Here is a 52,540-nt window from a genome sequence, read left to right as displayed (position 1 = left end):
GCCGCCGCCGAGGCTGCTGGTCGGATCCATGATCCCGAGACGTTGCAGGCACGCCTGGGCCGGGTCGCCCATGTGCGCGGCGCCGAGATCAAGGGCGGCCGCCTGGGAGCCAAGGCTGCCGCTGACGCCCGCTGGGCCAAGGTGGCCCGATGAGCCTCCTGCAGGTCCCTCAGGCCGGAAAGTACGCCGTGATCTACGCCGATCCCGCCTGGCACCATGCCTCGCGCTCGGCCAAGGGGCAGACGTCTCGCTCGCCTTCGGCGAAGTATGCCACGATGCCGCTTGCGGACATCTGCGCCTTGCCGGTCGCCCAGGTGGCGGCGCGGGACGCGCACCTGTTTCTCTGGACGACCGGGCCGCACCTTCAGCAGGCCTTCGCGGTCATGTCCGCCTGGGGGTTCAAGTACTCCAGCATCGGCTTCCTCTGGGCGAAGCTGAACCCTGGCGCAGCCTCGTCCATGTTCGTGACCGATGCCGATTGGCACGTCGGCATGGGCTACACGACCCGCAAGAACACCGAGATCTGCCTCCTGGGCCGCCGTGGTAAGCCGGTGCGCAAGTCCAAGGCGGTTCGCGAACTGATCGTGGCCGCCCGCCGGCAGCACAGCCGAAAGCCTGACCAGGCTCGCGAGCGGATCGAAGCCTATGCGGACGGCCCATACCTCGAGATGTTCAGCCGCGAGAGCGCTCCTGGCTGGGACGCCTGGGGCCTTGAGGTCGGCAAGTTCGATGAGGTGGCGGCATGAACACGGCCACCGCCCGCAAACCGGACCTGCCAGTGAACCACGACGCCGAGCAGGCCTTGCTTGGCGCGATCCTCTACGACAATGCCGCCCACGGACTCCTGGGCGGCATGCTCAAACCCGAGCACTTCGCCGAGCCGTTCCATCAGCGCTTGTTCGCGGCGATCGAGGTGGAGATCGTCAAAGGCCACCGCGCCGAGCCGATCCTGCTGGCCGACCGCTTCAAGGGCGACGGCGACTTCGAGCAGTTGGGCGGCACGGGCTACCTCGCCGATCTGGTCGATCAGGCCCCGCCGTCATCCATGGCGCCAGAGTACGCTCGCAGCGTCTTCGACAATGCCTTGAGGCGCGAACTCATCCACGTCTGCGAGGACGGCCTGAAGCGGGCCCGCGAGGACCACGACGTCGCGGCCTTCGAGGTTGCCGTCGGGCTTCGCTCGGAGATCGAACAGGTCGAGCGCTCGGCGGCTCCTGGCGATGCGTCCATGATCGACGCGCCTCAGGCGGCGGAAAACGCGATTGCCAAGATGCGCGAGGCTGCGGCCCATGGCCGGCCCCGTGGCCTGATGACCGGCCTGCGGTGCATCGACCGCCGCTGCAACGGCCTGAAGCCTGAGGCCCTGATCGTCATCGGCGGCCGGCCGGGCATGTCCAAGACCGGCCTGGCCCGGGCGATCGTGCACGGCGCCGCGGTCCGCAACCCTGAGCACCGCTTCCTCTTCCTCGGGATCGAGATGGGCCCCGAGGAGATGATGCAGCGGGAGCTTTCGGCCCTGACCTATGAGGCCGGCAACGGGGAGGGCGTGGAGTACCGCGCCATGGCTTCCGGTTCGCTCACGCCCATGGACTTCATGAACATCGACGATGCCTTCCGGCGCGTCCCGGCCAACCTAACCCTGGACGACTGTGCGGCGCTCTCGATCGAGGACGTCGAGCGCAAGGTCTGGGCCCTCAGCCGGCGCGGGAAGATCGGCGCCATCGTCATCGACTACCTGCAGCTCATGCGCCGGCCCAAGGCCAACGGACGGAATGAGGCCAGCGTCCTGGGCGAGATCACCATGCGCCTCAAGCAGCTCGCCCGCCGCTTCAAGATCACGATCATCCTGCTCTCGCAGCTGTCCCGCCAGGTTGAGACCCGCGACGACAAACGGCCGACCCTGGCCGACCTGAGAGAGTCCGGCAGTATCGAGCAGGACGCCGACGTCGTGCTCTTCCCCTTCCGCGAGTTCTACTACCTCCAGAAGGCCGAGCCGCCGGCCACGCAGCGCGAGAAGCACCTCGATTGGGAAATGCGCTGCAGCGACACCCGCCGGCGCCTGGACGTGATCTGCGGCAAGCAGCGGGCCGGCCCCGAGGGCACCGACCGCCAGAGCTACCACGCCGAGTTCGACTTCATCACAGACGGGGAGGACGACCGTTGAGCACCCACCCCTACATCCCCCTTTACGTCGACGACTACGACGCCGCCACGGCCCACCTGAGTGTGGAGGAGGACGGCGCCTATGGCCGCCTCATGCGCCTCTGCTGGCGCACGCCCGGGTGCTCGCTGCCGAACGATCCGGCCTGGATCGCCCGCAAGATCCGGCTGTCGTCTGAGGACTTCGCGAGGGTCGCCCAGCCGGTCCTCGACGAGTTCTTCAAGCTGTCGCGGGGGCGCCTCGTGCAGAAGCGACTTCGCGAGGAATACGATGACATCTCGCGGAAGAAATCGGCGCGCAAACAAGCCGGGAAAAAGGGCGGCGAGGCCAAGGCGCTGAAAACAAAGGAAAACGATCCTAGCAATGCTAGCGATTTGCCAGCAGACACGCGCGCGTTTCCAAACCCAGAACCAGAACCAGTAAGAGAAGAACCCCCTAAGCCCCCCACGGGGGGCAGCGAAGGGTTGTTCGGTGACGAGCCGGAGCCAGCCAAACGAGCCCGCCGCAAAGCTGCGACACCGATCCCGGCCGACTTCCCCACGGCCTCAGCCATCGTCGATGAGCAGCAGAAAGCCCGACTTGCCGGCGCCAACGTCGATGCCGCCTACCAGGCCGAGCGTTTCCGCAACTGGGCGCTGGGCAAGGACGCCCGCTATGCCGACTGGCCGGCGACGTGGCGCAACTGGATGGCCCGGGCGGTCAACGATGCGCCCAAATCCCTTAGCACTGCGCCGGCCCCCGCCGCCGCTGTCGACCCCCGAACCGTCTGGAAGCGCCGGATCGAGGAGTACCGCAAGAACGCCTACTGGAACCGCCTCGAGTGGGGCCCGGCGCCCGGAAAGCCCGGCTGCACGCTGCCCGCCGAGATCCTGATGGCAAACGGCTACATGCCGGCTCCGGCTGAAGGGAGGGCGGCGTGACCAAGCCCACCCCGCAACAGGTGATTCAGTCCGGCCTGAATCGCACCGCGACCGGCAAGGAACTGGAGGCGGCTCAACTGGTGTTCGAGGCGGAGGTCTACCGGGGCGACCCGGCGCGCCTGGCCCGCGCCACAGAGGCCGCTCACGCCGCGCTGCAGAACCACCTCGATGCCATCGCGTCGAACCTCGCCGTTGCCCGCCGTTCATTGGGGATCTGACCTTGAGCACCGTCACCAAGACCGAAACCCCCGAAGAGACCCGCCGCCGGATCAGCGAGGAGAAGCGCCGGCGCCTGCTGGACGCGAACCGTAGGGCGGCCGCGCTCGACGAGCCGATGCGCGATCCCGAGTACGTCCTGAAGATCGCCAAGGCCGAGACGCGCCTCCATGACGCTCAGGTCGAGCTCGATGATCTGCGGGCCGGCGACCCCAAGAAGAACCGCAAGGCCATCAAGCGGGCGGAGAACAAGCTCCGCGGCCTGGCCGACGATCTGGCCAACATCCAGTCGGTGGAACTCGCCGCCTATGCGCTGATGGGGGAAGCCCGTGAGCCGATCCTGAGGGCCATGCAGCGGGGCGAGACGATCCAGGCCAAGGTGGCCGAGACCGCGGAAATCGCCCGGGACGAGCACGGCGCCCGGATCATCAATCGCGGCGGCCCGGAGCGCGGTCTGCCGGCGCTGGTCTACAGCCGGGGGCTACGCGCCAGGAACCTCACCGGCCTCGAGCATGCCCTCTGGTCCGGCTACCTGGGCGACGGCCCTGACGCCGAGCGCCGCGCTGCCACTGGCCGGCACTACGGCGAGTGCTTCGAGATCGTCATGGGAATGACCTCCAGCCGCGGGGAGGGGGGCGGCGGATTCGGGCCGAAGGGGCCCCAGCCCCGTATCATCGAAGCCGGCCAGGACTACGCCGACTTCTGCAAGGGCCTCTCCGAGCGCCAGAAAGCCGCCCTCGACCACGTATGCGGAAAGAGCATGCGGGTCAGCCAGGCAGCGGCCGCGATGCGCTCTGACGCCCGGACGGTTAGACGCCTGCTGGTGTCAGGGCTGGATGATGCTGGGCGGTCGCTTGTGGCGGAGCGCGCGAGGCGGGCCGAGAGATTGGACGTTGCGGCCTAGTGCACGATGGTTGTGGTGCCGTCCAAGCTGACTACCGATCTGGCCAACGAAGGCCGAGGTCAGGCGGTTGAACGCCAGAGCTGTAGAGGACCGCCCATCCGTGATCGTGGATCCCTTCGGCTTCAACCCAAGTTCCAGGGAGCGCATGAGCGTGTTCCCCGGCCTCTGGCGACAGCAAAAGGATCGTGCGCTCAAAGTTCTCGTCGCGCGTGAAGAGCGCGAGGTTTGGGGAGACCTTTCCCTCAAGCCGCGCACGGGCAAGCGAGATTGAAAACAGCGCCTCCTGTAGCGGGTGGACATCTGAGGCGAAGGGGACTGTGCATTGCATCCAGGTCATGCCGGAAGATCAGCACCAACGGCGGAGCTTGGCAATCACTCCATCGGCGGCAGCCCATATGCCAAGGCCGCGCACGCCAGCTGAATGTACCGCGGAACCCGCGTCCGCCGCTCTAACCGTCCATAGGTATCGATCGACACGCCCAGGCGCTCAGCAGCGTCGCGGACCTTGAGCCGCATACGCAACCGCCATGCCCTGAGAGCCGAACCAGTCATGGTGTGAGAGTACGTTATTTTGCGGTCAAAAGACGGGAAAACACCGCATATTGCGGTTTTCGCGAAAAACTGGCTCACAATCGAGTTGCGAGCCGACCAATTTTCGCAATCCTAAAGCGCAGATTGATTTGGTGCGCCTGAGGGGCGGCCAGAGCATCCGACCACCCCAAGCTTGCGGGTCCACCCGCCACTCAGATCGGCCTCGCCGATCTCTCCGGACTTGCCCGGAGAGCCCTATGAGCAGGGGCTCATCATGAAGCTCAGTCGCTACTTCTTCGTCAGCCTCTTCACCATCGTGGCCAGTGCGGTCTCGTTCGTCTTCAACGCCGCGGCGGCTGTCATCAGCCGAGCGATGGAGATCGCGTTCCCGACTCCGGAGGCCGAGGTTCGGCGCCAACTCGATGTCCACGACGTCGAGCGCGTGACCTACAGCGATGGCAAGGCTAGGCGGGCCTCGTTCGTCGCCCGCTTGATCGCCCGCACGACCGACCACACCCAAGCCGGTGCTGTCGGGCTGTGTCCGGCGGCCTGACCAGGATCGAAGAGCACCCATCACGCCCCGGGCTTCGGCTCGGGGCGTTCCGTTTCCAGCCGCACCCCACCAGGGCGCCTTGACCGGCCGCGGCGACCAATCGCGCCCAGAGCAGACCATCACCCGCAGAAAGGCAGTCTCCGCCCCCGTCATAGGGAGGGCTCGGCTAGCCCTCACCCTGAGGCCTGGCTCTGAGGCGCGAGACCGAACCCACTCTCGTCCCGTGACTAGGGAGGGACGAGCGGCAAGCGGACGTGGCGCACCGTGCAGTCGATATTGAAGCTCGCCACGGCGTCGCGGCGGGGAATGGGCGCGTCCCGCCCGCCGCTCGCCGGCCCCGAACATCTGAGGAACCTATGAGCGAGACGACCGCGCCAGCGGGTAAGCGCCGGCCCAAGGACGACGACCTCGAACAGGTCCTCTACTCGATCGCATCCGGCGCATCGCTTAAGGCGACCTGTGAAGAGATGGGGCTCGATACCCCGTCGACGCACCGCTGGCTCGAAACCGACGACGATCGCCGCCAAAGCTACGCGCGTGCGCGCGAGATGCGTGCCGAGGTGTTCCAGGAGCAGGCCCTTGAGGTCGGCCTGGCCGCGGCGACCGGCGGTGAGATCCAAGTGGGCAGCGAGAAGCGCAAGGTGGATGCGAGCGGCGCGCGTGTGCTGCTGGACGCCATCAAGTGGGCTGCTGCCCGTATGGCGCCGAAAACGGCGCCCGTGACCCGCCTGGACGTGACCAGCAGGGCGCGTCAGATGACCGACGAAGAGATCGCCGCCGAGCTCGCGATGTACGAAGCCCGGGGCCAAGACCAAGACGACGCCTAAGCCGTGACTGCGCTGTTCCGGATCAAGAACGGGACGGCGCTCACCCGGCCTGAGGCTGAGGCCTACCTCGACCTTCTCCGAGAACAGCACCGGCGCCGGGAAGCCCGACGAGTTGAGACCGAGCGCGAGGCGATCCTAGCCAAGTGCGAGACCCTCCACGGGTTCATCGAAGAGTTCTGGTACATCCTGGAGCCGGCGCGGAAGTTCGCCAGCGGGTGGGCCATCCGAGCCATGTGCGACCACCTGGAGGCGGTCACCTACGGCTGGATACTGCGGCTGCTGATCACCGTCCCGCCTGGGATGATGAAGTCGCTCCTGCTGGTGTTCTGGTCGGCCTGGGAGTGGGGGCCGAAGGGCATGCCCCACATCCAGAACCTGGCCACGTCCTTCAGCCAGCCGAACGTGCTGCGGGACAACGCCAAGCTCCGCCGGCTGATCGAGAGCGAGAAGTTTCAGGCGCTTTGGGGCGAGAAGACCCAGCTGCGCCACGACCAGAACGCCAAGGGGAAGTTCGAGAACGTCTCGAACGGCTTCAGTGAGGCCAGGCCCTTTAGCGCCATGACAGGGGGCCGCGGCGACCGCGTGAAGGTCGACGACCCTCACAGCGTGGATAGCGCGGAATCGGACGCCGAGCGCGAGAGCGCGGTGACCACCTTCCGCGAGGGCATCACCGACCGCCTGAACGACGTGCAGACGTCGGCCATCGTCATCATCATGCAGCGCCTTCACTCGAAGGACGTCGCGGGTACGGTCCTCGACCTCGATCTTGGCTTCGTTCACCTGAACCTGCCGATGGAGTTCGAACCCGACCGGCGCTGTACCACGGTGCTCCGGCCGGCCAACGACGGCAATCCGGCCATCATCTTCACCGACCCTCGGACCGAAGACGGTGAACTGCTCTTCCCCGAGCGCTTCCCGGCCGCCGAGATCGCCAAGCTCAAGAAGGCCAAAGGCGCTTACGCCTGGGCCGGCCAGTACCAGCAGCGCCCGGCGCCGCGCGAGGGCGGCATCTTCCAACGGGATTGGTTCAAGCCAATCTCGGCGATGCCGGCCGGACGGAAGCGGCACGTACGGGCCTGGGACATTGGCGCAACCGAGGGCGGGGGCGACCCCAGCGCTGGCGTCCGCTGCACCAGCATCGGGACCGGCGACGACGCGATCTACGTCTTCACCGACTCCCGCACGGGCCAGTGGAGCCCGGGCAAGTTCGAGGCGGAGATGAAGCTCACCGCCGCCCAGGACACCCAGGAGGTCACGATCCGGCTTCCACAGGACCCGGGCGCGGCCGGCAAGGGCTATGTACTCACCCTGGTCAACAAGCTGCATGGCTATGCCGTGAAGCACGAGCGGCCGACCGGCTCCAAGGTCACCCGGGCAACGGCGCTGGCGACCCAGGCCGAGGCCGGCAACGTCTACATCCTGACCACGGGCGACCCAGTGCGCGACGCCTGGATCGAGGGCTTTCTCGATGAGGTCGAAGTGTTCCCCGCCGGCGCCCATGACGACCAGGTCGACGCCGCGGCCGACGCCTTCAACGAACTCGCTCTAGCGGTGGACGACAGCTTGAACCTGAACAACCTGTGAGGCGCAGATGGGCGTAGTGACATTCGTCCGTGACGGCCTCGCGAGCCTGGTCTCGGGTCTCGGGACTGAGCGGGACAAGGCGGCCACCACCTACTACGCCGAGCCCACCATCTCCGAAAAGCAGTTGGTCAACGCCTACCGTGGCTCCTGGATGGCGCGGAAGATCGTCGACATCCCGGCACTGGACAGCTGCCGCGCATGGCGCGCCTGGCAGGCGAAAGGCCCGCAGATCGAAGCCATCGAGGCCGAAGAGAAGCGCCTCAACGTCAAGGGCAAGGTGCTCGACGCCCGCCGCAAGGCACGCCTGTTCGGCGGCGCCGCCGTCTACATGGACTTCGGTGATGATGCGTCGAAGCCCCTCGATATCGAGAAGGTCAAGAAGGGCGGCATTCGCTTCCTGACCGTGCTCACCCGCCGCCAGCTGGTGGCTGGTGACATCGACACCGACCCGCTCTCGGAGTTCTACAACCGGCCGAAGGAATACAGCCTTGCCTCGGGATCGACCGGACAGGTGCGGATCCACCCCAGCAGGCTGACGATCTTCTACGGCGCCGAGCTGCCCGACCGCGATTACGCCACCGGCTCGGTTTTCGCCTGGGCGGACAGCGTCCTAGTCCCGGTCATGGACGCCGTGAAGCAGGCCGAGTCCGCCGCGGCGAACATCGCCAGCCTGATCTTCGAGGCCAACGTCGACGTCATCGCCATGAACGGGCTGATGGAGAAGGTCGGCAATCCTGCAGAAGAGGAGAAGATCCTCCGCCGCTACGGCCTGGCCGCCCAGGCCAAGGGCGTCAACAAGATGCTGCTGATCGACGGCAACGAGAAGTACGAGCGCAAGACCGTCTCCTTCGCGACCTTGCCGGACCTGTTGGATCGCTACGGCCAGAACGCCGCGGGCGCCGCTGACATTCCGATGACGCGCTTCATGAGCCAGGCGCCGGCCGGCATGAATGCGACGGGGGAGTCCGATCTCCGCAACTACTACGACCGCATCTCGGCAGGGCAGCAGCTTGAGATGGAGCCGGCGATGTCCGGTCTCGACGAGTGTCTGATCCGCTCGGCCACGGGCGCCCGAGACCCGGCGATCCACTACGACTGGAATCCGCTTTGGCAGCTCGGCGAAAAGGAAAAGGCCGACATCTTCAAGACCAAGGCCGACGCCGCCCGCACGATCGCGGGCAAGGGCGGCATGGAGCCGGCGCTGATGCCGATCGAGGCGCTGTCCGACGCCCTGGTCAACGAACTGGTCGAGGACGGCGCGCTGGCTGGCCTGGAGGCTGCCGTCGAGGAGTACGGCAGGCTCTCGGAGCAGGAAGAGGATGAGGCCGATCTGGTGGCCGCCACAGGTGGCGCCGGTGAGGTGGAAAAGGTGCAGGCGAACGACGCCGCGCCGCGCACCCTCTACGTCAGCCGCAAGCTGGTGAACGCCGACGAGTTCATCGCCTGGGCCAAGAGCCAGGGTTTCGCCACCACGACTCCCGCCGACGAACTGCATGTCACGGTCACCTACAGCCGAACGCCCGTCGACTGGATGAAGATGGGCGAGAACTGGTCGAGCGATCAGAACGGCAACCTGACGATCGAGCCGGGCGGTGCGCGTCTGGTCGAACCGCTGGGAGACAAGGGCGCGGTCGTCCTGCTGTTCACGTCATCCGCACTTTCGTGGCGCAACCATTCGATGCGTGAGGCGGGGGCCTCCTGGGACTACCCGGAGTACCAGCCTCACGTCACCATCACCTACGCCGGGTCCGACGTGGACCTGACCAAGGTGGAACCGTATCGCGGCCGGCTCGTGTTTGGGCCGGAAGTCTTTGCTGAGATTGACGAGGATTGGGCCTCGAGGATCACCGAAGACGGAGGTGGGCGAGCTGCCGTCCGCCCTTTTGACGCTCGCAGGCGCAAGCACGGCGGGCACCTGGGGCCTCGAAAGGGCTTCGACCCGAACCAACCTCGCGGAGGAAATGGTCGGTGGATACCGACCGGCCGCCGGATCGAAAACGCGTTGGGGAAGGCCGGCTCGAATGACATCGAGCACGTGATGCTGGGGGCCGTGCGCCGTCCGGCTGCCGCTTCGGCGGTGTTGGGCGTCGACGTCCGGGGCTACAAGCACGCCGCCAGCAATCAGGCGATGCGCCATGCGCTCAAGCAGCACGGCGATGCCAAGGCCGAAACTGCGCGGGGTCAGAAGGGGCTCACCGAAGACGATTTCGGCAGGCTGCCGCAAATTGTCCGGTCAGGCGCCTATCACCCGGCTGAACAGCGCAAATTTGGACCGCGACGGGTGGAGATCCACGCGACCGTTGGCCCAGACAAGTACGTCTACGTCGCCGAAGCCCGGCCGAAGCAACGCCGGCTCGACATGGTGACTATGTGGAAGCGATGATGGGAAGGGCGCCGCCCTGCTCTGATGCCCTGCCGAAGCAGTCCCCGAGCTAACGTCCGAAACAACGGGCGGCTGTCGAAAACATAAGCCCGAAGGCGCTCAAATGCAATTCACCGACGCAGTCGCGGTCGCGGGAACGCGGCGGCGCGATGACGGCTACCTGGTCGCGGACGCACGGATCGCCCGCACTGGTGTTCAAACCTACCTGGGGCGCGAAGTCGGCAAGCCCGATCGTGCTTTGGTTCGGGTCTATCGGCCCGGGTCGGAGGTCTTCTCCGCGGATACGCTGGCGAGCGCTGCGCATCGCCCGGTGACCAACGACCACCCGGCCGAAATGGTCACATCGGCTAACTGGAAGCAGCACGCCGTCGGGCAGACCAGCGATGAAGTGGCCGGCGAGGGCATCTTCATCCGCGTCCCGCTCATGGTCAGCGACGAGGCGGCGATCAAGGACATCGAGGCAGGCAAGCGCGAGCTGTCGGCCGGCTACACATGCGATCTGGACTTCACCGCGGGGACGACCCCGAGCGGCGAGGCCTACGACGCCGTCCAGAAGAACATCCGCCTCAACCACGTCGCGATCGTCGCGCGGGGCCGGGCGGGTCACGAGGTCCGCATCGGCGACGGTGCGGCGCATTGGGGCGCCAGCCCCGTCCCCACAGCAGACAGGAAGGACCCGGACATGCCGGACACTCTGCGCAACGTGGTGGTCGACGGCCTTTCTGTCTCCACGACGGATCAGGGCGCCGCCGCCATCGAGAAACTGACCAAGGACCGTGACGAGGCCCGCCGGGCCAAGTCCGACGCCGACACCGCCCATAACGCGGCCCTCGCGTCCAAGGATGAGGAGATCGGCAAGCTGAAGGCCGACCTCAAGACCGCCCAGGACGCCGCCAACATCGACGTTTCCAAGCTGGTCGCTGACCGTGTGGCGCTCGAAGGCCAGGTGAAAGCCATCGACAGCGCCATCGACCCCAAGGGCAAGACCGACGCCGATCTGCGCAAAGCCGCCGTCGCCTCCAAGCTCGGCGACGAGATGGTGGCCGACGCCTCTGAGGCCGAAGTCATCGGCATGTTCAAGGCCCTCTCGAAGGACACCAAGAACGACAGCGTCCGCGACGCCCTGCGTAGCCAGGACCACGCCAACGTTAACGATGCCTGGGGCGACGGCGTCTTCGCCGCTGCCGGCGTCTCGAAGAAGGGGGCCTAAGCGATGGCTCAGCTCAACGAAACCCGCGGGACCGCCAACTTCCTGGTTTCCGAGGCGAACGGCATGTACCGCAGCCGCGACGTCGGCACCGTCGTGGGCGGTTCGGCTCCTGGCCTGCTGCCGGGCACCATCCTCGGCAAGCTCGACTCCGGCGGCAACTACGTCCGCTACGACCCGTCGCTGTCGACCGGCGCCGAGGACGTCTCGGGCATCCTGTTCGAAGTCGCCGTCGGCACGGTCAAGAAGACCATCGTCGTCCGCGACTGCGAGGTGAACGGCGCGCACCTGATCTACAGCGCCGGCGCCAATGACGCCGCCAAAGCCACCGCCAATGCCGCCCTCAAGGCGCTTGGCATCATCGTTCGATAAGGAGGGCTGACCCATGGCTTCCATGGACATCTTCAACTCGTCGGCCTTCTCGATGACGTCCCTGACGGGCGCGGTCGATAAGGTCGGCTACAAGCCCCAGCTGCTGGGCTCGCTGGGCATCTTCGAGCCCATGCCCGTCCGCACCCGCACGGTGTTCGTCGACCGTCGGGAAAACAAGCTGGTCCTGATCCCGTCCAGCCCGGTCGGCGCTCCGCCGAAGGAGTTGGTGGTGGACCCGCGCAACGCGGTGCCGCTCAAGACCACGCGCCTGGCGGAAGGCTTCACCATGTACGCCGAGGAGATTCAGGGCATTCGCGCCTTTGGCTCCGAAAGCGAGTTCGCCCAAGTCCAGGCCGAGTACCTGCGACGCATGGCGAAGGTCCGCGACGATATGGACCTGACCCACGAGTACCATCGCCTTGGCGCCCTGCAGGGCCTCCTGCTCGACGCCGACGGCTCCACGGTGCTGTACAACTACTTCACCGAGTTCGGCGTCACCGAGCCCTCGGCGATCGACTTCGACCTCGACAATGCCAGCCCCGCCAAGGGCGCCCTGCGCAAGAAGTGCGCCGAGGTGATCCGCGGTATGCAGCGTTCGGCCGGCGGGGCGTTCACGCCCGGTACGACCATCCACGCGCTGGCCGGCGACGCCTTCTACGACGACCTGATCAGCCACGCGGAGGTCGAGAAGACCTACCTCAACTGGCAGGCCGCCGCGGACCTGCGCACCGACCGTTCGTTCGAGGCTTTCACCTTCGGCGGGATCACCTGGCACAACTATCGGGGCACCGACGACAACTCGACCGTCGCCATCCCGACCGACCAGGCCAAGTTCTTCCCGGTCGGCGCCCGCGATGTGTTCAAGAAGGCCATGGCTCCGGCGGAGTTCGGCCCCTACGTGAACACGCTGGGCCAGGACACCTACGCGATGAACATCGTGGACCGTGACCGCCAAGCCTGGACCCGCGGCGAGCTCTACAGCTACCCGCTGTACTTCTGCCAGCGTCCGGACGTGCTCCGCAAAGCCACGAGGACCTGATCATGACGACCTACAGCGTCAAGAACGAAGGCCACCTCGATAAGGCGTTCCGCGCTCCCGACGGCTTCAAGGTCGTCGTGGCCGGCGTCTCGGAAGAGGTCACCACGACCGAGCCCCTGACCGACGAGCAAATCGCCGCTCTCGCCCAGGACGGCGTGAAGGTGACTGAGAAGAAGGCCGCCAAGGGCGAGCCGACCGCCGACGACAAGAAGGCCTAGGCAGGGAAGGGGGCGCGGCGTCGGTTGCGCCCCCACTCCGCAGGAGCATGAATTTGACCATCAACTCTGCAACCGACTTCGGCATCCTCGGGGTCGGGGTCGATCTCGTGCCGATCGTGCCGGATGACGACAACGATCTCCCGACCACAGCGCGAGCGATCCGCTGCCGGCCGGACGGGGTGAGCGGCGCTCTGAAGTTCATCAGCCATCTCGGCCACGAGCGGACGACCCATATCGAGGCCGGCGAAGTGCTCTACGTCGCCGCCGTCCGCGTGCTCGAGACCGGGACCGCTGCGGAAGGCCTCGAGGCGATCCTCTGATGGCCGGCTACGGGACGGACGACGGCTTCAACACCTGGATGGCCGCCAACGGCTACGTGCTGCCCGTGGGCGCACCTACGGTGGCGATCCTGCGCCAACGGGGAAGCGCCTACATCGACGGAACGTACGGGCCGCGTTTTTCGGGGGCTCCGGTTGATCCGCTGACCCAGGAACGGGCCTGGCCGCGCACCGGCGCGACGCTCGCTCGCTATGGCACGCCGATCCCGGACAACCTCATCCCCACGGCTGTCGTCGAGGCCAGCTACTTCGCCAGCCTTCAGGAAGCCAACGCGCCAGGCAGCCTGAACCCGGCAGCCACGGGCGCCGGCCAGGTGAAGCGCGAGAAGGTCGACGTCATCGAAGTCGAGTATTTCGGGGGCTCGGGCGACGCGCTGGCCGACGCCACGACCACCATCGCCGCGGTTGAGGGTCTGCTGGCCCCGTTCTTCGCGACCCCTTCGCCCGCGATCTTCGCGGTTTGACCACCTGCCTCATCCTCGGTGGCGCGGATAGCGTCTGGTCCGACACTGAAGCCGCACTGAACCTCGGCGAGTTCGACGGGGTCGTCGGCGCCAACCTGATCGGGATCTACTGGCCGGGCAGCTTCGATGCGTTCGTCTCGCTGCACCCGGACAAGTTCAAGGTCTGGGCCGAGCGTCGGCGCCGGCGCGGACTTCCCGCCCACAAGGCGCTGATCGGCAACACCGACACCGATCCGCGGTTTCCGGGCCAGGAAGGGCCGGGATCGTCTGGCCTCTTCGCCCTGAAGGTCGCGCTGGTCGACATGGGTTTCGACCGGGCTGTCCTCTGCGGCGTCCCGCTAACCTCGTCGCCCCACTTCAACGACACGGCCAACTGGCGCCACGCCACCTACTATCACGCGGCTTTCCACTCGATCCTGCCGCAGATCGCAGACCGTGCGCGGTCCATGAGCGGGCTCACCCGGGACATCCTGGGAGCGCCTACGCCTGAATGGATCAGCGGACAGGAGGATTAGATGGAAGTCGTTTACGCCCGCGAGAGGCACCCGCTGGCCGCCGGCCGCAAGTTCCAGAACGCTCGCCTGTTCACCGGTCCGCTGGCCGGCGCGAGCAAGGTGTTCCTGACCGAAGACTTCCCGGCGATCTCGGCCGTGTACAAGGCCGTGGGCGTCGAGGTGGTCGAGGCCAACCCGGAGAAGCCGGACGTCTACGTGCCGCCCGTGGAGGCCCCTCTGTCGGCCGACGAGCGCGCCAAGGTCTACATTCCCGAGGACTGGCGCGATCTGCCCTGGTCGCGGCCGCTCGACGCCGGCCTGACCCTGCGCGGCCTGGCAGCGATCTTCTCGGACGAGCCGGTCATCAACAAGGCCCAGGCCATCGCTGCTATCGAGGCTGAGTTGGAGCGCCGCGGCTAATGGGCGAAGCGATCATGTACGCCAAGGTCGACGGACCGCCGGACGATTGGGCGTCGCTCCAGATTGTCGATCTCGACAGCGGCGAAGAGGTCCATAGGGTGCTGGAGGTGAATGCTGGTGAAGGCTGGCTTGTCCGCGCCTGCCGCGACGAAGCGGGCATGATCTACACCAATCCCGAAAAGCCCGATGAGATCGCCACAGAGCGGATCACGGGTCGCTTTGAGATCCGACGCTCGCAATGACCGCCTTCGACTACGCCAAGACCGCTCAGACCGCGCTGCGGCTGATCGAGCGGCTCGGGCAGACGGGCGCCGTGCGTGTGAAGGGCTCGACCGGGCCCGCGCACAATCCGACGCCGACGCCGCCGACCGACCACCCGGCGAAGTTCGTCGTCACCAATTTCGAGGCCGCGGACATCGACGGAACGCGCGTGCTCGCTACCGACAAGAAGGCGCTCGTGGCTGCAGCCGGACTGGCCGTCGAGCCCACCCCGGCGCACCTCCTCTTGGAGGAAGGTGGCAAGACCTTTACTATCGTGGCCGTGGAAACGCTGAAGCCAGCGACGACGCCGGTCGTCTACACCTGCCAGGTGCGCCGTTGAGCGCGCACAAGGAGGCCTCGCAGCTTGCCATGGCGTCCATGATGGACGTGATCTCCCGTGGCCAAGCGATCCAGGCCGCGGTGATCCGCAAGGCGCCCGCCACCGAGATCGACGGGATGCGGTCTGAAGCCCATGCCGTGCTCGACGCCTACCTCGACCACATGACGGCCGCCGCGGTCCATGTTCGGCAGATCGTCGAACCCTAACCACCCATGGCCCGCCGCCCGACGCAACAACAGCTCTTCGCCGAGCTGGAGCAACGCTATGGGACAGAGATCGCCACGGCGTTTCTGGTTGCGATCGACGACTTGCGGACCAATGCCGACCTACAACGGGTCGTCGCGGCCATCCAGGCCGGGAACATCGAGGCTGCAATCGAGGCGCTGAACCTCGACGCCGCGGCCTTCGACCGGCTGCTCGACAGCTTCCAGGCGGCCTATGTGGCTGCGGGCGAGGCGGCCGTGACGACCATGCCGACGATCCGCGATGTCGCCGGCGCCCGGGTGATCATCCGGTTCGGCTCGCGTAACCCTCGGGCTGAAGGCTGGCTCCGTCAGGAGTCCTTGACCCTGGTGACCCGTATCCTTCAGGAGCAGCGCGTCGCCGCCCGCCAGGCACTCGTCGCCGGGATGGAGAAGGGCACGGCGCCGCGCTCGATCGGCCTCGACATCGTTGGCCGGATCGACAAGTCCACCGGGAAGCGGGCAGGGGGCGTGCTGGGGCTGTCTGGTCCGCAAGAGGAGTACGTCCGCACCGCGCGGGCGGAACTGGCCTCCAGCGACCCCGCTGAGCTCGGCCACTACCTGACCCGGGCGCGACGCGATAAGCGCTTCGACCGGTCCGTCACGAAGGCTATTCGCGAGGGCGCGACGGTGCCGGCTGAGATCCAGCGCAAAGCCGCTCTGGCCTACAGCAACCGACTACTGGATCTCCGCGGCCAGATCATCGGGCGCAAGGAGGCGATGACCGCGCTTCAGGCTGGCAAGCACGAGGCCTACCTGCAGGCGGTCGACAGTGGTTCGGTCGCCGAGAGCGCAGTCCGGCGCACCTGGCGTTCGGCGGGCGATCTTCGTGTCCGCCACACCCACATGGGCCTGAACGGCGACACGGTCGGTCTGCGCCAGCCGTTCGTCAGCCCTAGCGGCGCGCGCCTGATGTACCCGGGCGACCCTACTGCGCCGGCCTCCGAGACCATCGGCTGCCGGTGCGACGTCTCCTATCGCATCGACTTCCTGTCGAACCTGGAGTGACCGCGTGGCCTCAGGTTTCGCCGCCAGTGTGAGCGGCTGGGCCGCCGCCACCAAGGACCGGATCAGAGCGGTGCGCAATGAGAGCGCCCAGCGGGTCGTGGAGATCATGCAGACCCCGGTTGGCGCCGGAGGCAACATGCCGGTGCGAGACGGCTTCCTGCGGGCTTCCCTGGTCGCCACGACGGGCCCGGCGCCAACGCCGAGCTTGCCGAAGCCGGAGGAGGGGCGGCCCTACACCTACGACGCCGGAGACGTGGCCCTGGTCATCGCCTCGGCGGGCATGAGCGACGCGATAATCTTCGCCTACACAGCCAACTACGCCCGGCCGCAGAACTACGGGAGCCGCGGCCGGCCTGGCCGTCTGTTCGTCGACCTCGCCGCCCAGCAGTGGAACCGCGTCGTCGGAGAAGTCGTCCAGGAAGTGAACTCGAGGGCCCGATGAACGACAAGCCCGCGCAGATCGCCAAGGCCCTGCTGGACCACGTCGCGACGCTGGAAGTCGGCGATCCGCCGCTCCCGATCGCGATGCCCGAGCACGCTGACGGCTTCGACCCTCCGGCTGACGGCAAGTACCTCGAGGTCCGCTACTTCCCCAACGTCGCGGCCTGGGAAGGGTTGGCGACAGGTGTGCTCGACCAGGGCCTCCTGCAGATCACCGTTGTCTGGCCCAAGAACGAGGGCGTGATCGCCCCCAACCAGATCGCCGGCCAGATCATGGCCCACATGCCCAAGAACCGCGTGCTCTTCGAGGGTGCGACCAAGGTCAAGATCAACCGCGAGCCCCGAGCGGCCGCGCCGATCTCTGACGACGCCGAGGTCCGCATCCCTGTCATCTTCGCCTGGGTCGCCTAAGGCCCAGGTCCAGCCCTGATGCCGAGTTGGGCGCCGGCTTTTTTCTGACAACCGAAAGGAGCCATCCCCATGGCTGATATCGCCTCTACCACGGGCGTGAAGATCTACCTTGGCCCCGTCAACTCGGCGGCCAATGACGAGACCGCCTACAGCGCACTGACCTATACCGAGATCCAGCCCGTCGAGAGCATCGGCGAGTTCGGCGACAGCGCCGCCATGGTCAACTTCACCGCCCTGAGCGACGGCCGCGTCCGCAAGCTGAAGGGCGTGAACGACGCCGGTGATCTGTCGGTCGTGGTGGGCGACAGCCCGCGCGACCCGGGTCAGCTGGCCGCCAACGCCGCGGCCAAGACCGCGTTCTCCTACGCCCTGAAGATCGTTCTCGCCGACGCCCCGGACACGAATGACACCGACAGCACCTTCTTCATGCGGGTCAAGGTGATGAGCTCGCGTCTTAACGTCGGCGCGGCCAACGCCGTGGTCACCCGCACCTACCAGCTGGCGATCGACAGCGAGATCATCGAAGTCCCGAGCGAAGCGGTCTCCTAAGAGCCGCGCCGGCCAGAACAACCACCCCAAAAACTCCACGCCCAGGTCGCGCCTGGGTGCTTTTTCAGAAAGCAGAACCATGAACCTCTCGCAGGCCCTCGACACCACGACCGTCGCCAACGCCGGCGCCGTGATGGAAGTGCGCGACGCCAACGGCGCTCCGCTGATCCAGGAAGATGGACGGCCGGTCACGATCACCTTGCTCGGCAAGGACAGTGACGTCTTCGTGAAGCACGAGGCCGCGGCGACTAACCGCCGGCTTGCTCAGGGCACCCGCGTGAAGCTGACCGCCGAGGCGCTCAAGGCCGACACGATCGGCGGCCTGGCCAAGTGCACCGTCGCCTGGGACGGAATCGGCATCGACGAAGACGCCACCGAGTGCACCTACGAGAACGCCCTGCGCCTCTACAACACCTTCCCCGACATCCGCGACCAGGTCAGCGCCTTCGTTGACGACCGCGCCAATTTCTCGAAGGCCTCGCTGAAGCGCTGATCGCCTTCGTCGAGGCCGCAACCCGGAAGGGGGCGAAGCCAGAGACCCTTCCGGACCTCCCTGTCGAGGTCGCACACCTCTGGAACATCTACCGCCGCCTCAATGCCCGTCGGCAATCAGGCATGGCGGCAAATCCGTTGAGTTTCACAGACATCGGGTGGTTCGTTCACCTAACCGGCCGGCCGCTTTCTCCTTGGGAAGTGGAGATGATCGAGCGAATGGACGATGCGGCGTTGGGGGCCACCAGTCAGAGCACACCGCCGGCTTCGCGTGGCGCGTCCGAGCCGATCCCTGCATCCAATGTCGTCGGCATCCGGGCGCTTCTGCGCAGCAAGGCGGCCGAGCGCAGCGCAGGTGCCTAGCACTCGTCCACGTAGAGCGGCTATCGTGCCTGCTCGCTTGGGAGGGCGAGAGTATGAGGTTGCTACTGATCACCGGGCTCTGTGTGGCCCTTGCTGGCTGCGCCACTGCGGCGGCGCCCGGCGCGTCCGCCGTAAAAGTCACATCGTCCCAGTCGGCGGCCCAAGGCTGTAAAGCTCTTGGGCAGGCCAGCGTGACGGCTCACTCGATGCCGGTGAACATCACCCGCGAAAACGCCATCACTCAGATGCGCAACAAGGTCGTCGAGATGGGCGGCAACCTAGTTGTGTCGTCCGGTCCGCAGGTCGCAATGCCTGGGCCTGTCGCGACGATGAATGGCGACGTCTACGCCTGCTGATCGGACCTACCGCGGCATCACCTTCGACCTTGCGTGGGAGCAGTGCCCGGCTTGACGCGATGGGCTGGCGAGGCGCGATTCTGATCTCGTCGAGGAAGTGTTCGTCGATGGTAGCGCGGCGCGCTAGGTCGGTTTTACGAGTCCGTCAAGAAGGTTCTTCACCTTTCGTTCCGGAATCACTATCTATTCCGGACCCGAAAGGAGGCGCCAATGCACGATAGCCGTATTATCGCTAACCGCTTCCTCGAGCTCGCGGAGAGGAACGGCGACACTCTGACGCCGATGCAGGTCCTTAAGCTCGTCTACATCGCACACGGTTGGATGCTGGGATTGCACGGCCGCGCTCTGATCAGAGACAGGGTTGAGGCTTGGCAATATGGACCCGTGATTCCGGTGCTCTACAACGCCATGCGCCGCTTTGGCGGATCGGCGGTGGCAGGTCGACTCGCCGCTTCGCCGGAAACGCTAACGGCGGAAGAGGAAGATATTGTTGAGCAAGTCTATGCCGAGTATGGCCGCTTCACCGGACCGCAGCTCTCTCGACTGACGCACGCCATAGATACGCCGTGGGATTTGACCTACCGGCCAGGCGAGTTCGGGGTGCAAATCTCGGATGACCTGGTGGAGGATCATTATAGGCAGCTAGCGCAGGCCTAGATGACTTCCGGGGGGGAACAACAAAGTCAGGCGCCGAAACGTAGAGTTCGAGCGTCGACCAAAGAGCGGAAAATCCTTGAGGGCGGCAACGGCAAGGGAGATGATCCCGCGGCAGCCGAGGCAGTCCAGCTCGGCAGCAAAAAGACTCGCGAAGACCTGAAACGCGAAGCGGAAGAGGCTGATCACAAGCGCAATCAGGCGTTCCGGAATCACTTCGAGGTGGTCGCGGTTGTAACTCTGTGGATTTTGTTCGCTGGTCTAGTGCTCCTAGCCGTGACCTGGCTTATCCACGTGCTGGCTCCGACAGGGACTAAGCTCGACGTTGGATGCTTCTCGTTGGGCGGCTGGCTCAAGCCGAGCGATTTCGAGCGGGTGCAGGGCATCCTAACCGGTGGCGTTATCGCTGGCCTCGTCGCAGATCACTTCAAGCGTCGGATAGGCTGAAAGAGAACGAGTCCGTCCGTCGCAAAAGATAACCATCTCAGCAAGGCTCGCTTCGGCGGGCCTTTTTCTTTGGAGGCCGCGATGGATCTCACGCCGCTCGGCCTCCGCGTGGAGAGCCAGGAGGTCGATACCGCTGAGAAGCGGCTCGATGGCCTGGCCGAGTCCGCCAAAGGCGCAGAACGTGCGGCAGATGGCCTTGCCGGCGGCTCCAAGCGCGCGGGCGGCGCCATCGCCTCGATGCTGGCGAACATCGAGAAGGCCGTCCGTGAGCAGAACCTGCTGCTTAAGGCGCAGAACGACGCGGCGTTTGCGATGTCTCGACAAGCCGCAGAAGCCGAGAAGGCGGCTGCGAAGCTGGCGAAGGTCGGCGCTCAGGCGAAGGTGACGGCTACCCACTTCGACACACTCTATGACGCCGCCAGCCGGGACTTTGCGCAGCAGTACACGGCCGGCATGTCGAAGATCGTCGATACTCAAGGGAAGGCCGCGGGATCGTCCAAGGCCCTCACTCAGGCGACCCTGAACCTCTCGCGCCAGTTCGCCGACATCGGCGTGACGGCGGCGATGGGCATGAACCCCATAATGATCCTGATCCAACAGGGGCCGCAGATCGCCGACGCCCTTGCGATGGCCAAAACGCAGGGGGTTGGGTTGACGGACGTGCTGAAAGGCATGACGGCCGCCGCCGCGCCCTTCCTTGCGGTGATTGTGCCCATCGGCATCGCGGTCGGCGCCGCCTTTGGCGGTGCGGCGCTTGCTGCGCGCGCCCTTAACCAGGACAACGCCGATCTCGTCGATAGCCTCGGCCTGACCGAGAAGCAGTTGAAGCGGCTGAAGGACCAAGGCGTCGACACCGGCGTGACCATGGGCGACGTCTTCAAGGGGACGTTCAACTACATCCGGGAGGCGGTCGGACCCGCGCTGGCGCCGATCGGCAAGTGGTTCTCGGATCTGTTCGACGAGATCACCGCTAAGGCGATCTGGGCGGTGAAGACGATTGGCGGGGCCTTCGTCGGCGCCTATGCCGCCATCAAAGCCACATGGAGCGGCCTGCCGGCAGCGCTGGGCGACATCGCGGTGCAGGCTGGCAATGCCGTGGTTCGTGCGATCGAATCCGCCATCAACAAAGCGCTCACCGCCTACAACAAGGCGCTGCCGCTCATCCGTGCGCTCATGACCGCAACGGGCAACGGCGCCGGCGCTATGGGTCTGCGCGATGCGGGCCCTGTCTCCCTCGGCCAAATGGAAAACCCGTGGAGCGGTGCCGCGGCCAAAACGATGGAAGACGGCGCGGTCGCCTTCAAGAAGGCGAACGAAGGTTGGGCGGACACGGTCGACAGCGTCGGGCAGGGACTGCGCAAGTCCATTCTCGACGCAGCCCGCGACCGGATCAAAGGCGCTGCGGGAGATGCCGAGAAGGCCAAGAAGGACCAGGCTGCAGCCCAGCCGGCGCGCGATACGACCGATGAGCGCGCCGCACAGCTGGCCCAGCTGTTGGCCCAGGCCCAGGCGGATGAACTGCGCGCCCAGCTGGACCTGACCGAGGATGTTCGCGCCCGCGCCGACATTGAGAAGGCGATGGTCGATGCGCAGCTCGCAGCGCAACGCGCCCAACTGGACCGCCAGGCCGCCGCGATCGCCGACGACAAGGGCTTGAGCGAGGCCAACAAGGCGCTGCTGCTGATGCAGCTGGAGGCGGTGAAGGTCGCGCAGGATCGCGCTGCCGGCCTGAAGCAAGAGAAGATCGAGCGCGACGCCACACGGAAGATCACGCAGGACTCGAACGCTGTCCGCACCGCTGGCATTCAGAACGAGATCGACATCCTGGTCAGCCAGCGCGAAGTCGCTCAGTTCGGATTCGAGCGTCGGGAGATTGACCGCGAGATCCTTGCCGCTCAGCAGCAGATCGAGCGTCTGAAGCTGGAAGAGATCGTCGCGACGACCGCGTCGACGTCTGCCGAGCACCAGATCGCCAAGGCGCGCTTGAAGGTTCTCGACATCATCCACGCCAATCAGCGCAAGAGCGCGATGGGCACGGCCGAGGACGCCTTCAACGACGTCGCTCGCGCCCTGGAGGATGTCGTCCGTGCTTTCGAGGAGCAGGACTGGCAGAAGCTCGTCAAGTCGCTCGTCGAGGCGTTTGGCACCCTCGTCAGCATCTTCAAAAAGTCCGGCGCATCGCTGGATAGCAAGATCGGAGCGCTGGCCGGCGTCGGCTCCGTGATCGGGCAGGCCGTTGGCGGGAAAGGTGGCTCTGCAATCAGCGGAGCAGCATCCGGCGCTATGGCGGGGATGACGATCGGTTCGATGATCCCTGGCATCGGTACAGCGATTGGCGCAGCCGTGGGGGCCGTTGTCGGTGGCGTCGGGGGCTGGCTCTCGGGCGGCAAGGAAGAGAAGCGCGCAAAACAAGAGCGCGAGGCCGCTGACATCGCGAACGCCCGTGCCATCGCTCAACACCGTGCGAACCAACAGGCCGAACTCGAACTCCGCATCCTGGAGCTGTCCGGCGATGAGGTCGGGGCCTTGGCGAAGCGCCGGGAGGCCGAACTAGCGGCCCTCGACGGCGCCAATCGAGCTCTCGCAGAGCACGTCCACGCACTGGAGGATTGGGCGACCGCTGTCGGCAAGGCCAAGGACGCGGTGGCCAAGGCCGAGGACGACCTGCGCGAGGCCTACGAGGCCGAGAAGAAGCGCCTGGAGGGCGTCATCGGCAGCGTGCAGGGCGCGCGCGAACGTCTGAGCCAGGCCTATCAGCGCGAGCGCGGCGAGATCGAGAACACGATCTCCAGCCTGACCTCCGCCGTGAAGAGCTTCGCCGACTTCCGGAACGAGATCGACATGCTGTCGGCGGCGAACGACCCCTCTGCCGGGTACGCCTTTGCCAGAAGCCGTTTCGACACCGCGACGAACGACAACCTGATCGAGCGGGGCCGCGCGTTTGCTGATGCGTCCATGTCGTCGAGCGCGACCGAGCTCGACTATCAGCGCGATCTGGCCGCTGTCCGCCGCCGGACCGACGAGGCCGCCAAGACGGCGCAGAACCAGCTGACCACGGCCGAGCGTCAACTCGCGGCCCTGGACGCCCTGGTCGAGCCGCTGATCGGCGCCAACGACAACCTGATGAGCGTAGACGAGGCGATCCGCGCGCTCTCCACCGCCGAGCAGGACGCCGCGGTGGCGACCGCCGAACTCGCACGCCTGGATGCTCAGGTTGGCGCGCTGATCAACATCAACACGTCAGTGCTCACCGTCGCCCAGGCGATCACGAACCTGCAGACGGCGATTGCCGCGCTGGCCGCGGCCGAGGCGGCCAAGCCCGTTCAGAACGGGCCGGCCGCAGGCTATGAAGCCGTCGGGTACGCGGGATACGTCGACAAGAACCCTGACCTCGCGGCGCTCTACACCTCCGGCAGCGGCATGGCGAAGGGCCGCTCCAAGGAGGAGTTCGGCGCCTACCACTGGGAGCGCTACGGCCAGGCCGAGAGCCGCGCCTATCGCCCGTTCGCCCGCGGCGGCGTCTTCACCAACGGCATCGTCAGCGAGCCCACGACCTTCGACATGGGTCTGATGGGGGAGGCGGGGTCCGAGGCGATCATGCCGCTGACCATGGGCCCGAACGGACTCGGCGTTCGCGCCAGCGGCGGAGACACCTCGCGTCTTGAGGCGCTGGTCTCGGAGCTGAAGGCCGAAGTCGCTGCGCTGCGGGTCACCGCCGGCCGGACCGCGGCCAGCACGAAGAACATGGACGAGCGGGGCAAGCGCCAAGAGTTCAATGGCGTCTACGTCCGCGGGCAGTCTCCCGAAGAGCCGATCGAGATCACCGGAACAGTCGAGGTGGCGGCGTAATGTACGTGATCCAGCCCCTCGGCCAGAGCCGCACGACGGTGTCGGCGGCGATGCTGACCGCCAGCAGTGTCCCGGAGGTTGCGCCGGCCGCCTACAATGCCGGCACGACCTATGCGCTCGACGCCGACGTTAGCATCTCCGGGGCTCACAACAGCTTTGAGGTCTACCGGTCGCTCGCGCCGGGAAACACGGGCCACACGCCAAGTTCCTCGCCGACCTGGTGGCGTCATCTCGGCACGACCTACGGATCGTTCGCCGCCGGTAGCTATGGGCTGGGTGATCACGTGATCGACCCGGTTGCGCACCTCGAGTACGAAAGCCTAGTGGCCGCGAACACGGCTCCGCTCACCGACGCCACGAAGTGGCTCTCGCTCGGGCCGACGAACCGCTGGCGGGCGCTGGACCTGAACAGCAGCACGGGCACGACCGCCCCGTCGCCGCTCTCCTACACGATCACGCCGGGCCGCCGCGTCGATGCTGTGGGGTTGGCTGCCGTGATGGCGGACAGCTTCACGATCTCGGTCAAGCAGGACGGCGAAGAGGTGTGGAGCTACTCGGAGAGCATGAGCACGCGGGTTGTCCGCTCCTGGCGCGATTGGCTGACGAAGGGCTTCACTTTCCGGGACACCTCCATGGTGCTCGAAATGCCCCTGGTGAGCAGCGCCGAGGTGACGATCACCTTCTATCGAGCCGGCGGGGACGTGACGGTCGGTGCGCTGTTCATCAATCGCTCTGTGTTCCTGGGCGATGTGGAGACCGAGCCGACAGACGGCGCGGACAACTACTCCAGGTTCGCTCGGAACATCGAAGGCTCCGCGACCTCGTTCATCCCCGGTCGGGTCATCCCGATCCTGAGCGCGACTTGCTCAGCTCCGGCCGAGCGGACGCCAGAGATCCGCGCGCTCCGGGAGGCGACCAAGGCGACGCCCGCCTTCTGGGCCGGACTGAGTGACGCCAGGAACCCCTATTTCGGCAGCGTTCAACGGGTCGGGGTCTGGCGCCGATTCGACATCACGCCGGCCAATCCGAACGTGCTCACCAATCTAGACGTTGAGGAGGCCTGACCGTGCCCACGGCGCCGTTGCCCATCCCGAACATCACGACGCCGGTCCCGCTCTCGACCGACCCGGACAACTTCGACGCTCGGGCCGACCTTGCTTGGCAGGAGCTTCCTGAGGCCATCGACGCCCAGAACGTCGAGAACGCCAAGTCCTACGCGAACGCCCTGGAGGTCTTCGAGAAAGCCGCCGAGATCAGCGCCGCCGCCGCGGTCGCCATCGACGGGGCGGGCGCCGTCGGTCGGAGCAACTCATCGCTGGTGGTCGGGGCTGGGACAAAGCCCGTCACCCTCCAGTCGGCCAAGCCCAACCTCGTCGTGCTGAACAAGCGCGTCGTGCTGGTTCAGATCTCCGACCCGTCGATCCGGATGTTTGGCACCATCAGCGCCGTGACCAGCACGACCGTCTTCGCGGTGACTGTGGTGTCGAGCGGGGCCTATGGCTCTGGAACCTATTCGGCGTGGATGGTCATCGACGCGGCGTTCTATGCTGCGGCTGCTACGCCGGCTGACATTCTGGCCGCGACATCTGACTCGGTCTCCGTTTCTCCGAAGGGCCTGAAGGGGGCGCTTGCTCCCTTCGCGCTGACCGACGGCGCGACCGTCACGCCGGACGGCCTGAACGGCCTCGACTTCACCTGGACGATCGGTGGAAACCGGCTGCTGGGCGCTATCGTCAACACCTATCCGGGTGCGCGCGGCCGCATCACCATTACGCAGGACGGGACCGGAAGCCGCGTCCTCGCCGTGGCGTCGGCCTACAAGCGCGAGGGCGGCCTGGCCGTGCTCACCACGGCGGCGGGTGCGAAGGACTACCTGCTCTATGACGTCGTGAGCGTCGACGGCGGCGGGACGGCGACCGAGATCATCTACGACCTGATCCGGTCGCCGACGACCTGATGCTTCGTCCTTCTCTTCTGATCCATCCGCGTCTGCAGATCGACTACCTCCTCGTTGGGGGCGGGGGAGGTGGCGGTCGCGAGTTCAACGGCGGCGGCGGGGGCGGGGGCGGCGGCGGTGTGCTGCAGGGCAGCTACAGCCTCCCCCCGAAGTCCTATGCCATCACCGTGGGTGCGGGTGGAGCGACCGGCGTCATCGGTGGCGACACATCGATCGCAGCCCTCATCATCGCCAAGGGCGGCGGTCGGGGCGGCAACCCAACCAGTGGCGGCCCGGGCGGCGCGGGTGGCTCAGGAGGGGGCGCAGGCGGCTCTGGCGGCGCGGGTGGCGCAGGAACCGCGGGGCAGGGGAACGCCGGGGGCAGTTCGCCGGGCGCAGGCGGCGGCGCTGGCGGTGGCGGCGCATCAGCCGTTGGCGGAAACGCGACAAGTTCCACAGCGGGCGCTGGGGGCGCCGGCGTGTCGTCATCCATTGCTGGAACGTCGGTCATCTATGGGTCCGGCGGCGGCGGTGGCGGCCGTTCGGGCTTCTCGGGCGCCAACTCGGGAGGTAGCGGAGCGGGCAACGGCTCGACCAGCACCGGTGGAAACGGGACGGCCAATCGCGGCGGCGGCGGCGGCGGCGGCGGGTTTGACGGCACGAACACTTACGACGGCGGCGTCGGCGGCAGCGGCCTTGTGGTCATTCGATACCTCGGCCCGCAGCGCGCGACCGGAGGAACGGTCAGCTCAGCCACGATCGGCGGCCGCGCCTACACGCTCCATACCTTCACCAGCAGCGGCACCTTCGCCTTTAACTAGAGGAGGCCCTATGGCCGACGCCATCAGATCGACCGCTGGACCTGGCGGAGCGTGGATCGAAGTCACCCCGTTCGGAGACCTGACCGTCTCGGGCATGAGCCTGAACGCCAGTTGGCTTGCGGGTCTCTCGGATGAGCAACTCGCGCCGTTCGGCCTGGAACGTGCTGAGATCGCTGAGACTGAGATGCCTACGTCCTGGGCCGTCCAGGTGACGGGCTCAGCCGTCAACGACAACGCGGGCGTGCCGACCCGTGTTTGGCTGACCGAGGCCCTGGACATCGAGACTGTCCGCAATCGCCTGCTGGCCGCTGCTGCGATCGAATACGCCGCGCATCGGCAACGCCCCGTGGCCTGGGACTTCGGCGCGGTTGAAGCGTTGGACGACAATGACGTCTCCATCGGCGAGGCTGGCCAGCAGACGCTCCAGATGCGCGACGACGCCGTTCAAAACGACCTGCAGAACTGGCTTGCGGCCAACGCCGCCGCCATGGCCGCAGTCGCCGCCGGCATGCCCGATCTGATCCAGCCCCTGAAGACCACGGCGAATGTTTGGGTTCAGACCACAGCAGCCCAGGTCGTCCAGGTCCTGGTGACCGGAGACGGCGTCCAGGTGTCGGCCTTCCAGATGGGGGCGGCCCATCTGAAAGCGTTCGGCGCGCTGAAGAAGGCCATCAACACCGCGGTCGATATCGAAACTCTCGTGAGCATCGATCCGACTGCCGGCTGGCCGGCCTAAACACCTCATCTCTGGAGACCATGCGATGAAGAACACGCTTCTGCGTGCGGGGGCGCACGCCTGATGTCTGGGCTATCTCTCGGCATGGGTCTTGGGATGATCCCGACAGCCGCCCGTCCTGGCGCGACCACGGCCCCAGTGAACCAGGTCAAGCCGTCCTTCGACGGCGTCCTGACCCAAGGCCAGGCGGCTGAGCCGAACCCCGGCGCATGGACTGGACTACCGAGCCCGAACTTCACCTACGCAATCAAGCGCGGGGCCACGACCGTATCTACCAATCCGGCCTACGTCTGGACCTCAGCCGACGTCGCGGCCGGCGCCGACGCCATGACGGTCGAGGTGACGGCAACAAACGACGCAGGTCTGACCACGGCGATCAGTGATCCGGTGACGATCGCCGCGCCGCTGGCGATCTCGGGTTCCCCGCCGGCCGGTCTCGTCGGCACCCCCTACACTTTCACGCCGAACCGCACCGGCGGGCATGCGCCCTATGCTTTTGCGCTCACCGGCACGCTGCCGGGCGGCCTGTCATTCAGCACCTCCACCGGCGCGATCACTGGGACACCGACTTCGTCGGGCACCGCCTCGCTGAGCATCAAGGTCACTGACGGCGATGGCTTGGAGGCGCCCCTCGGTCCGTTCGACCTCGTGGTCTCGGTCGAAGACCCAGGCGGTCCCGTATCGCCGATCCGCTACAACTTCTCGTTCCGCCAGACGGCGGCGGGGAGCAACACCTGGGACGGCGGCGGTATCAATCTAGGGACCGACGTCGATCCGAACGACGCCGAGACCGTCACGACGGTCCTTGTCGTCGGCAACGACGCCTATCCGCAAGATACCGCGGATTTCGAACTGGTGTGCGGTCGCGTCAGTGGAGCCGGCCCCACCGGGTCGAACGCCTCGAAGACCCAGGCAAGCGGCGAGGTGCTGCTGGCCGGCAACTTCAACCTGACATCCAAGCAGGGGTACACCTTCGAAACCCCAGGGCCGGGCGACTACGACGTTTGGTTCGCCTCTGGGTCCATCACTTCGGCGACCTCCGAGGAAGTCACACTGTTTGGTGGGCTTTATTCGTCGCTTACGAGCGTCCTGACAGCCGTTCCGAAGGTGTGGAAGGCCGCTACCGCCTACTCCACGAACAACATCGTGGTGTCGCTGACCGACCTGTCGGTGTGGAAGGCTGCGTGGGCCGGTACGTCGGGGGCGACGGCTCCCTCGGGGGCTGGTCCGACCTTCAGCGACAACGGCATCACCTGGAATCGCCTCGCTATCGACGCGCTGGAAGTCTTCCACGGGACCAATTCCGCCGCCGGGTGGGTGCTCGATCAGAATAACACCTCGGTTGCGCCGGGCTCCTGGGCGTCCAGCGCGCCGCGCTCGTTCAACGTCTCGGGCGACTACGGCGCGGGTTTCACCTTCTACGCCGACGTGACATCTCGCCCGAGGCAGTTCGGCTTCCGCAAGCAGGCCGGCGCGCTGCAGGATATGACGCTGCGGGACATTTGGCTGGACGACCCGGGCCCGAGCCCTGAGATCTACGCCAACCAGCCGGATGGCGCGCTGGCGCTGCGGCTCACCCCGCTCTCGGGCGGGAACGCGCTGTCGAACTATAGCCTCACCGGGTCGTTGGCCGGCTACCTCAAGCTTGAGGTCTTCGACGGCTTCGTGTGGCTGGTGCACAACGGCAACCGCCTACCGGACAGCCTAGCCGGCCCGCAAACCCTGGGCGTAGTGCAGACGGACCCGGCCAGTAGCCCGGACCCGCACACGACCTGGTTCACGCCCACAGTGATCAGCTCGGCGGCGCGGCCGACCAGCGCCGACTACCTGGGCCGGATCAGGACGGAAACCTACCTCAAGCGGAAGGTCGTCACTGACCCGCTCGCGGGCATCTGGAAGGGCTACGTCAGCGGCAGTTTCACGACCGACGTCTCGGTGAGCAGCGCATCCGCGCTGGATGCGGCGCTGGACGCCCTTACGCCGACCGGCAGTTCGTGGCATCGCATCCGGCTGGCCAACGGCACCTATGAGGGCCAACGCGCTAGCGCGTTCGTCAAGGACTTCGGCACGGGCGGCCTGCTGATCGAGCCCGACAGCGGGGCATCGCCGATCATCAATCGGTCGTTCGCCAGCCTGATGGTGCACGGCATCCACTTCCGGGGGGTGAACTTCGGCACGGACAAGTCGAAGAACGGCGGCAATTTTTACGTGTTGAGGTTTAACGACCCCGGATCGAGCGGTATCGGCGGCGGCGGCAAGTTCAACCGGGTGGCCATCACGGGCTGCAAGGTCGGCATTGACCTGAACGGCGGCAACACCGCCACCGATCTCGCGAACCACATGAGCTTCGTCTACATGCTGCATGGCGAGAGCATCTATGCGGCCGACAACGAGTTCGACGGGCTGAGCGTCCCGTTCTCGGTGAACGGCTGCTACCTGCAGGACTATCCCGGCAACAGCTTCTCGCAATGCTCTGGCGACTGGTTCGGCCTGGGCAATGCGGAGGATTGGACCAGCACCATCGGCGTGTTCCCGACCGATGATCTGTTTGTTCGCCTCTACCAAGGCATCAGCCCGAAAGAAGTGGACTTCTCCGGATATTCGAGCGGTTCCCACCTGGACGCCGTCCAGATCCGCACCTTCGCTCGAAACCTGACGAATTGGTGGCCCAACGCTAAGCCGAACAACCAGTCCACCACGGACGATGCCTATCCGTATTGGGTGGTCGGCGACAAATGCTACTGCTACGAGACCGCCAAAATCTATGAGGTGACTGCGGTCTCGAAACCAGAGGCGCTGACCGGCAGCACCCCGCCGTCGGGCACCGGCACGGGGATTGTTGACGGCGATGTCACCTGGGCCTGGGTGGCGAACTACGTCCACACCGGGGCCATCCATCTGCTGGTCGAGGACTGCACGTTCAATTCGGCCTCGCCGGTGGCGGGGATCGCGGCCCGGCAGTTCTTCATCAACTCCAACGGCCGGCACAACGCGCCGACGAACATCACCGTCATCAACACCGTCGCCGCCAGCGGCAGCAGCTACGGCATCGGGCAGGTTGACGGCGATGTCTATGTCGAGGCCTCAACGTTCGTCGGCCCGTCGGATTACAAGATCGGCTCGCCCATCTATGCGAGCTACACGCGCATAGTCGAACGCGGCTGGCTGCTGGCGGCGAACAACGTCAACCAGCTCGCGACCACCAGCAGCGGCGATGGGATCAAGCGGTTCGTCCAGAACGAGGTCATGGTGAACTTCGCCGGCACGTCGGCGCCTCCCTCGCGCCCCGAGGACCGCCTGGCCGGCACGTTCTCGCGCAAGGACGGAACCGGGCGCTGGACCTTCCCGTCGGTGCCCCTGGATGGGTCGCTCAGCCGCGAGGCGTTTATCGAAGCTGTCCGCGATCAGGTCCGGGCGAAAGCTGGCGTCACGGCCGGGATCGACTAGCACACCTCGGGCCCCGCGGAGCCCGAGGTGGCGGGGCCGGGACGCCGCTAGGCGTGGGCGATCCGCCGCCGCCGCAGGCTGGCGCCGGCCATGCCGAAGCCGGTGATCATCATCGCCCAGGTCGCCGGTTCCGGCACGGCAGCGAAGTCGCTGACGCGGATTGAGACCTGAAGCGGATCACTAGCGCCATTGGTGTCAAACGCGCCCGAAAATGTGGCGGTAGCGTTGGGGCGGTAGGTGAGGCTGCAGTAGGTGCCCGAGTGTTCGTTGCACGTCCTCGCGACGATGTTGCGGGGCGATTTCAGCGTTGCGACGGCATAGCCCGGGCGTTTGATGTCAAGACAGCCGTTGGCGACAGAGCAGAACACTTCGAAGAAGTAGTCATTGCCGTTGATGAAGCCTCCGCTGGAGGTGTCCCAATAGGTGTAGTCGACGAAGCGATAGAAAGAGAACTGCGTGTCGGGGCGCATTTCGCCGCCGGAATAGAAGATCTCCACGGACGATCGCATGCCGGCATCAGGGACGTAGAACCAGCCATAGGCTGATGCCTGGCCGTTCGCTCCCGGATGCATGTCCGTGACATTTATGACCTGCGCGGCCGACGCGCTTGATGCGGCAAACAGCGACAGCACGCCGGCAGCGGCGGCCAAGAACTTCCTGATCATCTCACTCTCCCCAGAGTTGGTTAACCAAGACTCCGGGTTGAGGGAGAGTCAATCGGTGCTCGCCCGGCAGGCGAGTGCGCACACCCCCGACAATCAGACCTGAACCCTCGGACGGAGACACGCCCGAATGACGACCCGCCTTGCGCCGCGGAGCGATGCCGCATGATTGAAATCGCGGGATTGCTCGCCAGCGTCATCATCCCAGCGATCGGCGGGATTGTGTGGCTTGTCCGCCTCGAAGGCCGCATCAACAGCAACAAGCAGACGATCGCCGAGGTCCAGAAGGACCAGGAGGATCTTCGCGCGCAGGTGCGCCTGGATCTCGCGGCGATCACGGCCCGCGCCGACGCGGAGGCCGCTGCGCACAATCAGACGACCATCGCGCTCGTCCGGGTTCAGGAACAGCTCAAGTACCTGACCGACATGATCGAGCGCCTGGTGGGTAGCCCGCGCGCTCGTGGGCGCCAGGCGGTGGACCAATGAGCGCGCTGCGCACCACAGCGATCGGCGCCAGCGGTGCGGCCGGCCTGGCCGCGGTGATCGCCCTGGCCGGCCCGATGGTGAGCAAGTGGGAGGGCCGGCGGCTCGACCCCTATCCCGACATCGGCGGAGTGATCACGGTTTGTGACGGCGAGACGGCGGTTCGGATGCGCCGCTACACCCCGTCCGAGTGCGACGCGATGCTGGCCGCGAGCCTGCGCAAGCACGCCGGGCCGATCCTGGAATGCCTACCGCCCACCGCGCCCGTTGAGATCAAGGCGGCCTTCACGAGCTTCGCCTACAACGTAGGCCCTGTCGCCGCCTGCAACTCCACGGCCGCCCGCAAGGCCCGCGCCTACGATTTCCGGGGCGCCTGCAATGGTCTGCTGGCCTGGAACAAGGCGCGCGTGAACGGCGAGCTTCGCTTCGTCCAGGGCCTCGCCAACCGACGCGCCGACGAGCGCGCCCTTTGCCTGAAAGGTCTGGCCTGATGTTCGACGCCCTGACGTACCGCCTCGCCGCCGTTGTCGGAACGGTCGTGGTCCTGGCGATGATCGCGATGACGGTGTTCGCCGCGCTCGGCGAGAAGGCCGCCAAGGCTCAGAACAAGGAACTGCGGGCCGATCTCGTCACCACGAACCAAGCGTGGGGCGAGTGCAAGGCGACGCTGGCCCAGGCCAACGGCGAGATCGAGCAGCAGACCGCTCAGGTGCAGGCGTGGAAGGCCAAGGCCGATGCCGTGCAGCGCGAGGCGGACGCCGCGGTCGCCAAGGCCCGCCAGGAGGCCGCGCAGTACCGCAAGCGCGCCGACCGGCTGGCGCGGATCCCGACGCCGACCGCCGGCCAGTGCGAGGCCGCCGCGGCGCTCTACGTGCAAGTCATCTCGGAGGACGTGAAATGACCGCGGGCTACTGCAAAGCCTGCGCGACGATGCGGGCCGTCGCCCCATGCCACAAGTGCGGCGGCGGCTTGATTGAGCCGCACCCCGACTGGGACGAGCCGCCCATACCCGATGTCGAACCGATCCGCCGCCTCGCCCGCGAAGTCGGGTACGCGATCGGCGTCCACGGAACCCTCGAGCGCGATCTCGACCTGATCGCCGCGCCTTGGCGCGATGGCGCAGTCTCGGCTGAGGAACTGGCCGACCACATTGCGCGTGGGATCAACGGTCGCGTCCTCTCGTCCGGCCCCAAGCCCCTGGGTCGATGGGCCTGCAATATCGCGATCAACGGCTGGTTCAAGCTTATCGACCTGTCGGTGTGCCCGATGGTCAATCTCGCCACGGAGGACGTGAAATGAAGGCTCTCGCCATCGCTGCCGCCCTGCTGCTCACCGCCTGCGCGACCCCGAAAGAGCGCGTCGTCTACCAGCGGGTAGAGGTGCCGATCTTCCAGGCATGCGCGCCGAAGCTGGGCGAGAAGCCGGTCTATCCGACGCTCCTGGCTCCGGTCGCTACGGACGTGTTCGAACAGATGCGCACGCTCCTGGTCGAACGCGACATGCGGCAGGCGAGGGAGCGTGAGCTAGAGGCCGCCGTCTCTGGCTGCGCCGCCCATCCGCCGGACAGCTAGCGGTGTTCCTCGACTACATGCTGGCCATCTTTACCGTCGCCGTTCTCGGCCTGCTGGTGGGGCTGGTCTACATCACCCGGCGCTAGACGCCCTGACTGGCCCGCTTCCGATCTGGGGGCGGGTCTTTTGCGTTCAGGAGTGCTCTTGGAGGTAGGCGACGCCTTTGCGGGTTGGGGCGAAGCGAGCGCCGCCTGGGGTCACCTTCAATATCTCCATCAGCCCCATATCACATAGGTAGGTGATCGAGAGGCCGCGGCCGGCGGCTGCGTTCGCGTACATCGGCATGAAGTGCTCGCCGTCTCTCAGGGCGTCGAGCATGTCTTCCTGTTGCCACTCGCGCTTGAGGCGCCAGTAATCCTCGTCGGAGATCGGTTGGCGTAGCTCCGCAAGCGGATCGGTGGGCGGGCGGGGCGTGCGGCGAAGCAGGCGGTCGAGAAGCTTTCGCATTGGGAAACTCTACCACAAGAACGCCGTTTTCAACACCCTAGCGCACCCGCCGCCTTGACCTGATCACCGGCTTCCAGTCGGCGTCAGGGTGCTTGCCGAACACCTCCCGCATGGTCTCCGAGGTCATCGGCCTGGCGGTTCCGAGCGGGGTCTGATCCCACACGCCGTCCGCCGACTTGTCGCGCCGCTTGGGCGGGTCTTCCGGGGTGTCGGTCATTTCGTCCTCGGCTTGTGAAACGTCACCCGGCCGCCTTCACCGACGACGCCGATCAGCGGCACGACACGAGCCGGCTTAGGCCGCGGGGGCAGGGGGATGACGTTCGAGACCTTCATGGGGTGAACGTGAACAGAAGTGGAACATCGGAGTCAATCAGGCGCGCGAAATTGGCCCGAAAAGTTTTACACTCGCTACGCGCCATAAGGGTTTGCGAGCGCAGAAAACGGGCGCGTTGTGGAGCTAAGCGGCTGATTTTATTGGATTGGCGGGTGATTAAGAGTCAGCTGCTCTACCAACTGAGCTATACACCCATAACCGTTACGCCATAAGGCTTTGCGGTTGTTTCCCTGGCCGGCCCGGAGAGCGTTTCGCTCGCGGCCCCGCTGGGGAGGCGTCCTGTTAGCGAGTCTCGAACTGCGTTGCAAGCGTCTTTGTCATCCGGCCGGCATCGGACGGAAGGTATAGGGCCCGGTGTGGCCGATATAGTGGTCGAACAGGGTCCAGATCTTCCCGCCCAGCGCCCGCCAGCGATGGCAGAACGAAACGTCCTCGCTCATCGCCACGCCGTGCTCGTCGGCCAGCGGCTCGAAGCACTGCAGGACGTTCTTCAGGTTCTGGTAGCCGTAATAGCTGCCCTCGGCGCTGCGGTAGAGCGACGGGTCGGCGGCGCGCATTTGTTCGAACACCTCGCGCTTGATCAGCATCAGCCCGGTCGGCGCGGTCTTGGCCTCGTAGAACTCGCCCTTGGTCGCGTGCGGCTCGACCAGGTCGACCGGATAGCTGAGCGCGGCGGCGAAGGCGGTGTTCGGGTCGTCGTGCTTGCGCGCGGCGGCATGGAAGGCGGCGACGTTGAGCGTGCGTTGCGGATAAATCCCGGCGACCACCGGCTCGTCCAGGGCGATCATCTTCTGCACCACGCCGGCCGGAAAGCTGACGTCGGCATCGACGAACAGCAGGTGCGTGTGGTCGGTCTCCAGCACCCGGCTGGCCAGCAGGTTGCGCGCCGTTGCGATGATCACCGCCTTGGTCGATTCCCAGCCCATGGCCGGACCCAGCATGCCCTGCAGCTCCAGCATGCTGCGGGTGTACTGACCGGTGACCTGGCCGTTGTATGTGGGCGTGCCGACTAGAATCTTCATGCGGCGAGGTCCTTGTTAGGCCGGCGGCAACCTGGGCAAATGCAGGTCAAGTCGAGGCGGCGTTCAGAGCGGGAAGATAACATGGCGAGGCGCGACCTCACCGGCGCGGTGGACTTTCAGTACCTCGAATCCTTCACGGCCGGCGACGGCGACGTGATCGACGAGGTGCTCAGCCTGTTCCGCGAACAGGCGGCGATCTGGGCCACGCTGCTGGATCCGGCCTCGGAAGGCTGGCGTGATGCGGTCCACACCATCAAGGGCGCGGCCCGCGGCGTCGGGGCGTTCCAGCTCGGCGACGCCTGCGCGCACGCCGAGGCCGCCGGCCCCGGCGCGCTGGAGGGGGTCAAGGATGCGCTGGGTGCGGCGCTGGCCGACGTCGCGGCCTACGCCCACGAGCGGGCGCTTCAGTCGTTGCGCACGCCGCGCAGCTGATCCCAGACGCCGAACTCGTAGGCGATGCAGCGGTCGATCAGCAGCCGCCACACCGGTTCGGCGATATCCTCGGACAGGCCGGCCTCGCGGGCCGCGGCCTTGACCTTGGTCACCACGTCCTCGATCCGCGCCCTGTCCAGCACCGTGTGGCGCTCGGATTTGATGCGGGCGGCGGCGTCCATGTAGCGCTGGCGCTCGGCCAGCATCAGAACAAGCGCGCGGTCCAGAGCATCGACGCCCTTGCGGACGTCGAGCATGGTCTCGCAGTCGGCCGGCAGGGGCCGCTCATCAACAACGATTTTCATGGCCGCTTAGGACTAAATCCCGGCCCCGTTGTCCAGGCTTCTTAGCGCAGCTTCGTGGGCTTCGGCCTCGGCCGCGATCCAGTTGATGAACGCCTTGACCTGCGGCAGCCGCCCCTTCGCCTTCGGATGCACGACATAATAGGCGAAATCGACCGCCGTCGCGATCTGCAGCGGGGCGATCAGCCGCCCGGCGTCCAGGTCGGCCTGGGCCAGGGTGCGCTTGGCCAGCGCTACGCCGCGGCCGTTGACCGCCGCCTCGATCACCAGGCTCGACTGGTTGAACCGCGGGCCACGGGCGCCGTCGATGCCGCGCAGACCGCGCGCCGCCAGCCACATGGTCCAGTCGGGGCACGAATCATCCGGCTCGGGCGAGCCGTCGTGCAGCAGGATATGGTTGGCCAGGTCGGCTGGTTCATTGAGCGGGATGTTCGCCGCAAGCTCCGGAGAAAGCACGGGAATCACCGTTTCGCCGATCAGCCGGCGGACCTCCAGGCCGGGGTAGCGGCCGGCCCCGTAGCGGATCGCCACGTCCACCTCGCCGGCGGTTAGATCGACCAGCTCCAGCCCCGCCGACAGCCATACGTCGACCTGCGGATGCAGCTCTTCGAATCGTCCCAGCCGCGGCACCAGCCACTTGGCTGCGAACGACGGCGCGGCGGTCAGCGTCAGCCGCCGGCCGTCGACCGCTGCGGTCAGCATCGAGGCCGCCTCGGCCAGCCGGTCGAACGCCTCGCGCAGGGCGGGCAGGGCGGTTTGCGCCGCGTCGGTCAGCAGCAGCCCCTTGGGCGTGCGCTTGAACAGGGCCGCGCCGACATAGTCCTCCAGGTTCTGGATCTGCTGGCTGACCGCTCCGGGCGTCACGGACAGTTCGTCCGCCGCCCGAGAAAAATTCAGGTGCCGCGCAGCCGCCTCGAACGCCCGCAGGGCGTTGAGTGGCGGCAATCGGCGGCGTTCCGCATTACGCTCCATCGAGTTTTCCTGACACCCCCGGCAGAAGTCCTTGGGTTGCGAATTGGCGCTTTCACGACCAGTTTGCAACCGTTCGCCGAGGTATTGGCCCTTTTCGTCGGCGGATATTGCGGCGGGGCGGGTGTGAGCCCGTCCCGCTCTCACATTCAAGCTCTGGCGTTTAGAGAACCTAAAAACAATGCCTCACCGCAAGCCCAAAAACGAGAGCGGCCAGCGCCTCGTCGTCCTGGGCGGGGCGCGCCGTCGCGCGACCGGGGCGGTCTGGCTGGTGGGCGCGGGGCCCGGCGACCCCGAGCTGCTGACCCTCAAGGCGCTCAAGGCGTTGCAGTCCGCCGAGGTTGTCGTCCACGACGGCCTGGTCACGGGCGAGATCCTGGACCTGGCGCCGGCCTCGGCCCGCCGCATCAGCGTCGCCAAGCGCAAGTCGCGCCATTCCTACGCCCAGGACGAGATCAACCGGATGCTGGTCGCATTCGCCCAGGAAGGACTGAACGTAGTCCGCCTGAAGGGCGGCGATCCGTTCATCTTCGGCCGTGGCGGCGAGGAGCTGGAGGCCTGCCGCGAGGCCGGCGTCGAATGCCACGTGGTCCCCGGCGTCACCGCCGCCCTGGCCGCGAGCGCCAACGCCGGCGCGCCGCTGACCCATCGGGGCAGCGCCCAGGCGGTCACCTTCGTCACCGGGCACGCCGCCGCGGGCGCCGAGCCCGACCTTGACTGGGAAAGCCTGGCCAAGGCCAACCAGACGGTCGTGATCTACATGGGTGTCTCCACCGCCGCCGGCATCGCCGCCCGGCTGATCGGCGCCGGCCGCGCCGGCTCGACCCCGGCGCTGGTGATCGAGAACGCCAGCCGCGCCGACGAGCGCCGCATCGTCACCACCCTGGCCGAGTTGCCGGCCGCCGCCGAGCAGGTGGCGGGTCCGGCTCTGCTGATCGTCGGCGAGGCCATGGCCCTGGCCCAAGCTTCCGGCGATACCGCCGTCTTCGAACCGAAACTTGAGTTGCGCGTGAAATGAAAGCCCTGACCGGAAATCGCCTGACCGACGGCGAAGTCGTCTTCTGGAAGGCCGGCGCCTGGGTCGAGCGCTTCGCCGACGCCGAGCTGTTCGAGTCCGCCGAGGCCGGCGAGGCCGCCGAAGCCCACGCCAAGTCCCAGCAGACCGTGATCGTCGATCCCTATCTGATCGACCTGATCGAGAGCGAAGGCCTGTGGGCGCCGGTCAGCTACCGCGAGCGCCTGCGCGCGCTCGGCCCGACCAACCACCTGCACCACGGCAAGCAGGCCGAGGGCGGGGCCGCCATCGAGGCCCTGCAGCACGCGTCCGGCGCGGCCCGCTCGAAGGGCCGCGTGAACCTGATCAAGCGTTAGAGAGGGGAGGGCCATGTACCAGTACGACACCCTCGATAAGGAATTCCTGGCCGACCGCGCCGCGGAGTTCCGTGAACAGGTCGCCCGCCGCCTGGCCGGCGAGATCACCGAGGACCAGTTCAAGCCGATCCGGCTGATGAACGGCCTGTATCTGCAGCTGCACGCCTACATGCTGCGCGTCGCGATCCCCTACGGCTCGCTGAACCCGACCCAGCTGCGCGTGCTGGCCGACATCGGCCGCACCTACGACAAGGGCTACGGCCACTTCACCACCCGTCAGAACCTGCAGTTCCACTGGATCAAGCTGGCCGACACGCCGGACATCCTGGATCGGCTGGCGGCGGTGGACATGCACGCCATCCAGACCAGCGGCAACTGCATCCGCAACACCACCGCCGACCCCTATTCGGGCGCCACCGCCGAAGAGGTCGACGATCCCCGCGTCTGGTCCGAGGCCATCCGCCAATGGTCCAGCCTGCACCCGGAATTCTCGTTCCTGCCGCGCAAGTTCAAGATCGCCATCACCGGCGCCGCCAAGGACCGCACCGCCGCCAAGGTGCATGACATCGGGCTGATGATGCGCCGCAGCCGCGACGGCGCGCTGGGCTTCGAGGTGATCGTCGGCGGCGGCCTGGGGCGCACGCCCTTCGTCGGCCCGACGATCCGCGAGTTCCTGCCGGCCAACCGCCTGGTCTCGTACCTTGAGGCGATCCTGCGCGTGTTCAACCGTCACGGGCGCCGGGACAACAAGTACAAGGCCCGCATCAAGATCCTGGTCGCCGCCCTCGGCGCCGAAGAGTTCGCCCGTCAGGTCGAGGAAGAGTGGCTGAAGATCGGACCGGAAAGCGACCTTCCGGACACCGAGATCGCCCGCATCCGCGGCGCTTTCGCCCCGACCGCCTTCGACACCCTGGTGAACCGCTCCGAAGCGTTCGAAGCCGCCAAGGCCGCCGATCCGGGCCTGGCCCGCTTCGCGCGCAACAACCTGCGTGAGCACAAGCGCGCCGGCTACACCATCGTCGAGATTTCGCTGAAGGCGATCGGCGAGACCCCCGGCGACGCCACCTCCGACCAGATGGACGTCGTCGCTGACCTGGCCGAGCGCTACGGCCAAAGCGACATCCGGGTCACCCACGAGCAGAACCTGGTGCTGCCGCACGTGAAGCTCGACGATCTGCCGGCGGTCTATGCGGCGCTGAAGGCCGCCGGTCTGGCGACGCCGAACGTCAACTTGATCACCGACATGATCGCCTGCCCGGGGCTCGACTACTGCGCCCTGGCCAACGCCCGGGCGATCCCGATCGCCCAGGACATCGCCCGCACCTTCGCCGACCAGGACCGCGCCGAGCAGATCGGCGAGCTGAAGATCAAGATCAGCGGCTGCATCAACGCCTGCGGCCACCACCATGTCGGCCACATCGGCATCCTCGGCGTCGATAAGAAGGGAGAGGAATTCTACCAGCTCACCCTTGGCGGCTCGGGAGCGGAAGACGCCTCCGTCGGCTCGATGCTGGGCCCGGCCCTGCCGGCCGACCGCGTCGCGCCCGCCATCGACACCCTGGTCGAGGTCTATCTGCGCGAGCGCCAGGGTCAGGAACGCTTCCTCGACACCTTCCGCCGCACCGGCGTCGTTCCCTTCAAGGAGGCCGTCTATGCCGACGCGAATTAAGCTGACGGACGGCCAGTTCTCGCTGGTCGAGGATCCCTACACCCACGTCGGCGACGACGAGGACCTGGTCCGCGGCGACCTGATCATCTCGCTGACCCGCTTCCAGAGCGAGGGCGAGCGGCTGCTGGCCGAGGGCCGCTCCGTCGGCGTGCGGCTGGAGCCGGCAGAGGAGGTCGAGGTCCTGGCCTACGACCTGCCGCGCATCGCCCTGGTGGCGGTGGCCTTCCCGAAGTTCAACGACGGCCGCGCCTACACCGCCGCGCGCCTGCTGCGCGAGCGCTACGGGTTCAAGGGCGAGATCCGCGCCGTCGGCGACGTGCTGCGCGAGCAGGCCGGCTTCATGGTTCGGGTCGGCTTCGACGCCTTCGAGCCGGCCGACGGCTCGACCCCCGAACAGTGGGCCCACACCGCCCACCGCCAACGTCACGTCTACCAGCGCGCGGCCGACCGCCGGGCGCCGGCCTTCGCCGAAAGGGAGTGAGCTGACCATGGCCTTCGATCAGTTGGAGCGTCCGTCCCTCGCAGCCCGGCTCGACGCCGAACTGCGCCACGCCCATCCGGCCACCGTGCTGGAATCGGCGGTCGAGGCGTTCGGCGACAAGCTGGCTCTGGTCTCGTCCTTCGGGGCGGAGTCCGCGGTGCTGCTGCACATGGTTTCGAAGATCAAGCCGGACACCCCCGTGCTGTTCCTCGACACCGGCATGCTGTTCGGCCAGACGCTCGACTATCGAAAGAACCTGGCGGCCAGGCTCGGCCTGACCGACGTGCGCGACCTGCGCCCGGCCTTCAACGATCTGGCGGTGGCCGATCCGGACGCCAAGCTCTGGCAGACCGACACCGACGCCTGCTGTGAAGTGCGCAAGGTCGTGCCGCTGGACCGGGCCCTGGCCGAGTTCGATGGCTGGATCACCGGCCGCAAGCGCTTCCACGGCGGCGACCGCCTGTCGCTGCCGGTGGTCGAGCAGGCCGACGGCCAGGTGAAGTTCAATCCGCTGGCCAACTGGGGCAAGGCCGAGCTGGACGCCTATATGAGTGAGCATGACCTGCCCGCCCATCCGCTCGTCGCCCAGGGTTTCCCCTCGATCGGCTGCTGGCCCTGCACCAAGCCGGTGGAAGAGGGCCAGGACGTCCGTGCCGGCCGCTGGGCTGGTCAGGACAAGACCGAATGCGGCATCCACGTCGCGCGCGCCCCGGGCGCCGTCGCCAATGTCGGCGGCGACATCTGACGGCGGCGTTGCTACATACGCTCCAACCTCGTCGGCGGCTCGCGCCGACCCTACGGCAGCCAAAGACTCGTCATGACTGATGTAATCGCTCCGGCCCCGGCCGCTTCGAAGGCGCGCGGCGCCTTCATGGTCGAGACCGTGACCTGGGTTCAGCACTGGACCGACGAACTGTTCTCGTTCCGCACCACCCGCGACCCGGGCCTGCGCTTCTCGTCCGGCCAATTCGTGATGGTCGGCCTCGAAGTCGACGGCAAGCCGCTGGTCCGCGCCTATTCGATCGCCAGCCCGTCCTGGCACGACGAACTCGAGTTCTACTCGATCAAGGTCGCCGACGGCCCGCTGACCTCGCGCCTGCAGAAGATCAAGGTCGGCGACGAAGTGCTGATCGGCAAGAAGCCGACCGGGACCCTGGTGCTCGACGGGCTCAAGCCCGGCAAGCGGCTCTACATGGTCGGCACCGGCACCGGCCTGGCCCCCTGGCTGTCGCTAGCCCGCGACCCGGAAGTCTACGACCGCTTCGACGAGGTGATCGTCACCCACACCGTGCGCAACGTCGCGGACCTGAACTACGCCGAGCTGTTCGAGAAGGAGCTGCGTGAGGACGAGATCCTCAGCGAGGTCATCGGCGACAAGCTCCGCTACTACCCGACCGTCACCCGCGAGCCGTTCCGCACCCAGGGGCGGATCACCGACCTGATCACCTCGGGCAAGATCTTCGAGGACCTCGGCGTGCCGCCGCTGGACCCGGCTGTCGACCGCCTGATGCTGTGCGGCGGCCCCTCGGTGCTGGCTGATCTTAAGGCCCTGCTGGTCGAGCGCGGCTACGAGGAGGGCTCGCTCGCCGCCCCCGGCGACTTCGTGCTGGAAAAGGCCTTCGTCGAGACCTGAGGCCTCAGACGCCCTCGAACAGGCTCAGCTGGTCGCTACGTTGGGCCAGCTGCGCCTGCATGGTGCAGACGAGGCCGCTGCGCGCGTAGTCCATGGTCACTGCGCCCCGCAGCTCGCCGCGCAGGCCGCGTTCGATCAGCCGCGTGCCGAACCCCTTGCGACGCGGCGGTTCGACTCGCGGCCCGCCGCGCTCGGTCCAGACCACCTGCAGATGCTGGCCCTCCAGCGTCCAGGTCATGTCGACCTTGCCCTCGACGACCGACAGCGCGCCGTACTTGACCGCATTGGTCGCCAGCTCGTGCAGGACCAGCGCCATCGACAGCGCCGCGCCCGGCTGCAGCCAGGCCGCCGGCCCCCGCAAGGTGATCTGGTCGGCGGCGGCGTCCAGGAACGGCCCCAGGGCGCGCTCGGCCAGGTCGCGCAGGTCCGCCCCATGCCAGCTCTCGCGGGTCAGCACGTCATGGGCCTGCGACAGGCCCAGCAGCCGCGCCTCCAGCTTTTCGTAGACGATCTCGGGATCGCTTTCGCCGCGCAGGGTCTGCGAGGCCATCGACTGCACCGTGGCCAGGGTGTTCTTCACCCGGTGGTTCAGCTCGTTGATCATCAACCGCAGCTGGCCCTGGTATCGCTTCTGCTCGGCCTCGGCCTGCTTGCGCGCGCCGATGTCGTCGATGATCGAGACGAAGTAGTCGGGCTCGCCGGCGCTGTTTCGCACCAGCGCCACGGTCAGGTTGTTCCAAGTCACCTGGCCGCCCTTGGCGATGTAGCGCTTCTCCATCGAGTAGGTCTCGATCGAGCCGGCCAGCAGAGCCTCGGTGAGCGTGATGTTGGAGTCCACGTCCTCGGGATGGGTGATCTGCTGGAAGGTCATGCCCGTCATTTCGTCACGGCCATAGCCCAGCATCGCGCAGAACCGGTCGTTCACCTCCAGCAGGCGCCCGTCGGGGGCCACACGCGCCACGCCCATCGCCGCCTGGTCGAACACCGCGCGATAGCGCGCCTCGGCCGCCTCCAGCCGCGCGCGGGCCTCGACATTGGGCGTTACGAACTCGGTGTAGAGCACCAGCCCGCCTATCTCGCCGGCCTCGTCGCGCCAGGGCTTCAGCGACCAGCGGATCCAGTCCACCCGCCCGTTGGAGCGCTCGAAGGGGTCGGCCTCGTGGCTGAGCTCCAACCCCTCGGCCAGCGCGCGCCGGTGGATCTCGCGCCACCGCTCGGGGATGTCCGGAAAGACCTCGTAGTGGTGTCTGCCGACTAGGGGCAGATCGCCGGGCAGGCCCTGTTCGGACAGGAACCGGCTCGAGGCCGCCAGATAGCGCATCTCGCGGTCGAAAATGGCGATGCCCAAAGGCGCCTGGCTCAGCGCCGTCAGCACGCCGGAATGCGCGGACACCTGCAACGCCGTTCTCGCCTCGCCGACCACGCCTGGTGTCTGCCGTCCCACAGTCGCCAGCGACGATGGTCGCTGAATACAACCCAAAGGATACAGCCAATCCCAATGGGTCAAGGGCCGTTCGGTTCCCCACCGACCGCCGATACAGAACGCTGCGGGGTTGTGGTGTTTGTGCCGGTCTACGCCCCGAAGCCCAGGCTGGCCGTGACCTCCAGCACGAACGCCGCGCGGGCCTCCACCGAAGCCGGCGGAACCGTGACCGGCGTGTAGCCCAGATCCAGCAACTGCCGCCTCATCGTCTCGTGCGTCGCCAGGCAATCCTCGAAGGTCTGCCTGCGCTCCTCGTCCTGCGTGTAGATCTCTGGCCAGGGTGGAGGCGTGAAGACCAGGTCGTTGTAGCGCAGGCGTTTGGCGGCCGCCCACATCCAGCGCGGCGCCTGGGGCGTCAGGCTATCGACGACCCCGCGATCGAAGAAGACCCGCTCCTGCACCTCGCCCATCGCCTCGAACCTGGCGATGTCCTCCCGCGCGGCCAGCGTTCCCAGCCGCAGGCTGCCGCTCTCTGCGCGTCCTTCGCGGATGATCCTGCGATGGGTCTCCTCGACAACCCGCTCGCCGCGGCGGCGCAATTCCTCCAGCAGGGTGGTCTTGCCGACCCCGGGCCCGCCGGAGATCAAGAAGAAGTTGGGTTTGTTCATGGGGTCTCTCGGGATGTGGGGGGCTATGGCGAAGGCATTGCGGGGAACACCTGATGGCGGGCGGGCGACGCGCAGGGGCAGGGTGCCTTCAACCCCTAGGGAGGAACCCAGATGCCGCTTACCGAGTATGAACCAGGCCAGGCCTTTCCCGGCGTGATCGGCCGGACCTTCGACGTCTCCAAGCCGGCCTGGCCGGCGACGCCGCAGGCCAAACCCGGCGCGCCGAACGTCCTCTTCATCGTGCTCGATGACACCGGATTCGGGCATCTCGGGTGCTTCGGGAGCCCAATCAAGACACCCAACTTGGACGCGCTGGCCGCCGATGGATTGCGCTTCAACAACATGCACACGACCGCGCTCTGCTCGCCGTCGCGCTCGTGCATGATCACCGGCCGCAACCACCACTCCAACGCCATGGCCTGCATCACTGAAGGGTCGGAGGGTTATCCCGGGGCCAATGGCCAGATCCCGATGGAAAACGGCTTCCTGTCCGAGATCCTGCTCCAGAACGGGTACAACACCTACGCCCTGGGCAAATGGCACCTGACGCCGGCGGAGACGGCCTCTGCGGCCGGGCCCTATGATCGTTGGCCGCTCGGCCGCGGGTTCGAGCGCTACTATGGCTTCCTGGGCGGCGACACCCACCAGTACTACCCCGAACTCGTCCGCGACAACTCGCAGACCGAACCCGAAACCACGCCGGAGCAGGGCTATCACCTGACCCCGGACCTCGTCGCCAAGGCCAAGGCGATGATCGCCGACGCCAAGCAGGTCGCCCCGGACAAACCGTTCTTCATGTACTTCTGCACCGGCGCCATGCACGCGCCGCATCACGTCCCCAAGGAATGGGCCGACAAGTACAAGGGCAAGTTCGACGACGGCTGGGACGCCTATCGCGAAAAGACCTTCGCCCAGCAAAAGAAACTCGGGATCATCCCCAAGGACACCGTGCTGTCGCGTCACGATCCCGACGTGCAGGACTGGAGCAAGCTGCCCGCTGACGAGCGCCGGCTCTATGCGCGGATGATGGAGGTGTTCGCCGGCTATCTGGAACACACCGACCATCACATCGGCGAGTTGATCGCCTTCCTGAAGGAGATGGGCGAGTACGAGAACACCCTGATCATGGTGATCTCCGACAACGGCGCCAGCGCTGAGGGCGGACCGACCGGATCGGTCAACGAAGGCAAGTTCTTCAACAACGTCCCGGAGAACCTGGAGCAGAATCTGGCCGCCATCGACGACCTCGGCGGGCCGAAGTACTTCAACCACTACGCCTGGGGCTGGACCCACGCGGGCAATACCCCCTTCCGGCGGTGGAAGCGCGAAACCTACCGTGGCGGCACGGCCGATCCGTTCATCGTGGCCTGGCCCAAGGGTATCAAGGCCAAGGGTGAAATCCGCAGCCAGTACGCCCACGCGATCGACATGGTGCCGACGGTTCTGGACTGCCTCGGGATCACGCCACCGGCGTCTATCAAGGGCGTCACCCAGTCGCCGATCCAGGGGTTCAGCCTGAAGTCGTCGTTCGACGACGCCAAGGCGCCGGCCATGCACATCACCCAGTACTTCGAGATGTTCGGGCACCGCTCGCTCTATCACGACGGCTGGCGAGCCGTGTGCCCGTGGCCAGGCCAATCGTTCGTGGAATCGGGCCTCGGGTTCGGCGCTCCGATCACCTACGACAAGCTGACCGAACTCGATGCGAAGGGCTGGGAAATCTATGATCTCACATCCGACTTCGCCGAGACCAACGACCTCGCGGCTAAGGAGCGCGACCGCCTGATCGCCATGATCGGCATGTGGTATGTCGAAGCGGGCAAGTACAATGTCCTGCCGATCGACAGTCGCGGCACCCTGCGCTTCGCCGACGAGCGGCCGCAGGTCGCTCCTCGGCGCAAAAAGTACCGCTACTATCCGGGCACCCAGACGGTGCCCCTGATGGCCGCGCCCACCCTGGTCAATGTCACGCATTCGATCTCGGTTCACGCTTCGGTGCCCAAAGGGGGGGCGGAAGGCGCGCTGTTCTCGATGGGCGGCTGCGACGGCGGGTTCGTGTTCTACGTCAAGGACGGCAAGCTGACCTATGGCTACAACTACTGCGCCGACGCCCGTTACAAGGTGATCGCCGACAGCGCCGTCCCCGAGGGCGACCACGTTTTCAGCTTCGAGTTCAAGCCGACCGGCAAGCCGGACCTGGCCAAGGGCAAGGGCGTTCCAGCGACGATCACGCTTTATGTCGACGGCAAGAGCGTCGGCAAGGGCGACCTGCCGGTCACCATCCCGATGTCGCTGGGCCTGGCGGCAGGGGTGTGCATCGGCGCCGATGCCGGCTCCCCGATCATGGACGACGAGTATCCCTCGCCGTTCCGCTTCACCGGCGTTGTGAAGAAAGCGCTGATCGACGTCTCAGGCGACGAGATGAGCGACGCCGACAAGAAGGTCACGGCGGAGGCCTACCTCAAGGCCGCCATGGCCCGGCAATAGCAGGGCAGGGCCCAGGCTGGCCGACCTCTAGACCCTGTCCCGGTCGGCTTGAATCAAGCCGGTCGGGATGAACAGGGTCGATTCTTTGAGTTAGAGCCCTTCTTACCCACTCACGATGATCATCGTGAGTGGGAAGGGCTCTAGTCGACCAGCTCGGGCGCCTCGACCGCGTCGGGCACGTCGCAGAACAGCGAGGCGATGAACTCGCCGTTCGGGCGATAGACCTTGCGGAAGCGGCCGGCGTCCCAGCCGCAGTCGCCGCAGGCGCAGACGCCGCCGAGATGGCAGCTGGGCGTCAGCTCCTTGAGCCGGACGCTGGCGCCGTCGCCGACGGCGCGGATGCGAGTGACGGTGTAGAGCGCCCCGAGGTCAGGCATGATCTGGCTCTCGGGACGGCTGGGCGTGTCGTCGATGCACTCGACGAGATCGCCCGCGCGGATATCGGACAAGTTACACGGGCCTTTGGCAGCCGCCGTGCACGCCGAGGCGCGCCCGGCGGTAGGGACGCTGAAATGCTCGAGGCGCTGGGAAGTTCCAGCACCCTCGAAGCATCATTCAACAGCGTGAGAGGTCGGGCCATGCGGCCTGTCGCCGCCCTGGCGGCGGGCCCGTCAGGCGGGCGGGCAGCCCTTGAATTCGCCGGCCTTGGCGACGGTCAGCTTGGCCAGGTTCAGCGCCATCAGCGGGCGCATCGACGACGAGCCATGGCCGGTGAACAGGTCGATCTTTTCGCCCTTGATCGCGCCGCCGGTGTCGGAGGCGTACCAGAAGCCGTCGTGCTTGGAGCCGTCGGGCATCGGCAGGCCGACGGTTTCCTTGATGAACAGGCGGGTGCGGCGCGGAATCAGCTTGGTGTCGACGGCCACGGTGCGCATCGCGACCACCTTGCAGCCGAGCGAGTCCAGGCTGCCCACGCCCTTGGCGCCGGCGTGATAGAGGGTGGCCTTCATCCGGAAGTCCGGGGTGCCCGGCAGAGCGCCGGTCAGGGCCGAAACGATCAGGTCCCCGAGCGGGTCCGATTGAGGCGCAGCTTGTGCGCTTTGCGTCAGCCCAAAGAAGAAGGGGAGGGCGGCAAGGGCGGCGAGGCGACGTCGCATGACGGCGGCTCCTTCGTCGTTGATCTTGGCAGCGGCGGCCTTCGTACCCGGACTCCGAGCGAGAGATCAACCCCACGTGAACGACGCCGCCTCGCGACATATCGCCACGAGCGCTTTGACCGTAGCCCGCGGGAGGCTATCAACCCCTTGGGAAGCAAGGGGTTGAGGCATGCGCATCTATGGCGATTCCATCTCGGGCAACTGCCTGAAGGTGAAGTGGGTGGCCGACTATCTTGGCCGCAAATACGAGTGGATCGAGACCGACATCCTGCGCGGCGAGTCGCGCACGGCTCAGTTTCTGGCGCTCAATCCGGCCGGCCAGGTGCCGCTGGTGGTGCTGGGCGACGGGCGTCCGCTGGCCCAGTCCAACGCGATCATCGTCCACCTGGCTGAAGGCTCGGATCTGATCCCCGCCGACGCCTACGACCGCGCGCGGATGCTCGAATGGATGTTCTGGGAGCAATACAGCCACGAGCCCTACGTCGCCGTGGCCCGCTTCCAGGTCCGCTATGCCGGCAAGCCGGTCTCCGAGCTCGAAGCCCGGCTGGTGGAACGCGGCAACGGCGCACTGCAGCGGCTGGAAGACGGCCTGGCGGCCTCGTCGTTCCTGGTCGGCGAAGTTCCCAGTCTCGCGGACGTCGCACTCGTCGCCTACACCCGCGTCGCCCACGAGGGCGGCTTTGATCTCGCTCGCTACCCGCGCGTCCAGGCCTGGGTGAAGCGGGTGGAGGCCGCGCTCAAGATCGCCTAAACGGAATCGCATGAAAGCTCAGCTGCTCGCCGCCGTCGCCGCGCTCTGTATCCTGCCCGCCCAGGCCCACGCCTGGGGCGCGATGGGGCATCGGATGGTCGGCGAGGCGGCGGCCCGCGCGCTGCCCGCCGAGGTTCCGGCCTTCCTGCGCACGCCGGCGGCGGTGCGCGACATCGGCGAGCTCTCGCGTGAGCAGGACCGCTCCAAGGGGGCGGGCCGCATCCACGACCACAACCGCGACGCCGGCCACTTCCTCGACCTCGACGAGGAGGGCAAGCTGCTCGGCGGTCCGTCGTTCAAGCCGCTGCCCGCCAACCGCGCCGACTACGAAAAGGGCCTGCAGGCCGCCGGCCTCGACAGCTGGAAGGCGGGCTATCTCCCGTATTCGATCGTCGACCGCCACCAGCAGCTGACCAAGGACTTCGGCTATTGGCGGGTGCTGACCCACATGGCCGCGCGCGAGAAGAACCCGGTGCGCAAGGCCTGGTACAAGCGCGACCTGATGCGCCGCGAGGCCCAGATCCTCCAGACCATCGGCGACCTCTCGCACTTCGTCGGCGACGGCGCCCAGCCGCTGCACGTCACCGTGCACTACAACGGCTGGGGCGAGTACCCGAACCCCAAGGGCTACACGAGCGCCCGCATCCACGGCCCGTTCGAGAGCGAGTTCGTCTTCGCGAACGTTAAACCTGCCGATGTGGCGATACGCATGCAGCCGCTGAAAGCGTGCGACTGCTCGATCGAGGCGCGGACCGTGGATTATCTCACCGATACAAGCGCCTACGTGATCCCGCTCTATGAGCTGGAGAAGGCCGGCGGGCTGGCGGCCGGCGACCGCAGGGGCGTGGAGTTCGCCGCCGGCCGCCTGGCGGTCGGGGCTTCGGAGCTGCGCGACATGATCGTTTCGGCCTGGCGCGGCAGCGAAAAGGCGACCGTCGGTTGGCCGGTGCTGCGCGTCGACGACGTGCTGGCGGGTAAGGCCGATCCGTTCGATTCCCTGTACGGCAAGGACTGAGCCGGTGCGGGTCGCGCCTCAGTTCGGCGATCGGAGGGCTGGACGGACGTATGCCGACCGCCCGGCGGCGTTCGGGATCCTCGAACGCGACGGGCAGGTTGCTGTGGTGCGGATCGTAAAACCTGACGGTGCGGCCTGGATCGACCTGCCCGGCGGCGGGGTCGATCCAGGCGAGAGTCCCGAGCAGGGCGTGGTGCGCGAGTTCGGCGAGGAGGCCGGCCTGAAGGTCGCCGTCCGCGAGCCCTACGCCATGGCAGACCAGTTCTTCGTCAACACCGAGGGGGAGGCCTGGAACAACCGCAGCGCCTTCTTCGTCCTCGATCTCGTCGCCGAGGATGCGGCGTTGAAAATCGAAGAAGATCATATGCTTGTGTGGCTGTCCCCGCTGGAGGCGATCGCCGCCTTGCGCCACGATTCACACGCCTGGGCGGTGGCCGCCTGGATGCGCCGCTAGGTGCGCTTGCGGGCGGGGCGGCGAGGCGCCGCCTTGGTCTTGTGCTGGCGTCGGTGGCTCGGGGCGCCGGCTTCCTGCCGCACTCGGGTCGAGGCTTCGTCGAGTTCGCTGAGGATCTTCTCGAGGTCCTTGTCAGGCAAATTCTCTATGCCGATGAAAGAGTTATGCGCCTTCGACACGCGGATCAGCTCGTCAAGCTTGGCGTGCAGGGCGCTATTGTCCCGGTTCTGGGTGTTCTGGATCAGGAACACCATGAGGAAGGTCACGATGGTCGTGGCGGTGTTGATCACCAGCTGCCAGGTGTCCGAAAAACCAAACAGCGGCCCGCTGATCGCCCATAGGGCAACAAGGGCGCAACAGACGACGAACGCCAGCGGGCGCCCGGTCAATCGCGAGACGTCGGTGGCGAACTGGGTGAAGACGTGGGTGACTTTGCCGCTCATGTCTGGAGGTCCCGCCGCATTGCGCGGCGCAGGCTGAACGGGTACTGGCTGCGCCAGTTCCGACCCCCAGGAGAGCGCATGTCCCAGGCCCAGATCATCGACGGCAAGATCACGGCCGAGCGCCTGCGCGCCGAGGTGGCGCAGGAGGTGGCTGCGCTCAAGGCTCAGCACGGCCTGCAGCCGGGTCTGGCGGTGGTGCTGGTTGGCGAGGATCCCGCCAGCCAGGTCTATGTCCGCTCCAAGGGCGAGCACTCCAAGGCCGCCGGCATGCACTCGGTCACCCATCGCCTGCCGGCCGACGTCAGCCAGGACGATCTGCTGGCCCTGGTGCGCCAGCTCAACGGCGATCCGGCGATCCACGGCATCCTGGTGCAGCTGCCGCTGCCCAAGGGCCTGGACGAAAAGGCGGTCATCGAGACCATCGACCCGGCCAAGGACGTCGACGGCCTGCACGTCGTCAACGCCGGCCGGCTGGCCCAAGGGTTGCCCTCGCTGGTGCCCTGCACGCCGCTCGGCTGCATGATTTTGCTCCGCGAGACGCTGGGCGACCTGACCGGCAAGCGCGCCGTCGTGATCGGCCGCTCGGTGCTGGTCGGCAAGCCGGTGGCGCAGCTGCTGCTGGCCGCCGACTGCACGGTGACCATCGCCCATTCGCGCACCCAAGACCTGGCCGCTGTCTGCCGTGAAGCCGACATCCTGGTGGCCGCCGTAGGCCGCCCGCAGATGGTCAAGGCCGACTGGATCAAGCCGGGCGCCACGGTGATCGATGTCGGCATCAACCGCGTGCCGTTCCGCGATCCGGTCAAGGCCGCCGAGGGCAAGACCAAGCTGGTCGGCGACGTGGCCTACAAGGAAGCCCTCGCGGTGGCCGGCCACATCACTCCGGTGCCCGGCGGCGTCGGCCTGATGACGGTGGCGTGCCTGCTGCAGAACACCGTGACCGCCGCCAAGCGCATCGCCGGGCTCGAGGCCTAAACCCCTCGGTTGTTGGTCCAGGCGACCAATTCGCCCAGCGCCTGGCCAACCGCCTGGTCATAGGCTGCGACGATCGCCGAAACGCGGTTGTCGGTGGCCCGCACGCGGACCTCGAAGGTCTTCGAGCCGGCCAACTGGCGGTCAGCGCCGCTCAGGGTCGCGCGCAACGACACCGAAACCTCGGGCGCGGCCCGGGCCCCCTGATCATAGACCGCTTCGAACTCGGTCACGTCCACGCGCAGCACGTAGTCGGCCTTGCTGAAATCGCCGCGGGTCAGCAGCCGCGCCGGACCGGCGTCGGCGTTGAAGGCCCGCGACAGCGCCTCGTTGAACAGCACCGAGGCCGGCGATACCCATCGCGAGTCGGCGATATAGGCCGCCCGGCTCCCGGTGATGGTCAGCATGCGGTCGTTGGCGGCCGCCTGCACGAAGGAGCCGCCCAGCCGCGCCACGGCGAACGGCGCGCCCTGGCTTGCCGCGGCCGGCTGAACGCCGCCGTCGAAGCGGTAGAGCTGGGCCGGCTTTTCGTCGGGCAGCAGGGTGATGCAGCCGGCGAGGGCGATCGCCATGGCCGTGAGGCCTAGGACGGAGAGGGTGCGCTTCAGGGCGTTCATGGCTTGACCTTGACCTCCTGGGCCGGGGACTTGCCGACCAGGCCGCGGGGGTTGGCTTCGACGTCGCGGATCAGCCGATCCAGGGAATCGGCGGTCTGTTGCAGGGACTGGATGGCCGAGGTGAGTTGCGGCAATCCGTTGGTGGCGAAGTCGTTGGTCGGGCCGTCCAGACGCCCGACCATGGTGCGGATGTCCTTGGCCGCCACCTGCGCCTCGCCGGCGGCGTCGGCCAGGTTGGCCAGGGTCCGCTTAC

Annotated in this window: 68 protein-coding genes (2 of these 68 only partly in view); 54 read left to right on the top strand and 14 right to left on the bottom strand. The window is 66.8% G+C overall.

Annotated elements, in window-relative coordinates; translation table 11 throughout:
• The 7 genes from OUA97_RS01400 to OUA97_RS01370 form a co-directional block, all read left to right on the top strand.
• Nucleotides 1–153 carry the 3' portion of a hypothetical protein gene (locus tag OUA97_RS01400; protein WP_267229941.1) on the top strand. It extends 192 nt beyond the left edge of the window, so only the last 153 of its 345 coding nucleotides appear in the window; its start codon lies off the left edge, out of view; the stop codon is at nt 151–153.
• The gene (locus tag OUA97_RS01395; RefSeq protein WP_267229940.1) at nt 150–746 is read left to right on the top strand and encodes an MT-A70 family methyltransferase; all 597 of its coding nucleotides are present in this window, start codon (nt 150–152) and stop codon (nt 744–746) included. Before OUA97_RS01400 ends, OUA97_RS01395 begins: the two co-directional genes overlap by 4 nt.
• Nucleotides 743–2,164, top strand: a complete 1,422-nt coding sequence (locus OUA97_RS01390) for a DnaB-like helicase C-terminal domain-containing protein (protein ID WP_267229939.1) — start codon at nt 743–745, stop codon at nt 2,162–2,164. The genes OUA97_RS01395 and OUA97_RS01390 overlap by 4 nt, the downstream gene beginning before the upstream one ends.
• Nucleotides 2,161–3,081 (top strand): YdaU family protein, encoded by a 921-nt coding sequence (locus tag OUA97_RS01385; protein WP_267229938.1) that lies wholly within the window; start codon nt 2,161–2,163, stop codon nt 3,079–3,081. Before OUA97_RS01390 ends, OUA97_RS01385 begins: the two co-directional genes overlap by 4 nt.
• Nucleotides 3,078–3,299 carry a hypothetical protein gene (locus OUA97_RS01380; RefSeq protein WP_267229937.1) on the top strand — a complete coding sequence of 74 codons (222 nt, stop codon included), beginning with the start codon at nt 3,078–3,080 and terminating at the stop codon, nt 3,297–3,299. Before OUA97_RS01385 ends, OUA97_RS01380 begins: the two co-directional genes overlap by 4 nt.
• 2 nt (nt 3,300–3,301) lie before the next feature.
• Nucleotides 3,302–4,201, top strand: a complete 900-nt coding sequence (locus OUA97_RS01375) for a hypothetical protein (RefSeq protein WP_267229935.1) — start codon at nt 3,302–3,304, stop codon at nt 4,199–4,201.
• Nucleotides 4,202–4,301: 100 nt separating this feature from the next.
• Nucleotides 4,302–4,472 carry a hypothetical protein gene (locus OUA97_RS01370; protein WP_267229934.1) on the top strand — a complete coding sequence of 57 codons (171 nt, stop codon included), beginning with the start codon at nt 4,302–4,304 and terminating at the stop codon, nt 4,470–4,472.
• Nucleotides 4,473–4,573: 101 nt separating this feature from the next.
• Here the strand turns inward: OUA97_RS01370 and OUA97_RS23380 are convergent, their stop codons facing one another.
• On the bottom strand, nt 4,574–4,753 hold the full coding sequence (locus OUA97_RS23380) for a helix-turn-helix domain-containing protein (RefSeq protein WP_416362400.1): 180 nt from the start codon (nt 4,751–4,753) through the stop codon (nt 4,574–4,576).
• Nucleotides 4,754–5,006: 253 nt separating this feature from the next.
• Between OUA97_RS23380 and OUA97_RS01365 the strand changes: the two genes are divergently transcribed.
• From OUA97_RS01365 to OUA97_RS01220, 30 genes are all read left to right on the top strand, one after another.
• Nucleotides 5,007–5,285 carry a hypothetical protein gene (locus OUA97_RS01365; protein ID WP_267229933.1) on the top strand — a complete coding sequence of 93 codons (279 nt, stop codon included), beginning with the start codon at nt 5,007–5,009 and terminating at the stop codon, nt 5,283–5,285.
• 356 nt (nt 5,286–5,641) lie between these two features.
• Nucleotides 5,642–6,112, top strand: a complete 471-nt coding sequence (locus OUA97_RS01360) for a hypothetical protein (protein ID WP_267229931.1) — start codon at nt 5,642–5,644, stop codon at nt 6,110–6,112.
• Nucleotides 6,113–6,115: 3 nt separating this feature from the next.
• Complete coding sequence (terL, locus tag OUA97_RS01355; protein ID WP_267229930.1) at nt 6,116–7,696, top strand: phage terminase large subunit; 1,581 nt, start codon at nt 6,116–6,118, stop codon at nt 7,694–7,696.
• 7 nt (nt 7,697–7,703) lie between these two features.
• Complete coding sequence (locus tag OUA97_RS01350; RefSeq protein ID WP_267229928.1) at nt 7,704–10,079, top strand: anti-CBASS protein Acb1 family protein; 2,376 nt, start codon at nt 7,704–7,706, stop codon at nt 10,077–10,079.
• Between the two features lie 103 nt (nt 10,080–10,182).
• Complete coding sequence (locus OUA97_RS01345; protein WP_267229927.1) at nt 10,183–11,289, top strand: DUF2213 domain-containing protein; 1,107 nt, start codon at nt 10,183–10,185, stop codon at nt 11,287–11,289.
• Between the two features lie 3 nt (nt 11,290–11,292).
• A complete protein-coding gene (locus OUA97_RS01340; protein ID WP_267229926.1) occupies nt 11,293–11,658 on the top strand; it encodes a head decoration protein in 366 nt (121 codons plus the stop codon).
• 13 nt (nt 11,659–11,671) lie between these two features.
• The gene (locus tag OUA97_RS01335) at nt 11,672–12,697 is read left to right on the top strand and encodes a major capsid protein (RefSeq protein ID WP_267229925.1); all 1,026 of its coding nucleotides are present in this window, start codon (nt 11,672–11,674) and stop codon (nt 12,695–12,697) included.
• Between the two features lie 2 nt (nt 12,698–12,699).
• Complete coding sequence (locus tag OUA97_RS01330) at nt 12,700–12,915, top strand: hypothetical protein (protein WP_267229923.1); 216 nt, start codon at nt 12,700–12,702, stop codon at nt 12,913–12,915.
• A gap of 53 nt (nt 12,916–12,968) precedes the next feature.
• The gene (locus tag OUA97_RS01325; protein WP_267229922.1) at nt 12,969–13,235 is read left to right on the top strand and encodes a spike base protein, RCAP_Rcc01079 family; all 267 of its coding nucleotides are present in this window, start codon (nt 12,969–12,971) and stop codon (nt 13,233–13,235) included.
• Entirely contained in the window at nt 13,235–13,717 is a 483-nt protein-coding gene (locus OUA97_RS01320) for a DnaT-like ssDNA-binding protein (protein ID WP_267229921.1), read from the top strand. The genes OUA97_RS01325 and OUA97_RS01320 overlap by 1 nt, the downstream gene beginning before the upstream one ends.
• Nucleotides 13,714–14,232 carry a hypothetical protein gene (locus tag OUA97_RS01315; protein WP_267229920.1) on the top strand — a complete coding sequence of 173 codons (519 nt, stop codon included), beginning with the start codon at nt 13,714–13,716 and terminating at the stop codon, nt 14,230–14,232. Before OUA97_RS01320 ends, OUA97_RS01315 begins: the two co-directional genes overlap by 4 nt.
• Nucleotides 14,233–14,631 carry a hypothetical protein gene (locus OUA97_RS01310; protein WP_267229919.1) on the top strand — a complete coding sequence of 133 codons (399 nt, stop codon included), beginning with the start codon at nt 14,233–14,235 and terminating at the stop codon, nt 14,629–14,631.
• Nucleotides 14,631–14,873, top strand: coding sequence for a hypothetical protein (locus OUA97_RS01305; RefSeq protein WP_267229918.1), 243 nt, complete (start codon nt 14,631–14,633; stop codon nt 14,871–14,873). The genes OUA97_RS01310 and OUA97_RS01305 overlap by 1 nt, the downstream gene beginning before the upstream one ends.
• A complete protein-coding gene (locus OUA97_RS01300; RefSeq protein ID WP_267229917.1) occupies nt 14,870–15,232 on the top strand; it encodes a hypothetical protein in 363 nt (120 codons plus the stop codon). Before OUA97_RS01305 ends, OUA97_RS01300 begins: the two co-directional genes overlap by 4 nt.
• 29 nt (nt 15,233–15,261) lie before the next feature.
• Complete coding sequence (locus OUA97_RS01295; RefSeq protein WP_267229916.1) at nt 15,262–15,438, top strand: hypothetical protein; 177 nt, start codon at nt 15,262–15,264, stop codon at nt 15,436–15,438.
• Between the two features lie 6 nt (nt 15,439–15,444).
• Nucleotides 15,445–16,482, top strand: a complete 1,038-nt coding sequence (locus OUA97_RS01290; protein ID WP_267229914.1) for a hypothetical protein — start codon at nt 15,445–15,447, stop codon at nt 16,480–16,482.
• A gap of 4 nt (nt 16,483–16,486) precedes the next feature.
• Nucleotides 16,487–16,924 (top strand): hypothetical protein, encoded by a 438-nt coding sequence (locus tag OUA97_RS01285; protein ID WP_267229913.1) that lies wholly within the window; start codon nt 16,487–16,489, stop codon nt 16,922–16,924.
• On the top strand, nt 16,921–17,334 hold the full coding sequence (locus OUA97_RS01280) for a phage tail terminator-like protein (RefSeq protein ID WP_267229912.1): 414 nt from the start codon (nt 16,921–16,923) through the stop codon (nt 17,332–17,334). Before OUA97_RS01285 ends, OUA97_RS01280 begins: the two co-directional genes overlap by 4 nt.
• Nucleotides 17,335–17,403: 69 nt before the next feature.
• Nucleotides 17,404–17,883 (top strand): hypothetical protein, encoded by a 480-nt coding sequence (locus OUA97_RS01275; protein ID WP_267229911.1) that lies wholly within the window; start codon nt 17,404–17,406, stop codon nt 17,881–17,883.
• A gap of 79 nt (nt 17,884–17,962) precedes the next feature.
• Nucleotides 17,963–18,376, top strand: a complete 414-nt coding sequence (locus OUA97_RS01270) for a hypothetical protein (protein WP_267229910.1) — start codon at nt 17,963–17,965, stop codon at nt 18,374–18,376.
• Between the two features lie 206 nt (nt 18,377–18,582).
• Complete coding sequence (locus tag OUA97_RS01265) at nt 18,583–18,738, top strand: hypothetical protein (RefSeq protein ID WP_267229909.1); 156 nt, start codon at nt 18,583–18,585, stop codon at nt 18,736–18,738.
• Nucleotides 18,739–18,791: 53 nt separating this feature from the next.
• The gene (locus OUA97_RS01260; RefSeq protein ID WP_267229908.1) at nt 18,792–19,094 is read left to right on the top strand and encodes a DUF4156 domain-containing protein; all 303 of its coding nucleotides are present in this window, start codon (nt 18,792–18,794) and stop codon (nt 19,092–19,094) included.
• A gap of 210 nt (nt 19,095–19,304) precedes the next feature.
• Complete coding sequence (locus OUA97_RS01255; protein ID WP_267229907.1) at nt 19,305–19,751, top strand: Panacea domain-containing protein; 447 nt, start codon at nt 19,305–19,307, stop codon at nt 19,749–19,751.
• Nucleotides 19,752–20,195: a hypothetical protein gene (locus OUA97_RS01250; protein WP_267229906.1), complete on the top strand. Its 444-nt coding sequence runs from the start codon at nt 19,752–19,754 to the stop codon at nt 20,193–20,195.
• Nucleotides 20,196–20,276: 81 nt separating this feature from the next.
• A complete protein-coding gene (locus OUA97_RS01245; protein ID WP_267229905.1) occupies nt 20,277–24,044 on the top strand; it encodes a phage tail length tape measure family protein in 3,768 nt (1,255 codons plus the stop codon).
• Nucleotides 24,044–25,108, top strand: a complete 1,065-nt coding sequence (locus OUA97_RS01240) for a hypothetical protein (RefSeq protein WP_267229904.1) — start codon at nt 24,044–24,046, stop codon at nt 25,106–25,108. Before OUA97_RS01245 ends, OUA97_RS01240 begins: the two co-directional genes overlap by 1 nt.
• A gap of 2 nt (nt 25,109–25,110) precedes the next feature.
• Nucleotides 25,111–26,001 carry a hypothetical protein gene (locus OUA97_RS01235; protein WP_267229902.1) on the top strand — a complete coding sequence of 297 codons (891 nt, stop codon included), beginning with the start codon at nt 25,111–25,113 and terminating at the stop codon, nt 25,999–26,001.
• On the top strand, nt 26,001–26,801 hold the full coding sequence (locus OUA97_RS23320; RefSeq protein WP_323690509.1) for a glycine-rich domain-containing protein: 801 nt from the start codon (nt 26,001–26,003) through the stop codon (nt 26,799–26,801). The genes OUA97_RS01235 and OUA97_RS23320 overlap by 1 nt, the downstream gene beginning before the upstream one ends.
• Before the next feature lie 10 nt (nt 26,802–26,811).
• The gene (locus tag OUA97_RS01225) at nt 26,812–27,537 is read left to right on the top strand and encodes a hypothetical protein (protein ID WP_267229900.1); all 726 of its coding nucleotides are present in this window, start codon (nt 26,812–26,814) and stop codon (nt 27,535–27,537) included.
• 138 nt (nt 27,538–27,675) lie between these two features.
• Nucleotides 27,676–30,984 (top strand): Ig domain-containing protein, encoded by a 3,309-nt coding sequence (locus OUA97_RS01220; protein WP_267229899.1) that lies wholly within the window; start codon nt 27,676–27,678, stop codon nt 30,982–30,984.
• 47 nt (nt 30,985–31,031) lie between these two features.
• Here OUA97_RS01220 and OUA97_RS01215 read toward each other — a convergent pair whose 3' ends face one another.
• The gene (locus OUA97_RS01215) at nt 31,032–31,649 is read right to left on the bottom strand and encodes a PEPxxWA-CTERM sorting domain-containing protein (protein WP_267229898.1); all 618 of its coding nucleotides are present in this window, start codon (nt 31,647–31,649) and stop codon (nt 31,032–31,034) included.
• Nucleotides 31,650–31,811: 162 nt separating this feature from the next.
• Here OUA97_RS01215 and OUA97_RS01210 point away from each other — a divergent pair, with 162 nt between their 5' ends.
• From OUA97_RS01210 to OUA97_RS01190, 5 genes are read left to right on the top strand one after another with little or no spacing between them, the layout of a single operon-like run.
• The gene (locus OUA97_RS01210; RefSeq protein WP_267229897.1) at nt 31,812–32,132 is read left to right on the top strand and encodes a hypothetical protein; all 321 of its coding nucleotides are present in this window, start codon (nt 31,812–31,814) and stop codon (nt 32,130–32,132) included.
• On the top strand, nt 32,129–32,620 hold the full coding sequence (locus tag OUA97_RS01205; RefSeq protein WP_267229896.1) for a lysozyme: 492 nt from the start codon (nt 32,129–32,131) through the stop codon (nt 32,618–32,620). The genes OUA97_RS01210 and OUA97_RS01205 overlap by 4 nt, the downstream gene beginning before the upstream one ends.
• Nucleotides 32,620–33,030, top strand: a complete 411-nt coding sequence (locus tag OUA97_RS01200) for a hypothetical protein (RefSeq protein ID WP_267229894.1) — start codon at nt 32,620–32,622, stop codon at nt 33,028–33,030. Before OUA97_RS01205 ends, OUA97_RS01200 begins: the two co-directional genes overlap by 1 nt.
• Complete coding sequence (locus OUA97_RS01195) at nt 33,027–33,428, top strand: hypothetical protein (protein ID WP_267229893.1); 402 nt, start codon at nt 33,027–33,029, stop codon at nt 33,426–33,428. Before OUA97_RS01200 ends, OUA97_RS01195 begins: the two co-directional genes overlap by 4 nt.
• A complete protein-coding gene (locus OUA97_RS01190; RefSeq protein ID WP_267229892.1) occupies nt 33,425–33,700 on the top strand; it encodes a hypothetical protein in 276 nt (91 codons plus the stop codon). The genes OUA97_RS01195 and OUA97_RS01190 overlap by 4 nt, the downstream gene beginning before the upstream one ends.
• A 132-nt stretch (nt 33,701–33,832) precedes the next feature.
• Here the strand turns inward: OUA97_RS01190 and OUA97_RS01185 are convergent, their stop codons facing one another.
• From OUA97_RS01185 to OUA97_RS01175, 3 genes are all read right to left on the bottom strand, one after another.
• Nucleotides 33,833–34,147: a hypothetical protein gene (locus OUA97_RS01185; protein WP_267229891.1), complete on the bottom strand. Its 315-nt coding sequence runs from the start codon at nt 34,145–34,147 to the stop codon at nt 33,833–33,835.
• Between the two features lie 37 nt (nt 34,148–34,184).
• Nucleotides 34,185–34,364, bottom strand: coding sequence for a hypothetical protein (locus tag OUA97_RS01180; protein WP_267229890.1), 180 nt, complete (start codon nt 34,362–34,364; stop codon nt 34,185–34,187).
• A gap of 434 nt (nt 34,365–34,798) precedes the next feature.
• Nucleotides 34,799–35,503, bottom strand: a complete 705-nt coding sequence (locus tag OUA97_RS01175; protein WP_267229889.1) for a hypothetical protein — start codon at nt 35,501–35,503, stop codon at nt 34,799–34,801.
• An 81-nt stretch (nt 35,504–35,584) separates the two neighbouring features.
• On the opposite strand from OUA97_RS01175, the gene OUA97_RS01170 reads away from it, so the two are divergent.
• Nucleotides 35,585–35,935 carry an Hpt domain-containing protein gene (locus OUA97_RS01170; protein WP_267229888.1) on the top strand — a complete coding sequence of 117 codons (351 nt, stop codon included), beginning with the start codon at nt 35,585–35,587 and terminating at the stop codon, nt 35,933–35,935.
• Here the strand turns inward: OUA97_RS01170 and OUA97_RS01165 are convergent.
• Both OUA97_RS01165 and gcvA read right to left on the bottom strand, forming a co-directional pair.
• Nucleotides 35,908–36,240 carry a chorismate mutase gene (locus tag OUA97_RS01165; RefSeq protein WP_267229887.1) on the bottom strand — a complete coding sequence of 111 codons (333 nt, stop codon included), beginning with the start codon at nt 36,238–36,240 and terminating at the stop codon, nt 35,908–35,910. The genes OUA97_RS01170 and OUA97_RS01165 overlap by 28 nt on opposite strands.
• 12 nt (nt 36,241–36,252) lie before the next feature.
• Entirely contained in the window at nt 36,253–37,209 is a 957-nt protein-coding gene (gcvA, locus tag OUA97_RS01160) for a transcriptional regulator GcvA (protein ID WP_267229886.1), read from the bottom strand.
• Between the two features lie 178 nt (nt 37,210–37,387).
• Between gcvA and cobA the strand changes: the two genes are divergently transcribed.
• From cobA to OUA97_RS01130, 6 genes are all read left to right on the top strand, one after another.
• A complete protein-coding gene (cobA, locus tag OUA97_RS01155) occupies nt 37,388–38,224 on the top strand; it encodes a uroporphyrinogen-III C-methyltransferase (RefSeq protein ID WP_323690508.1) in 837 nt (278 codons plus the stop codon).
• Nucleotides 38,221–38,577 (top strand): DUF2849 domain-containing protein, encoded by a 357-nt coding sequence (locus OUA97_RS01150; RefSeq protein ID WP_267229885.1) that lies wholly within the window; start codon nt 38,221–38,223, stop codon nt 38,575–38,577. The genes cobA and OUA97_RS01150 overlap by 4 nt, the downstream gene beginning before the upstream one ends.
• Nucleotides 38,578–38,590: 13 nt before the next feature.
• Nucleotides 38,591–40,246, top strand: coding sequence for a nitrite/sulfite reductase (locus tag OUA97_RS01145; RefSeq protein ID WP_267229884.1), 1,656 nt, complete (start codon nt 38,591–38,593; stop codon nt 40,244–40,246).
• A complete protein-coding gene (locus OUA97_RS01140) occupies nt 40,230–40,727 on the top strand; it encodes a DUF934 domain-containing protein (protein ID WP_267229883.1) in 498 nt (165 codons plus the stop codon). Before OUA97_RS01145 ends, OUA97_RS01140 begins: the two co-directional genes overlap by 17 nt.
• Before the next feature lie 7 nt (nt 40,728–40,734).
• A complete protein-coding gene (locus tag OUA97_RS01135; RefSeq protein ID WP_267229882.1) occupies nt 40,735–41,472 on the top strand; it encodes a phosphoadenylyl-sulfate reductase in 738 nt (245 codons plus the stop codon).
• A 72-nt stretch (nt 41,473–41,544) separates the two neighbouring features.
• Nucleotides 41,545–42,360, top strand: coding sequence for a ferredoxin--NADP reductase (locus tag OUA97_RS01130; RefSeq protein ID WP_323690507.1), 816 nt, complete (start codon nt 41,545–41,547; stop codon nt 42,358–42,360).
• A gap of 4 nt (nt 42,361–42,364) precedes the next feature.
• Here the strand turns inward: OUA97_RS01130 and OUA97_RS01125 are convergent, their stop codons facing one another.
• Both OUA97_RS01125 and OUA97_RS01120 read right to left on the bottom strand, forming a co-directional pair.
• Nucleotides 42,365–43,753, bottom strand: coding sequence for a sensor histidine kinase (locus OUA97_RS01125; protein WP_267229881.1), 1,389 nt, complete (start codon nt 43,751–43,753; stop codon nt 42,365–42,367).
• 179 nt (nt 43,754–43,932) lie between these two features.
• Nucleotides 43,933–44,451, bottom strand: a complete 519-nt coding sequence (locus OUA97_RS01120) for an AAA family ATPase (RefSeq protein WP_267229880.1) — start codon at nt 44,449–44,451, stop codon at nt 43,933–43,935.
• Nucleotides 44,452–44,562: 111 nt separating this feature from the next.
• Between OUA97_RS01120 and OUA97_RS01115 the strand changes: the two genes are divergently transcribed.
• Nucleotides 44,563–46,938, top strand: a complete 2,376-nt coding sequence (locus OUA97_RS01115; RefSeq protein WP_267229879.1) for an arylsulfatase — start codon at nt 44,563–44,565, stop codon at nt 46,936–46,938.
• Between the two features lie 140 nt (nt 46,939–47,078).
• On the opposite strand, the gene OUA97_RS01110 is transcribed toward OUA97_RS01115, so the two are convergent.
• The gene (locus OUA97_RS01110) at nt 47,079–47,387 is read right to left on the bottom strand and encodes a hypothetical protein (protein ID WP_267229878.1); all 309 of its coding nucleotides are present in this window, start codon (nt 47,385–47,387) and stop codon (nt 47,079–47,081) included.
• A 162-nt stretch (nt 47,388–47,549) separates the two neighbouring features.
• Nucleotides 47,550–48,035, bottom strand: coding sequence for a 3D domain-containing protein (locus tag OUA97_RS01105; protein WP_267229877.1), 486 nt, complete (start codon nt 48,033–48,035; stop codon nt 47,550–47,552).
• Between the two features lie 169 nt (nt 48,036–48,204).
• On the opposite strand from OUA97_RS01105, the gene OUA97_RS01100 reads away from it, so the two are divergent.
• Genes OUA97_RS01100 through OUA97_RS01090 form a run of 3 tightly spaced genes read left to right on the top strand, consistent with a single transcriptional unit; the run spans nt 48,205 to nt 50,255 of the window.
• The gene (locus tag OUA97_RS01100; protein ID WP_267229876.1) at nt 48,205–48,786 is read left to right on the top strand and encodes a glutathione S-transferase family protein; all 582 of its coding nucleotides are present in this window, start codon (nt 48,205–48,207) and stop codon (nt 48,784–48,786) included.
• 10 nt (nt 48,787–48,796) lie between these two features.
• The gene (locus OUA97_RS01095) at nt 48,797–49,801 is read left to right on the top strand and encodes a S1/P1 Nuclease (RefSeq protein ID WP_267229875.1); all 1,005 of its coding nucleotides are present in this window, start codon (nt 48,797–48,799) and stop codon (nt 49,799–49,801) included.
• Nucleotides 49,802–49,805: 4 nt separating this feature from the next.
• On the top strand, nt 49,806–50,255 hold the full coding sequence (locus OUA97_RS01090; protein ID WP_267229874.1) for an NUDIX domain-containing protein: 450 nt from the start codon (nt 49,806–49,808) through the stop codon (nt 50,253–50,255).
• Here OUA97_RS01090 and OUA97_RS01085 read toward each other — a convergent pair.
• On the bottom strand, nt 50,252–50,698 hold the full coding sequence (locus tag OUA97_RS01085) for a low affinity iron permease family protein (RefSeq protein WP_267229873.1): 447 nt from the start codon (nt 50,696–50,698) through the stop codon (nt 50,252–50,254). The two genes, OUA97_RS01090 and OUA97_RS01085, sit on opposite strands and share 4 nt — an antisense overlap.
• A gap of 78 nt (nt 50,699–50,776) precedes the next feature.
• Between OUA97_RS01085 and folD the strand changes: the two genes are divergently transcribed.
• Nucleotides 50,777–51,673 (top strand): bifunctional methylenetetrahydrofolate dehydrogenase/methenyltetrahydrofolate cyclohydrolase FolD, encoded by an 897-nt coding sequence (gene folD, locus OUA97_RS01080; RefSeq protein ID WP_267229872.1) that lies wholly within the window; start codon nt 50,777–50,779, stop codon nt 51,671–51,673.
• Here the strand turns inward: folD and OUA97_RS01075 are convergent.
• On the bottom strand, nt 51,670–52,287 hold the full coding sequence (locus OUA97_RS01075; protein WP_267229871.1) for an ABC-type transport auxiliary lipoprotein family protein: 618 nt from the start codon (nt 52,285–52,287) through the stop codon (nt 51,670–51,672). The two genes, folD and OUA97_RS01075, sit on opposite strands and share 4 nt — an antisense overlap.
• On the bottom strand, nt 52,284–52,540 hold the final stretch of the coding sequence (locus tag OUA97_RS01070) for an MlaD family protein (protein ID WP_267229870.1). The gene runs 682 nt beyond the window's last position; the window shows 257 of its 939 coding nt (coding positions 683–939); the start codon falls outside the window, past its right edge; it ends in the stop codon at nt 52,284–52,286. Before OUA97_RS01070 ends, OUA97_RS01075 begins: the two co-directional genes overlap by 4 nt.

Source organism: Phenylobacterium sp. 58.2.17, assembly GCF_026411515.1.
Lineage (GTDB): Bacteria > Pseudomonadota > Alphaproteobacteria > Caulobacterales > Caulobacteraceae > Phenylobacterium.
Note: the sequence above shows the minus strand (reverse complement) of the source record. Positions and strands in the feature narration are given on the sequence as shown.

What these genes read in the sequence shown, in the direction of transcription:
- OUA97_RS01395 (WP_267229940.1), top strand. Translation starts at nt 150, where the DNA reads ATGAGCCTCCTGCAGGTCCCTCAGGCCGGAAAGTACGCCGTGATCTAC.
- OUA97_RS01390 (WP_267229939.1), top strand. Translation starts at nt 743, where the DNA reads ATGAACACGGCCACCGCCCGCAAACCGGACCTGCCAGTGAACCACGAC.
- OUA97_RS23380 (WP_416362400.1), bottom strand. Translation starts at nt 4,753, where the DNA reads ATGACTGGTTCGGCTCTCAGGGCATGGCGGTTGCGTATGCGGCTCAAG.
- OUA97_RS01365 (WP_267229933.1), top strand. Translation starts at nt 5,007, where the DNA reads ATGAAGCTCAGTCGCTACTTCTTCGTCAGCCTCTTCACCATCGTGGCC.
- OUA97_RS01360 (WP_267229931.1), top strand. Translation starts at nt 5,642, where the DNA reads ATGAGCGAGACGACCGCGCCAGCGGGTAAGCGCCGGCCCAAGGACGAC.
- OUA97_RS01350 (WP_267229928.1), top strand. Translation starts at nt 7,704, where the DNA reads ATGGGCGTAGTGACATTCGTCCGTGACGGCCTCGCGAGCCTGGTCTCG.
- OUA97_RS01345 (WP_267229927.1), top strand. Translation starts at nt 10,183, where the DNA reads ATGCAATTCACCGACGCAGTCGCGGTCGCGGGAACGCGGCGGCGCGAT.
- OUA97_RS01340 (WP_267229926.1), top strand. Translation starts at nt 11,293, where the DNA reads ATGGCTCAGCTCAACGAAACCCGCGGGACCGCCAACTTCCTGGTTTCC.
- OUA97_RS01335 (WP_267229925.1), top strand. Translation starts at nt 11,672, where the DNA reads ATGGCTTCCATGGACATCTTCAACTCGTCGGCCTTCTCGATGACGTCC.
- OUA97_RS01330 (WP_267229923.1), top strand. Translation starts at nt 12,700, where the DNA reads ATGACGACCTACAGCGTCAAGAACGAAGGCCACCTCGATAAGGCGTTC.
- OUA97_RS01320 (WP_267229921.1), top strand. Translation starts at nt 13,235, where the DNA reads ATGGCCGGCTACGGGACGGACGACGGCTTCAACACCTGGATGGCCGCC.
- OUA97_RS01310 (WP_267229919.1), top strand. Translation starts at nt 14,233, where the DNA reads ATGGAAGTCGTTTACGCCCGCGAGAGGCACCCGCTGGCCGCCGGCCGC.
- OUA97_RS01305 (WP_267229918.1), top strand. Translation starts at nt 14,631, where the DNA reads ATGGGCGAAGCGATCATGTACGCCAAGGTCGACGGACCGCCGGACGAT.
- OUA97_RS01300 (WP_267229917.1), top strand. Translation starts at nt 14,870, where the DNA reads ATGACCGCCTTCGACTACGCCAAGACCGCTCAGACCGCGCTGCGGCTG.
- OUA97_RS01295 (WP_267229916.1), top strand. Translation starts at nt 15,262, where the DNA reads ATGGCGTCCATGATGGACGTGATCTCCCGTGGCCAAGCGATCCAGGCC.
- OUA97_RS01290 (WP_267229914.1), top strand. Translation starts at nt 15,445, where the DNA reads ATGGCCCGCCGCCCGACGCAACAACAGCTCTTCGCCGAGCTGGAGCAA.
- OUA97_RS01280 (WP_267229912.1), top strand. Translation starts at nt 16,921, where the DNA reads ATGAACGACAAGCCCGCGCAGATCGCCAAGGCCCTGCTGGACCACGTC.
- OUA97_RS01275 (WP_267229911.1), top strand. Translation starts at nt 17,404, where the DNA reads ATGGCTGATATCGCCTCTACCACGGGCGTGAAGATCTACCTTGGCCCC.
- OUA97_RS01270 (WP_267229910.1), top strand. Translation starts at nt 17,963, where the DNA reads ATGAACCTCTCGCAGGCCCTCGACACCACGACCGTCGCCAACGCCGGC.
- OUA97_RS01265 (WP_267229909.1), top strand. Translation starts at nt 18,583, where the DNA reads ATGATCGAGCGAATGGACGATGCGGCGTTGGGGGCCACCAGTCAGAGC.
- OUA97_RS01260 (WP_267229908.1), top strand. Translation starts at nt 18,792, where the DNA reads ATGAGGTTGCTACTGATCACCGGGCTCTGTGTGGCCCTTGCTGGCTGC.
- OUA97_RS01255 (WP_267229907.1), top strand. Translation starts at nt 19,305, where the DNA reads ATGCACGATAGCCGTATTATCGCTAACCGCTTCCTCGAGCTCGCGGAG.
- OUA97_RS01250 (WP_267229906.1), top strand. Translation starts at nt 19,752, where the DNA reads ATGACTTCCGGGGGGGAACAACAAAGTCAGGCGCCGAAACGTAGAGTT.
- OUA97_RS01245 (WP_267229905.1), top strand. Translation starts at nt 20,277, where the DNA reads ATGGATCTCACGCCGCTCGGCCTCCGCGTGGAGAGCCAGGAGGTCGAT.
- OUA97_RS01240 (WP_267229904.1), top strand. Translation starts at nt 24,044, where the DNA reads ATGTACGTGATCCAGCCCCTCGGCCAGAGCCGCACGACGGTGTCGGCG.
- OUA97_RS23320 (WP_323690509.1), top strand. Translation starts at nt 26,001, where the DNA reads ATGCTTCGTCCTTCTCTTCTGATCCATCCGCGTCTGCAGATCGACTAC.
- OUA97_RS01225 (WP_267229900.1), top strand. Translation starts at nt 26,812, where the DNA reads ATGGCCGACGCCATCAGATCGACCGCTGGACCTGGCGGAGCGTGGATC.
- OUA97_RS01215 (WP_267229898.1), bottom strand. Translation starts at nt 31,649, where the DNA reads ATGATCAGGAAGTTCTTGGCCGCCGCTGCCGGCGTGCTGTCGCTGTTT.
- OUA97_RS01210 (WP_267229897.1), top strand. Translation starts at nt 31,812, where the DNA reads ATGATTGAAATCGCGGGATTGCTCGCCAGCGTCATCATCCCAGCGATC.
- OUA97_RS01205 (WP_267229896.1), top strand. Translation starts at nt 32,129, where the DNA reads ATGAGCGCGCTGCGCACCACAGCGATCGGCGCCAGCGGTGCGGCCGGC.
- OUA97_RS01200 (WP_267229894.1), top strand. Translation starts at nt 32,620, where the DNA reads ATGTTCGACGCCCTGACGTACCGCCTCGCCGCCGTTGTCGGAACGGTC.
- OUA97_RS01195 (WP_267229893.1), top strand. Translation starts at nt 33,027, where the DNA reads ATGACCGCGGGCTACTGCAAAGCCTGCGCGACGATGCGGGCCGTCGCC.
- OUA97_RS01190 (WP_267229892.1), top strand. Translation starts at nt 33,425, where the DNA reads ATGAAGGCTCTCGCCATCGCTGCCGCCCTGCTGCTCACCGCCTGCGCG.
- OUA97_RS01185 (WP_267229891.1), bottom strand. Translation starts at nt 34,147, where the DNA reads ATGCGAAAGCTTCTCGACCGCCTGCTTCGCCGCACGCCCCGCCCGCCC.
- OUA97_RS01180 (WP_267229890.1), bottom strand. Translation starts at nt 34,364, where the DNA reads ATGACCGACACCCCGGAAGACCCGCCCAAGCGGCGCGACAAGTCGGCG.
- OUA97_RS01175 (WP_267229889.1), bottom strand. Translation starts at nt 35,503, where the DNA reads ATGAAGATTCTAGTCGGCACGCCCACATACAACGGCCAGGTCACCGGT.
- OUA97_RS01170 (WP_267229888.1), top strand. Translation starts at nt 35,585, where the DNA reads ATGGCGAGGCGCGACCTCACCGGCGCGGTGGACTTTCAGTACCTCGAA.
- OUA97_RS01165 (WP_267229887.1), bottom strand. Translation starts at nt 36,240, where the DNA reads ATGAAAATCGTTGTTGATGAGCGGCCCCTGCCGGCCGACTGCGAGACC.
- gcvA (WP_267229886.1), bottom strand. Translation starts at nt 37,209, where the DNA reads ATGGAGCGTAATGCGGAACGCCGCCGATTGCCGCCACTCAACGCCCTG.
- cobA (WP_323690508.1), top strand. Translation starts at nt 37,388, where the DNA reads ATGCCTCACCGCAAGCCCAAAAACGAGAGCGGCCAGCGCCTCGTCGTC.
- OUA97_RS01150 (WP_267229885.1), top strand. Translation starts at nt 38,221, where the DNA reads ATGAAAGCCCTGACCGGAAATCGCCTGACCGACGGCGAAGTCGTCTTC.
- OUA97_RS01145 (WP_267229884.1), top strand. Translation starts at nt 38,591, where the DNA reads ATGTACCAGTACGACACCCTCGATAAGGAATTCCTGGCCGACCGCGCC.
- OUA97_RS01140 (WP_267229883.1), top strand. Translation starts at nt 40,230, where the DNA reads ATGCCGACGCGAATTAAGCTGACGGACGGCCAGTTCTCGCTGGTCGAG.
- OUA97_RS01135 (WP_267229882.1), top strand. Translation starts at nt 40,735, where the DNA reads ATGGCCTTCGATCAGTTGGAGCGTCCGTCCCTCGCAGCCCGGCTCGAC.
- OUA97_RS01130 (WP_323690507.1), top strand. Translation starts at nt 41,545, where the DNA reads ATGACTGATGTAATCGCTCCGGCCCCGGCCGCTTCGAAGGCGCGCGGC.
- OUA97_RS01120 (WP_267229880.1), bottom strand. Translation starts at nt 44,451, where the DNA reads ATGAACAAACCCAACTTCTTCTTGATCTCCGGCGGGCCCGGGGTCGGC.
- OUA97_RS01115 (WP_267229879.1), top strand. Translation starts at nt 44,563, where the DNA reads ATGCCGCTTACCGAGTATGAACCAGGCCAGGCCTTTCCCGGCGTGATC.
- OUA97_RS01105 (WP_267229877.1), bottom strand. Translation starts at nt 48,035, where the DNA reads ATGCGACGTCGCCTCGCCGCCCTTGCCGCCCTCCCCTTCTTCTTTGGG.
- OUA97_RS01100 (WP_267229876.1), top strand. Translation starts at nt 48,205, where the DNA reads ATGCGCATCTATGGCGATTCCATCTCGGGCAACTGCCTGAAGGTGAAG.
- OUA97_RS01095 (WP_267229875.1), top strand. Translation starts at nt 48,797, where the DNA reads ATGAAAGCTCAGCTGCTCGCCGCCGTCGCCGCGCTCTGTATCCTGCCC.
- OUA97_RS01085 (WP_267229873.1), bottom strand. Translation starts at nt 50,698, where the DNA reads ATGAGCGGCAAAGTCACCCACGTCTTCACCCAGTTCGCCACCGACGTC.
- folD (WP_267229872.1), top strand. Translation starts at nt 50,777, where the DNA reads ATGTCCCAGGCCCAGATCATCGACGGCAAGATCACGGCCGAGCGCCTG.
- OUA97_RS01075 (WP_267229871.1), bottom strand. Translation starts at nt 52,287, where the DNA reads ATGAACGCCCTGAAGCGCACCCTCTCCGTCCTAGGCCTCACGGCCATG.